Below are 57,671 nucleotides of genomic sequence, written 5' to 3' on the forward strand. Positions count from 1 at the left end.
GTTGATGGTGGAGAATTTTGGCAAAGTGCGATCGCATCCGGGGCTGTAGCTGCGATCGTTTCTCCCGAAGCAGCACAAAAAAATCCTCCCACAAATGAGGCTGTGGTCATTAGTGCAAGTAACATAACTCAAGCTTGTGCCCAGATAGCCAGTGCTTTTTACGGTTATCCTGGGCGAAAACTCAAACTGGTGGGTGTGACTGGTACAAATGGCAAAACTACAACTACTCATCTGATTGAATTTCTGCTCATCAAAGCTAATCTAGCTACAGCTTTAATGGGAACTCTCTACACTCGTTGGGCAGGTTTTGAGCAAACTGCTGCCCACACTACGCCTTTTGCGGTGGAACTGCAACAGCAGTTAGCAGAGGCTGTAAAGGCTGGTAGTGAGTTCGGGGTGATGGAAGTGAGTTCTCACGCTTTGGCCCAAGGTAGAGTGTTGGGCTGTGAATTTGATGTGGCGGTGTTCAGTAATCTTACCCAAGACCATCTCGATTATCACAGGGACATGGAAGATTACTTTGCCGCCAAAGCGTTGTTATTTAGCCCTAATTATCTCAAGGGACGAGCAATAATTAATGCTGATGATTCTTACGGGAAGCGGTTAATTGCCTCGTTAGATTCTGAGCGCGTTTGGAGTTACAGTGTAAACGACAACAGCGCCGATTTATGGATGAGTGATTTAAGTTACCAACCAAATGGTGTCAGTGGTACATTACATACACCAAAAGGTGATGTAGCTTTTCGATCGCCACTAGTCGGTCAATATAATTTAGAAAATCTTCTTGCAGCCGTAGGAGCAGTTTTACACTTAGGGCTAGATTTGCAGTTAGTAGCGTCTGTAATACCTGAGTTTCCCGGAGTTCCCGGACGGATGGAACGGGTACAAATTGATGCTGACCAAGATATTAGCGTGATTGTGGATTATGCCCACACCCCCGATAGTTTAGAAAATCTGCTGAAAGCTGCACGCCCGTTTATACCTGGTAAAGTGATTTGTGTGTTTGGTTGTGGCGGCGATCGCGATCGCACCAAGCGTCCAAAAATGGGTAAAATTGCGGCTGAGTTAGCTGATGTTGCAGTAGTGACATCAGATAACCCTCGGACTGAAGACCCAGAAAGGATTTTGCAAGATATTTTAGCGGGAATTGCTGATACAGTACAACCAACTGTAATTTGCGATCGGGCTACTGCAATTCGTACCGCAATTTTACAAGCACAACCCGGTGATGGAGTGTTACTTGCTGGTAAAGGTCATGAAGACTACCAAATTCTCGGCACTGAAAAAATCCATTTTGACGACCGAGAACACGCACGCGACGCTTTACACCAAAGACTGAACATACATTAATTTGGGCATTGGGCATGGGAAAGAGGACTTGGGGACAATGAGAATTGGGGACAAGGGGAAACACTTGTTGCAAGTTCTAAACTTATGTCACCTTGTCCCCTCTGCTCCCCTGCCTCCCCTGCTGCCTCATCCCCCACTCTCCACTCCCTCGTAAGTGTAGTTTTTTATAGTTAATGTTTATTTCGGTGGGATTTTTGTAAAAAATGCACACATAAAGGTGAAAATCGAAGACAGAGTTATTTCTTGCTTCATTCAAGTTGTGCTTAACTCATGAATGTTTCTCTGGCTAAGGATCTGTCTGTTTATCAACTAGTTATGGGAGTGCAAGCGCCTCCTAAACCATTGTCCCTCAGTCCTGCTACTCTGCTATCACTGGTGAGAGCGCAAATTGACTTACTAATTGAGCAGCAAATTGCAGCCACTTTATGGGTGAAGTTACCACCAGAAAAAATTTGGCAATCAGAACTAGCGCGTTATCAATCCTCGGTAGGTGCGTCTAGTCTCATTTATACTTGCCAGATTGATGAGAGTGAAAAAAGAGAAGATGAGGGAGCAGGGGAAGTAGGGGAAGAAAATACCCCCTTATCTTCCTCATCTCCCTCATCTTCTTTATCCCCCTCCTTCTCTCATCATGTCCCCGTTCACCTATCACCAGATAGCCAAATGCGACGGGAAAACTTTCTGATGGTGTTATCGCCCCAGTTTTGCAGTTTAATTTTGGCTCATCGACCACTTAAAAAACACAAAAATAAAATATCGGGCAAGGTAAATACTAATAAAAACCAGCCGTTGCTGATTATAAATTCTCTTGAGGGGAGAGTAATTCAGCAAGTATTAAATGGTATGGAACAAGCGATTACGCCGGAATCCTCCCCAATACCTGTTGGTTTTATTTGTCCAATTGCACCCCAAGGCGTACTGATGAATCAACTGTTTGCAAAACAACTCCTGCGACAAGATGAAATTAATCGTCAAATCATCGCAGTACGCACTACCAAGTTGCAGCAACAAAATCAAGAACTACAAAACAAAGAGCAACTTAAAGATGAATACTTAAAAAATGTGTGTCAGGAATTACGTACACCCTTGACGCACATGAAGACAGCACTTTCATTATTGAATTCTCCTAATCTTAAACCCCCCCAGCGACAACGTTATTTACAGATGTTAAATACCCAGTGCGATCAGCAAAATTCCCTGATTACTGGTTTGTTGGAACTGGTGCAGCTAGAACGTAATTTAGAGGGGACAGCTTTAGAGCCGGTGCGACTTTCAGATATTGTACCTGGGGTAGTTAGTACCTACCAACCTCTAGCTCAAGAAAAAGGGATTATGCTAGGCTACACCGTACCCACTGAACTTCCATCTATTTGGTGTGTGACTGGGGGGCTAAGGCAGATTGTGATTAATCTGTTGCATAACAGCATTAAGTTTACTCCTAATGGGGGTGAAGTTTGGGTGCGTGCCCGAATTCAAGGCGATTATGTCCAATTAGAATTCCGCGACACAGGTATCGGTATTGCCGAAAGCGAGATTCCCAGAATCTTTGAGCGGTTTTATCGTGTGCGTACAGCAGCAAATGAAGATTATGGTGGTGCTGGGTTGGGGTTAACAATTGTACAGCAATTGCTGGTGCGCTCTGGCGGTTCTATTTCTGTGAAAAGTAAATTATATGAAGGTTCCACTTTTACAGTACAACTGCCAAGCGTTGGCGATACCCCGAAAGCGATCGCATTAGAAAATGAGTGATAAGTTACGTTACAATGCTCCCCTGAGTTAACTTTATGGTGTTATAGCAATCCTATTTGAGTTATAAAAATTTTAGTCATTAGTCATTACTACTAATGACTAATAACTAGATTTACCCACGGAAATTCAAGAAAATTAGCGTAGGCGTAGCTCGCCGCAGGCATCGCACAACTGTGCTGTAAAGACTTACGATTAGCTAGAAGTTTTTGGTAGTGCGGCGCTAATTTGGCGGAGCATCATGACTTGCCAATAAGGTACAGGAGCCAGCAATACAGTACCAGTTCCCTCAAAAGTATTGACGAGAAACTCACCAGAAGTCATCGAACCTAAAAGAGATTTGGTAGCTTTTTCAACGCGATAATTTAAGCTAGTTGTGCGAGCGATCGCAAAATTTCCATCCACAACTAATCGGTCATTTCGTAAATTTATTACTTCTACAGGGCCTTGTGCTGCCATCACAACTGTACCCCTGCCTTTAACTTTTGTTTGAAATAATCCCTCGCCACCAATTAAGCCTGATACAAATTTGTTTCGTTCAACTCCTACTTCTATAGTGCCATCACTAGCCCAATAAGCACCACTATCTAAAATCCATTCACTACCGTCTAATTCTAAAATGTGATATCCCGATAAAGAAGGCTCTAAATATAATTCACCAGTGCCTGTATATGTAGGACGGAAAATGTTTTCTCCCGTGGCTAAGGACTTTAAAAATCCGCCTGCTGAAGGAGCTTTAGATTGCATCTGAATGTTGCCACGTATATAGTACATAGCACCCGATTCAGTTCGTACTGTTTCGTTTTGCAAAGTTACCTTGACTAAACGTAAGCTTTCTTTTTCAATTACTTCAAAACTTGCCATAATTTTCCTTTTGACTTTTGCAGAAATGTATACTTCGCTTTTAACTAGAATTTATATACATTTTTGGCATCTATTTTTACAGATGACAAGTCATAAAAATTTAATTAGATTGCTAAACAAAGTCTATTTTAAGACTTACGCATGAGTTAGGAATAACGTGGACGCTTGGCTTGCCGCAGGCTACCGCAGAGGCACAGAGAAACCAGTGCGCTCTTGCAGTTCCCTGACTTGTACCCCTACAAGGAAGCAAGCTCAAACTACGCTCTTAGCGTTCCCGCTCTTTAGCAACTGGCGCGGCACAGAGAAATCAGAGTTTGAGATATATTTTGTGTAATACCAATTTGAAAAAAGAATCCGACAAATAGACCATTTGTAGAGACGCGATTCATCGCGTCTTTACCCAAGGATGTGTTGCAATTATTAATTGAATTGGTATAATTAATAATATTTAATAAAAAAACCTTTCCCTAGCTTTAATACGTAAAACCTGTCCCTCTCCGACGAGCGAGAGGGGCAGACTTGAACTTTAGTTCAAAGCAGGGAGAGGTTTATCGAACTCAGGTTAATTTAGAATGAATATTTATAATTTTGAAAAACAATTCTTGAATATTCACTCCTAAGTTTCAATTCCTAATTTATGTTTATTGCTAACTTCTAAGGGAAGGAAAATTGTCAAAACTTCCCCATAGTGTGGACGCTGACGCACAATCAATTTACCGCCGATCGCTTGAAACAAATGCTTGGTTGCGGCAATATTCAAACTGATCGTACCTGTTTCTGGTTGAAACATCAGCAATTGACCCAGAGCTTTGCGAATTGGTGGCGTTGCAGGTATAGCGGTTTTACTTGAATTTTTGCATCCAAATTGGGGCGATAATTGTAACTTAAGTTGATCTCCCGCCGGAATAACTTGTACTTGAATATGACTACCAGCAGGTAAGCTACGAGTGAAATTCTCTATCAAACCAGTAAGTACCTGATCCAGCATCATAGGATTACTTACCACAGTTGGTAGTTGCTGGGGTAAAACAACATTTAAAGTTAAGCTACGTCGATGCGCTGCTTGTTCCCAACGGGGAATGCTCTGCTGCAAGACTTGATCTAAAGACATCGGCGTGAGTTGAGTTTTTGGCGATTTTGCTGAGGTAGTAGTTTCCAATTCTGCTGCTTTAAACAGTAACTCCATGCGATCAATTTGCTCAGTACACTCGTGATCGATAATTTTTAAGCGATTGATCACGCTGGCATCTAAATCTCGCCGCTTCAGCAGCAGACGAGTCATGGTGCGAATAGTTGTTAAAGGTGTGCGGACTTCGTGAGCAAAAGCTTGGAGCAATTCCACATCAGGATTTGGGGATTTGGCTTCGGGGATTGGACATGGGTTATTCTCTTTATCTTCCTTGTCTCCAGTTCCTATTAGAGAGTCCTTAGTCTCTTCTGCTTCTGTTAATTCTTGAAGCAACAACTGGCTAAACTGAATCATGATGCGGCAATCTGGCGCAACCGGAGAATACTCTTGTACTAAAGTATCCAGACGGGCAAAAAATTCTGGATTAGCCAGCATTACCCTTGCTCCTAGCGATCGCCAAGCCTGCTGCACGACTTCTGGCTCAAAAGAAAATGAAAAGGTTTTTTTACCGTTTTTGTGGGTTGCTAAAACCAGTACTAAACTAAATTTTTCTGTAAAAACTAAGCAAAATTGTTCTGCACCTAGTGGATCGGCAGGTAATAAAGAAAGTACCGATTCATGAGGAGCGATTTCTTCATTTACAGACGCGATTGTATCTGGCATCTGAAATGGCATCAGCGCCAATGGGTTAAATGGTTTTGCTGTAAAAGTTACTGTTTGTAGGCTTTGAGTCAGTTTTGGCTGACTAAATAAAGGTGCTGGTGCAGCTAAAACTAATCCTTGGGTTGTGTCAACTGAAGGGTCTGCTAAAGTATTTAATAGCAAATGTTCTGTCGCTACTAGGCTGACACGCCACTGCCGCTCTGCTTTAGCAGGTGAACATTCAGTCACACTTGATTGATTTTGGGCCAAGATTTCGCTCAGACTTGGCAATATCCATTTGTACACAGGCTTTCACCCCTTAATTCAAGAGCGACTAACAGCGTCTAGGGTAGACATTTCACTACTACCTACGAGGTTATAGCTATTTGTGTACTGTTGAAAGTGGTAGAACCGAACAATTCGGGGGCAATTTCCCCTCTAAGTGCGATCGCAGATTGATGATTGTGCTGATTTCGCCTCTCGAATCGGGATTGCAATTACAAACTCTGCACCCTGTCTCGGTGCTGAAATACATGTCTACAATCTCCAGATCACGCTGACGTTTCTTATGTAGCGAGGTAACATGCTCTTGCAATTCAGCTAGCATCTTATCTCGCGATCCGATTTCGTGGTATTCAAGTTCATGACTTACGAAATATCCCAATAGTCCAGCAACTTCTTCAGCCTCTTGTTGAGCAATATACTTAGCTATCTTCAATTGTTGATGAGCATTAATCGCACCAGTAATTACTGAGAGAGTAGCTATTCCTAAAATTCCCGAAATTAATTTTTGACTAATTTTCATTCCTGGCTCGAAACCTCAAGTGCTGGCTACTGCGCTAATTCAGTTTTGGGGAGTTTGCCCTGATTTTAAAATTTCCAGATATGTGTCTGAAAGCTACAGAGTCAACAACCATTAGCCAAATCTTTAATCTGGATCTATGGCGATGCCTACGGCTGGCTACGCCTACGCATTTTTTGAGTAGATTAACAATAGACCATCTCAAAGGCACTTTATGACTTCTTTTAATTCAGTTGAAGATTTGGTACTAGTTGCTGGTGCAACTGGTGGAGTTGGGCAACTAGTGGTAGGCAAGTTACTAGAAAAGGGTTTGAAAGTTCGCGTTTTGACACGCAATGCTAAAAAAGCCGAAGAAATGTTTAACCACAGAGTAGAAATTGCCGTTGGTGACATCCGCCAGCCAGCTACACTGCCAGCCGCAACACAAAATGTCAGCCATATCATAAGTTGTACTGGAACTACTGCCTTTCCCTCTGCACGATGGGAGTTTGAGCAATCGCCAAACTTGATTGAATGGGGAATCACTTTTCTTAACCCCAAATCTAGTGAAGCAAAAGCAAAGAATAGTCCGGCAAAAGTCGATGCCCAAGGTGTAAGCAACCTAGTGGCAGCAGCACCCCGCAATTTGAAGCGGTTCGTTTTCGTCTCTTCTTGCGGAATTGAGCGTAAAAATCAGTTTCCTTTTAGTGTTCTTAATGCTTTTGGCGTGTTGGATGCCAAACAGAAAGGCGAAGAGGCCATTATTAACTCAGGATTATCCTACACCATTATCCGCCCAGGACGCTTGATTGACGGGCCATATACCTCATACGACCTCAACACCCTCCTCAAGGCAAAAACTGGGGGTAAATACGGTGTGGTAGTAGGTACTGGGGATACACTTTCGGGTGATACCAGCCGGATTGATGTAGCAAACGCTTGTGTAGAATGCCTTTTACACCCAAGTAGTTCCAGGAAAATTTTTGAAATAGTCAATCAGGGACAAAGACCGTCTGCTATTAACTGGGAAACTCTTTTCTCTAAGCTCTAGTGAGCGCTAAGGGACTTCCAAACATCGCTATAAAGGCAGGGGGAGGAAGAGTTGTAGCGAAGTCTAGAAATCGGATAATACCAATTCTCCAAAATGAGGCAACAGATGTAAATCAATAAAGTCCTGCTGCATCTAAGTTTCTTAATTGCAAATTGCGTTCGCGTTCGCGTAGCGTCTCGTAGAGAGGAACGAGCGTCATTGCGAATTGGTATAATTTCTTTTTTGGGATTCCCTAAGTAGTATTTTCTCTAATACGCAATGCTCAATACCAAAATACTGCTGATTATACGGGATACGGAAGCAATGCTTGCGGCGGGCTATTCGGTGTCGCGTCCTTTAATTTTGTTCTATTTTCTGTACTTTTGTAAGTTATTACCTTTAAAGGCGGCAAACACGACTCTACTGTTACGGTTCACCCTAATTACTGAAAGTATTAATTCCCATACATTAGACAGAGTGAAGGCAATAAATCCATGAAATAACTAAAAAAACTGTTTAGTTAGTTTAACCGTCCTAAGCAAGGTTCGGGAAACCACCCTTCATGGACTGGCTAACACTAAGCTTCAGTATATATATCAGCATATCTGGAGTTATAACCCCAGAAAAGCCAAAACAAAGGTATTCATGCTGAACTGGCTGATTTATTGACCCTATTGGTTCAAAATTTAGTCCTTTATATTCTCATTCATTCATTTGTAGTTATACGGAGCCAGCACCTAAAATGGCAAAAGTAGTTGGAATTGACTTAGGAACAACGAACTCCTGCGTGGCAGTGATGGAAGGTGGTAAACCCACAGTAATTGCTAATGCTGAAGGTTTTCGGACAACGCCATCAGTAGTCGCATTTGCGAAAAATGGCGACAACTTGGTTGGTCAAATCGCCAAGCGCCAAGCGGTGATGAACCCCGAAAATACGTTTTACTCAGTCAAACGCTTTATCGGACGCCGCTACGACGAAGTAAGTAATGAAGCTACGGAAGTTTCTTACAAAGTCCTCAGCAGCAACGGCAATGTCAAATTAGATTGTCCTATAGCTGGTAAACCGTTTGCTCCTGAAGAAATTTCTGCAAAAGTTCTTCGCAAACTAGTTGAAGACGCCAGCAAATATCTGGGTGAAACTGTAACCCAAGCTGTAATTACTGTTCCCGCATACTTCAACGACTCGCAACGGCAAGCGACAAAAGACGCTGGTAAAATTGCCGGGATTGAAGTTCTACGGATTATCAACGAGCCTACTGCTGCTTCTTTGGCTTATGGATTTGACAAGAAGAGTAACGAAACCATCCTCGTGTTTGACCTTGGTGGTGGTACCTTCGACGTATCCGTGCTGGAAGTAGGAGATGGAGTTTTTGAAGTACTAGCCACATCTGGGGATACCCACCTTGGTGGTGACGACTTCGATAAAAAAATAGTTGATTTCTTAGCTGAGAAGTTCAGAAAAGCTGAAGGTATTGACCTACGGAAAGACAAGCAAGCTTTACAACGTTTGACTGAAGCAGCAGAAAAAGCCAAAATTGAGCTTTCTAGCGTTAGCCAAGCAGAAATCAACCTACCATTTATCACCGCTACCCAGGATGGGCCTAAGCACCTGGATACAACGCTGACTCGCGCTCAGTTTGAAGAACTTTGCTCTGACTTAATCGACCGTTGCCGTATCCCTGTGGAAAACGCCCTTCGGGATGCCAAGTTAAACAAAGGCGATATTGATGAAGTGGTGTTAGTTGGTGGTTCTACCCGCATTCCTGCTGTGCAACAGATTGTGAAGCAGGTATTAGGTAAAGACCCCAACCAAAGTGTGAACCCTGATGAAGTTGTAGCAGTTGGTGCAGCTATTCAAGCCGGGGTACTGGCTGGTGATGTAACTGGCATCTTGCTGTTAGACGTAACACCGCTATCTTTGGGTGTTGAAACATTGGGCGGTGTAATGACCAAAATTATCCCCCGCAACACAACAATTCCTACCAAGAAATCGGAAGTCTTCTCTACTGCTGTAGATGGACAAACCAACGTAGAAATTCATGTCCTCCAAGGTGAACGCGAATTCTCTAACGATAACAAGAGCTTGGGAACCTTCCGTCTAGATGGTATTCCTCCTGCACCACGTGGCGTTCCTCAAATTGAAGTGGTGTTTGATATTGACGCCAACGGTATCCTTAACGTCACAGCTAAGGACAAAGGTACTGGTAAAGAACAGTCCATCAGCATAACCGGCGCTTCCACTCTGGATAAGTCTGATGTTGACCGGATGGTTAGAGAAGCTGAACAAAACGCTTCATCTGACAAAGAACGTCGTGAAAAGATTGAACGCAAGAACCAAGCCGACTCCTTGGCATACCAAGCCGAGAAGCAACTACAAGAATTGGGCGATAAAGTTCCCGATGCTGACAAGACCAAAGTCGAAGGTTTGGTGAAAGAACTGCGGGAAGCAGTGGCTAAAGAAGACGATGAGCAAATCAAAAAGCTCACCCCAGAATTGCAACAAGCGCTATTTGCTGTTGGTAGCAATATTTATCAACAAGCTGGTGGTGGTGCTACACCTGGTGCTGAACCACAAGATAGTGGTTCCACATCTGGCTCTGCTAGCGGCGACGATGTAATTGACGCTGATTTTACAGAGAGCAAATAATTCCCCTACTTTTGTTGGGAAGATTATTTAGTCGCACCTCATATTACCCGCTCAGGCAAACCCCTGAGTGGGGATTTTTTTTAAGGAGTTATAAATTAAAAGTTAGGAGACGCGATTAATCGCGTACAAGAGTTTGAAGTTTGAGTAAAACTGATATTGGTAACTCTTAATCTTAATTCTTAACTTTATTCCTAACTCCTAACTTTCTTATGCCATATCCACAAGCACCTTGGACACTTCAGGGCTATGCTATCCAAACTCTACATTTGGTAAATGTTGACCAAGTGCGTCCTTTGATTCCTTCAGAGTTAAAAATTATTTCTGTATGGCCTGGTAAAACTCTCGCCAGTGTCTATTTATCTCATTATGGGTCAGGCTCAGTACTAGAGTACAGTGAGTTAATTATTGCCCCAGCTGTGGTTAATTACCAAAGCAAAATCGGTGGCTGGGTTTCCCATATTTATGTAGATAATGCTGATTCGGTGGCTGGTGGTCGAGAAATTTGGGGACTACCAAAGGAACTAGCTGAGTTTAGTTGGAAACAAGGAAAACATGTTACTGTGCATCAGGAAAACCGGAAATTGTGTAGTCTTAACTATAATCAACAAAGCTTGGCATGGAGACAGTGGTTAAGTGCTTCTGCTTTTGGCGCCAAGGGTGCTGATTTGTTGATATTCTCTGCTGAAGTTGAGTCTGTATTGGGTTTGATTAGTTCTAAGTTAGAAATCTCTGCCGAAAGTCCTTTTTCTGGAATAGGTTTAGGTCAGCCCTGGTTAACTGTGCGTTATGAGCAGATGAGTTTGCAGGTTGATGCGCCAAAAGTTGTAGGTCAGATGGGTATCTAGTAGACTATAGCAATACTAAATCATTCGTGAGAAATAAAATCGCTGAAATGCCTATAAATACGTAGTTTTTGTCTACGTATTTTCTCACGTTTCAATTCGGATTACTATATGGCGGAAGTTTGCCTACTTTTGTTATTTGGAAGTTCCTAAATAAGAAAAAAGTCAGAAAAATTTTTCTACCCAAACCCAAAAGTTTGATATATCGAGGTTTGGGATAGGTACCACAGTGTAAAAAGAGTGCGCTCAGTTGTGCATTAATTCACTTTTAACGCCCCCAAAGCCTTTAAAGTTCCTAGCTCTGCTTCAGTCAACCCTATCACTTCAGTAATAATCATGCCTTCATAGGGGCGGACTGGTCTAAAAGTTTGTCGACATTGCCCTGTAGTAATATCCCAACAGTTGATTGTTTCATCCCAGCTACCACTGAGAAGAGTTTGAGCGTCGTGGCTCAGATTCAGTGACCATACCCAATTGAGATGATTCTGTAGTGTAGCAAGACAGTCTCCAGTAACTACATTCCAAATTTTAATAGTACGATCGCTACTACTGCTAATCATGCGATCGCCACAGTTGCTGAACAAAATACAGAGTACCTGGCTGGTATGTCCAGAAAATGTACGCAGACAAAGCCCTGTGTGGATATCCCACAGCCGCACTAAGGAATCATCACCACCAGTAGCAACGTATTGAGTATCTGGACTCACCGCAACTGCCCAAACACGGTTTGAGTCTGCCTCCCAACTATGAAGACAGGTTCCTGTTTCAATATCCCAGCGTTTAGCTATCTTTTCATAGCCACTGCTGAAGAGAGTCTTTCCGTCAGGACTCCATGCGATCCCTAATACAGAACCAGGATGCCCCTGCAATGTTTGCAAACATTCACCAGAAGGCACATCCCATATCTTGATTGTATGGTCGTAGCTGCCACTAGCTAGCAAGTTACTGTCTGGACTAAAAGCAATCGCCCAGACCCAACTACCGTGACCATGCAAGGTTTTCAGGCATTGTCCTGTATGCGGACTCCAAAGTTTAATAGTACGATCTGCGCTGGCGCTGGCGAGAAACTCTCCGTTGGCACTGAAGGCAACAGAGAAAATACGATTTTTATGTCCATGTAGTACACGAAAAGGCTGGAGGTCAGCCTTTAAGCTTTGCGGGGCATTGAGATTTACATCCCAGAGTTTAATTGTCTGGTCTTCATGTCCACTAGCAAGTAAGTTTTGCTGCCAACTGTGAGCGATCCCATAAACAGCATTGCTGTGTCCTTGCAAGCTTTTAGTACACTTTCCAGTCTGAAGCTCCCAGACTCTAGCCGCGTGGTCATCTCCACCACTAGCAATTAAGTGTCCTTGAGGGTGGAAAGCAATTGACCAAATCCGATTGGTATGCTTTTCCAAAGTATCGAGACATTTCCCAGTGTCTATGTCCCAAATCTTCACGGTTTGATCATAGCTGCCACTGGCTAGCTGTTTACCCTGACTGAACGCTACTGAGGTCACGACTCCTACGTGTCCCTGCAAGGTCATTAAACACACATTATTATGTAAATCCCACAGTTTCACAGCTTGATCAAAACTGCCACTTGCTAATATTTGCCCTTGTGGACTGAAGGCGATCGCTTTTACCCAATGCTGATGCCCTTCTAGGATTTGTACACAGCATCCAGTTTCTAAATCCCACAGCTTGATTGTGTTATCTTCACCAGCCGTTGCTAAGATTTGACCTGCGGGATGAAAAGCTACACTCCACACACAAGCATTATGTCCTTGGAGAGTTTGCACACATTGCCCTGTGGCTAGATGCCAGACTTTAACTGTGTGATCATAGCTAGTACTAGCAAGGAGTTGACCGTCAGGACTCCATGCGATCGCTGTGACAATACTAGTGTGTCCATACAGCGTTTTGAAACATTCTCCGGTGGTAGTATCCCAAAGTTTAATTGTATTATCTTGACCACAACTAGCTAAAACTGGATATACAGGGCTAAAAGCAATATTCCAAACCCAACTGTTATGTTCTTTACAGCTAAAGAGTTGTTTACTATTGCTAACATCCCAAACATGAATTTCACCATTTGTATCACTGGTAGCAAGGCAGCGCCCATCTGGACTAAAGGCGACGCTAGTAATGCCGCCAAAGGTCGCAGCAAAAACACACTCTCGAAACGTTGTTTGGGTAAAGTTGACCCGATGTAAGTTAAGCAAACGTAAATCGCAGTTACGGATCGTGAGACGCGAAAAGTCATAGCCAGTTAAATCGGTTTCTAATTGTGTCAGTAAATTCAGCAGATTACCGCCACCATATCCAACTGGATCTATAACTTCATTTTGGAGCTTTATAATTAGTCTGCCAAGTTTATACTCAAGCTGATGAACAGAGGCAAGGGTTATTTGTAGTTGATTTAAAACAGGCCGCACAATCAGATGAATTTGACTATCGCGGATGTAGTCTTTTGCCTGGGCTTGCATCAAAGCATGAGTCAGCAAATATTGTGGTGATTCTGTGACTATTTCCTGGCAGACTTTTTCAATCAAGCAGCCTGTCACGTATTCCATGACGACAGGTTGCTGTGTGAATCCTCCAGTATTGCTTTCTATTAAGCTACACCAGCGTAAAGATTCTAGTACTGACATTAACTTAGGCTTAGGCAATGGCAGTGTGAAGGCTGTTTGCAATTCTGTCAGGGAAACCTTCTCCCGATTAATTGCCAGCCAATACATTACTTGCTGCTCTAAGGTAGAGAGTCTTTTGAATTGCTGCTCTAGGAGATTGCCAATGCCGTTAAATACGGTTGTGCCTTCGGCAAAGAAGCTGGCGATGTTGCCTTCATATAAGTCCCGAATTGAGGTGGCGGCAATTTTCAAAGCTAATGGATTACCACGGTAACATTCAACTAGTTGGCGGGTTTCGCCTTCGGAGCCTAATAGCCCTTTGAGTGTCAGAATTGTTTGTCCTACTGCAACTTCTAATCCTGATAAAGCAAGGGTACGAACTAGCAAACCATCGCCTTCCAAAGCGGCGACTTCAGTGGGTTTTTCCCGACTGGTGAGCAGGACACAGCTTTGATGCTGTGTTTCTCCCAATCGCCACAAAAGTTCACCGTAAGGTTTATAGCCCTCACGGTAACAGCCTGTCCCTTTACCTTGCTGCAATAATGTGTCGAAATTATCCAGAATCAGCAAGCATCGAAATTTGCGGAGGTACTCGATTAAACAAGTAATTTGCTCATGAGGGGAAGCAGGCAATGTGGTAACTTGCTGATGAGAAAGGATTTTGATGCAGTCCGTCACCTTGTCAGAGAAAAAAGGTGCGTGCCGGAGCGATCGCCAAATGACATACTCAAATTCTCCCTGCAATTGTTCTGCTAACTTCACCGAGAGTGCGGTTTTGCCCATGCCACCCATACCTAACAGTGTGACTACACGAGTGCGATCGCGTACAATCCATTGGCTGAGGGTTTCTAATTCAGCAGTACGTCCATAGAATTGAGAAACGTCGATTGCTTCCCCCCAGTTTGTGACGGGTTGAAAATTTAAGTTTGAGGAGGCGTTTGTATCCTTTTGTCGCTGTGCAGTTCGCTTCAGTACTCCGTGCAGGTTATTTTTAGTAACTTTTTCTCCTAAAGCTTGAGAGAGCGATCGCCATAGTTGTGAACCAACATCTTTGATATGACCTGGGTCGTATGTGACTTCTTTGGCCATTTCTAAGTAAGTTTTCCCTTCCCAGGAATAACGAAACACAATTTCTTGAACTTTTGTTAAGCGTCCTCGTTTCAATAATTGCTCAACTAGTGCAATCGCTTCTTCAACCGTCATTTATCTTTCCACGTAGAAAAACCAGGTTAACTACGATATTTGCACCATAATCTTTATTTTTTCTTAAAGTTTACGTAAATCTACCAAAAAGATCCGACTTTTTCCCGACCTTTTCCGACCGTCAAACTTTATACCAGGCTGTAGAGTATTGATGTGATTCATTTGTAGCACAGGAATCTGCCCAATGATTAAACACAGGTAAAGTGTTTACCCAAACACCGGAAGGTGTTGAGTGCGATAAATTTTCCATCTAGTTGAGCCATAGCAGTTGTGAACGGCGATGTTTATTCGTTCGCTAGTTTTTTCTGACTAATGGTTTGGAATTGGGATGCGATCACGCTTAATTTATTGGGGTTTGGGAGGGGCAACCATAGCTCAAAATTTGTTTCGGAAAACGCATCTATAAACTCTACACCTAAAATCTACTATGCCATTGAAGCTAAATGTTACTGGAGACGCTCAGACAGTTAATCTTGATTTTAACCAAGCTGCTGGTCTTAAAGCGCTTGATGTAAAAAACAAGTTTATCGGAATCGACACAAGCACTAAGGCTTTTCAAGATATCTTTAAAGGTTATCCAAAAGTTCAAAAGATATTTAACGGCGGTTATAGCGAAAACTTTTCTTATGGATTTAAGAAATCTGGAGCAAAAATAGAGGCTTCTGGTGAGCTGATTCTGGCTAAAGTTTATGCCAAGGCTGGACTTCTAGTAGAATCGGCAGGCTACAATCTGGGTGGTGTCAAAATCGGTGTCAAGCAAACAGGTTCAACAGACTTACTTGCTTTTGTTCCCAGTGGTGGGGGGAATGGAATTGAATTATCTGCTAAAACAATATCAGCGTTTAGTGGTAATCCGAGTCTGTCAGTCAAGTTACCCGAAGCTTATTTTAAAGCAAGTCTGCTTGCCAACATTGACATTGGAGCTTTAGCCTTTGATGGTAAAATCAAAGGCAGTTTGGGAAAAATAAGTAAGACTATTGATTTACCTCGATTTGGAGTTTTTAGTGGTATCAAAACAGCTCCTCCTATCTCAATTTCCCTAGTCGATCTCAGTATAAAGAAGATAATCGAAGGGAAAGCTACAGGTATATATGGAAAAAAGCAGACTAGTAAGGGCATACTTGAAAGTGAGTATGAAGGCATAAAACTAACATCTGATCTAAGGAATATCTCTAAAAGAATAAATATCAACTCGAATGGATCTTTATCAGGAGAAATCCCTTTGTTCAAGCTGGGTGCTAGCCTAAACAAACTGGGAGCAAAGGCATTTCCATATCTCAATCTTCTAGCAAAACGAATTGAGGGTAGTGGCTATGTTATTGACTACAAACTTTTAGACCTTTCTATTGAGTCCAGCTTGAAGATTAAATATAATGGAAAATTAAATCTTTCAGAACAAAGTTCTAGCGCAACCTTTGAAAACGGCAAATCTCTGACTCTTAGTGGAACTAGCAACGGATCATCAAACAGTATTGAAGTATTAAACACAACTGAGCTTAAGAAATTTCTAGACACCGATGGCGATGGTAAAGCAACTGTTAAATTTGATTGGGGTTATAACAAAGCCAGTTACGTTTTGAATTATGGACTGTATGCAGATCTCTCAGCAACTCTTGAAGCTGGCAAGTTCAAAGTCAATATTGGCACTGAAATTAAGTTGGGCTTTAAAACAATCCGTCCAAATACTGATCTCGTTGATATTTCCTTGTTTAACAAACGAAATTTGCAAATTCTCAAAGACTTCAAGCTAGTTGGTGGTAGCGCGACTATTCCGATACCAACTAATAACTATCGTTTTTCCAAAACTACAAGCTTTAATGTCCCTACTAATGCAGATGATCTGATCAATCTTCTGGGGTTAAATCCTAATGATTTTTACATTATTAAAGGCACGAATGGTAATGATGCATTAGTCACTAGAACAGAACGAGGTAACGATACGTTCTATGGTTACGCAGGTGTCGATACAATGAGTGGTGGACTAGGTAATGACATTTATTGGATAGACAATGTAGGTGATGTTGTCATTGAAAACACTGCAAGCGGCATAGATACCGTTCAATCCTCAAGCAGCAGCTATACTCTGGGATCTAACGTCGAGAACTTGAATCTTTTAGGAAATGATGCCAGCAATGGTTACGGTAATGATCTAGATAATGTCATTACCGGCAATGATGCCGCCAATCTTCTAGAAGGTAGAGACGGTGCAGACCAGCTATTAGGCAATTCTGGTAGTGATACGCTAAAGGGAGAAGGTGGGAACGACACCCTTAGCGGCGGTGAGGGGATTGATACTGTCAGCTACGACAACTCCCTCAGTGGTGTAGTCGTCAATATTGATGAAGCACAGAACTACCAAAATCCCGGTGGTTCTTTCGACACAACCATAGTTTCTACCAGCCTCATACCTACCGACACAGAACCAAACTTTACGATCGCCGCAGGCAAAGCTTTAGACGGCTTTGGCACTACAGATACCTTACGAAACTTAGAAAATATCATTGGCTCTGGATTTGATGATGTTTTAATTGGCAACAACTTAGGTAACAGCATCTTAGGCTTAGTTGGGAATGACCTGTTAGTTGGCAATGCTGGCAATGACTCCCTTGACGGAGGCGATGGCATTGATACCGTTAGTTATCGCCGTGATCCTAGTTCAGTCACAGTTAACTTAGAGCAAAATCAAGCTACTGATGGCTTTGGCACTGGCGGCTATAACGATGATGGCAGCTACAATTATGCTGGCACTGACCAAATCTTTAATGTTGAAAATGTGATCGGCTCTGCCTTCAGAGATGAAATCATCGGCGATGCCAGAGTCAATATCATTCACGCTGGAGATGGCGATGATGTTGTTAACGCCAGAGATGGCAACGACATCATTTTTGGCGAAGGTGGTAAAGACTCTCTCGATGGCGAAAACGGTGACGATTTTCTGATTGGGGGTACAGATGCCGATCTTCTCGATGGCCGAGAAGGTAATGACTACCTTGATGGCGGCACAGGAAACGATCGCCTTTACGATGACGACGGTGACAATATCTTCAATGGTGGAACGGGTGAAGATACACTATACGGCGGTAGCGGTCGTGATATGTTTGTGCTAACGAGCGAGTCTGGAAGTGACACTATTTTCAACTTTACAGTCGGTAGCGATTATCTAGGTCTATTGAATGGTCTGACCTTTGAACAGATCACTATTACCCAAGGCATTGGCACTGATACCAGCAATACTCTAGTCAGTAAACAGGATGGTGAACTCTTAGCCACACTAATTGGGGTACAAGCCAACACCCTTAGTCTGTGGGATTTCACTAATTTAGGGTAACAGTTATGGGTCATCACTTCTGTTAGTGTGGCGCGATCGCTACATAATTTATTGAATGTGATCGCTCTCACTTTAATCCTAGTTAGCGATCGCACTTCCCTTACACGATAATTTTGGACGATGTCTACGGCGGTAAACTACGCATAGTCTACTGTTTATTCCTAACGAATCCTCTGAGCGATCGCTGTTTCCCCCCTTCACATTATTCTGAAAATATCCTAAGTTCCCAACATCTGCAAGTTATGTAAAGTGGCATAAAGCCCTCCTTCTTGTATTAGTTGCTCGTGGCTTCCTTGTTCGATTAATTCGCCGCGCTTTAGAACAAAAATCCGGTCTACATTGCGAATTGTAGATAGACGGTGAGCAATAATAATGGCAGTACGTCTGAGCAAAAGCTGGTTTAGTGCCTCTTGAACTAAAGCTTCTGTGCCAACATCTAAACTAGCGGTAGCTTCATCTAGTACCAAAATTTGAGGATTGCGAATGGCAGCCCGCGCAAAGGCTAATAGTTGCTTTTGACCACTAGAAATATTTGTGCCCCGTTCTCGAAGTTGAGTATTATAACCTTGGGGTAATTCTTCTATAAACTGGGCAATGTTGGTTTGTTCTGCTGCTTGTTGAATCTGTTCAATGGTATAGCCATCTCCTAAAGAAATGTTGCTTTTAACATCGCCAGCAAACAAAAAGCCTTCTTGGAAAATTACTGCCATGTAACGCCGCAGTTCTGCCTGTGGGACTTCCCGAATATCTATGCCATCTATGAGAATGCGTCCTTGGGTGGGTTCGTAGAGGCGGCACAAAAGACGGATGATCGAACTTTTACCCGCACCTGTGGGGCCGACTAATGCAATTTTTTCGCCTGGATGAATGGTGAAATCTAAGTCTTTAATTACGTAATCATCATTTTTGTAAGCAAACCAGACGTGATCAAAACGAATTTCTCCCAGTTCAGGCGGGGAAGTTAGGTCTGGAGATTCTAGATTTGCAACAATCTCGTCTATGTAACCAAATTTTGCATCCAATATTGAGAAGCGGACATTGGCGCGATCGCGGATTTCTATCGGTTCATCTAATATATCGCCTACGCGTTCTATGGCAGTAAAACCTGCTTGAATTACTGTAAATTTTTCCGCAAAATCCCTTAAAGGATCAAATAATCGCTGGGCATACAAGATAAATGCAGATAATGTTCCAAAAGCTAAACTTTTTCCTAATAGTAACGAACCACCCAAGCACAAAACACCTGCGATCGCAATCAGACCAATCCATTCCAAGGTGGCTGAAATAAATGAATCATAAAAGATGGTTTTATCCATTTGCTGAGTGTAGCGGCTGTTTGTGGCACGAAACAATTCGGCATTAAATTTTTCCCTACGGAACAACTGCACTACGTTAATGCCAACCACATTTTCCTGTAACTGTGAGTTCAGTATAGAAAGTTCTTCCCGCCCTTTGTAATTGGCTTTGCGATACTGTTGCTGAATGTAAACTATTAACCAGCTAATTGGTAACAACATCACTAGCAGCAAGCAAGTAAGTTGCCATTCAAGGGAAAACATTAAACCCAAAATCACCAGCATAGAAAACAAATTGGACACTATGCCAATCGCCCCAGTAGAAAAGACATCGCCTAACACTTCTACATCGCTGGTGATTCTGGTGATTAATTTACCTACGGGTGTACGGTCAAAAAAGCGTACTGCTAATGATGTCACATGTTGGAATAAGTCTTGGCGAATTGCTGCGGTGATTTTTTGCCCTAGCTTTTGTACTAAATAACCCTGATAGCCTGTTAAAATCAGTCGGCTGGCGATCGCAACTAACAATAATCCCTCCAGGATATTTAGCCCTTCGGACATGGGGCGATTCCTGAGAAATTCGTAAGTGCTTGGTTCATGACGAATTAGGGAGATAGCTTGGCCAATCAACAGTGGTTGTACGGCATTAGCTAGGGCTAACGGTACGAGTAAGCCCATTGATAGCGCCAACAGCCGTCCGCTACGACGCGCATAAGGCACTAAACGCAAAAACAACCGCCAGTCATTTTCAGGGCGATGGTCTTGCGTATAAGATTTTTTGAGAGATTGGTAGATGCTCATAGTAAGAGCATTATATTAATGTTTATAAAAAAATACGCATGTTTAAAGTAGCATTTGTCCTGTTTTTCTAATACCATGCCTGAGATAGAAACTGCACGATTGCGACTAAGGCACTTCAATCTAAACGACTTCGATTACCTATTTCGCCTCTACAGCGATGCAGAAGTCATGAGGTATCTGTCGCTAAGAACAAGGGAACAAACCCAAGCAAGTTTAAACAAACATATCCAGCAGTGGCAACAATACAACTTTGGTATGTGGGCAGTAATATACAAAGAAACTGGTGTAATGATTGGCCGGTGTGGACTTGGATTTCTAGAAAATACGCCGGAAGTTGAGCTTGGCTATGTGTTTGACAAATCCTATTGGAACATGGGACTGGCAACTGAAGCATCTATTGCAACTTTAAAGTTCGGGTTTTGGGAAGTGAAGCTAGATCGGATAGTAGCTATCGCTCATCCAGAAAACATTGCTTCAGGGCGAGTAATTCAAAAGGTAGGAATGAAGTACGAAAAGAATGCTAGCTATTACGGACATGATGTAGTATACTATGCTGCTTCAACCTCAGAATGGCAAGCGGATGATTCCCTTTACATTTCGTAATCTTAAAACTATTAGAATATCGCACCCCATAAAATCATCGGCGAACAAATTGTTACACATAAAAACCACTGCTACAAATTCAATAAAGCTATAGAGAATATATGCTTTAGGTCTTTGGTAGGGGCGTATAGCTGTGCGTTGCGACTATGTTACTTATATTAATTACTTTATGTATATGCTTTAAGTATGAAACAATACCATATTTTTATCTTAAAGTCTTATATCTAAAGGTAGATGATTAAGGTTAAAATTTGGGAAACCTAAGAGAGGTTCATTCCTAAAAGATGTCCTGCCATTTATCGCAGAATGCAACTGAGGCCAGATGACGCAATCTTTAAATCAAGTCAAAGAGTGGGAACAACGTCGTGACGAAGCAAGCCGCTACTACCAACGGGGGAGATTCCAAGAGTCTCTGGAGCTGACAACGAAGAATTTACACTTGGCTAGATCAATTCCAGACAGAGCCAGAGAAGGTTATACATTAAACGACCTTGGTTTAGCTCACCTCAGTTGCTGGCAACCTCAAAAAGCATTAGAGCATTTTTATCAGGCGCTTTCGGTTGCTGTTGAAATTGGCAACGTGTCAGCACAGGCAACTGCACTTAGCAATTTGGGTTCTACCTACAGCCATCTAGGGCGTTTTTCGCAAGCATTAGAATATTTTGAACAAGCACTGCCAATCTTTAGGCGATCGCAAGATACTCAAAGTGAAATTTCTACTCTTAATGATGTAGCACTAATTTATACCCGGTTAGGAGAACCAAAACGGGCACTGTTGCTGCAACACCAAATTTTGAGGATGCGCCGCTTGTTAGGTGACTTTTCTGGTGAGGCAACAACTCTAAATGGTATTGGGTTTGCTTACAATGTCTTAGGCAAGTTTGAGGAAGCTCTAGAATTTTTTCAAGCAGCGCTTCCAATTCAACGAGCAGTCAAGAATTTGGTTGGTGAAGCAACCACTTTAAATAATATTGCCTCAATCTATACTGATTTAGGAAAACCGAAACAAGCGCTATTGCTTTACTATCAAGTTCTTTTGACACGTCGAGAAATCAGCGATCGCTCTGGTGAGGCAACAACGCTTCATAACATTGGTTATACCTACAGCACTCTGGCAGAGCATCGGCAAGCAATGAAATTCTATAAGCAAGGCATTGCGATTTATCAACAACTCGGCGATGGACTGGGAGAAATTTCAACTCTGCTGAATATGGGAAGCCTTTACGCCACAACTAAACGCAAAAAAATGGCGCGATCGTGCTATCAAAACGCCCAAGAGTTAGCAGAGCAAATCGAACATCAGCCACTCCTAGAAAAAGTACAGCAGTTTATAGATTCTCTGTAGGTTGATGCAACAGACTAAGATTCCCGACTTCTTCAAAAAGTCGGGAATTTTGTTGTTCTTGAAGCTCAAAAAGTTCTCAACTTGGTATAACTCTAAGAGGATGTTTGAAAAGATTTTTTGTATACACCGAAACATTGAATATTATTATTTGATAGTAAAGCTCATACTTAAGTAACATATAAATTTTATTAGTTAAGTATATATTTTCAAGAAAGACTGTTAACCTTGATAGCAACGATTCACCTATGACTGGGCAGCCCTTGCCAAAATTTTTGTACTAATGAACCAAATGTCTGAAACCGTACAGACTCTTAAGTTTGAGTATGTAATATTGGATGAGCCAGTTATTAAGCTGTTGATTAAAGAATTTTTCTCTTTCGATAATTTTGCTTTTATAGCTAAAGGTTATAAAATTTACAATTTGTAGCACAAAAGTTTATAACTACATGAAAAATAGTTGATGACAACAATGAAAGCTACTCATCAAGGAGACCAATGTTTAGTTCTTATTGTTGACAATAAAGAATTTAACCGTCATCAACTGCGACTTTTGGTAGAACAATCAGGGTATCGAGTGGTAGAGGCAAAAGATGGCACGGAAGCAATAAATATTTTTTACCAATTGCACCCCGATTTAGTAGTCCTTGACGCTATCATGCCAGATATGGATGGGTTTGAGTTTTGCTCTGTGTTACAGAGTACTGAAAAAAACAAACATACTCCAGTTTTAATGATTGCAGAACTTGAAAATACTGAGTTAATTGAGCGAGTATTTCAAGTCAGCACAATGGACTATGTTATCAAACCGATTAACTGGCAAGTTTTGCGTCAACGGTTAAGACGCTTAATTGAGCAATCGCAGCTACATCAAAAACTCTTTGCCGCAAAGGAAGAATTGCAGCGATTAGCTACATTAGTGAATATAGATTTTTTAACTCAAGTAGCTAACCGCCGACGTTTTGAAGAGTATATAAACCAAGAATGGCGGCGCATGGCACGCTTACAACAGCCTCTGTCTCTCATCCTCCTTGATGTAGATTTTTTCAAATTTTACAACGATACCTATGGTCATCAGGCAGGCGATCGCGCTCTTATAGAAATTGCTAAAGCCCTTAAAAATATTGTTCAACGCCCTGCTGATTTAGTCGCCCGTTATGGTGGGGAAGAATTTGCTGTGATTTTGCCTGACACAGATGAACTTGGTGCTACGAAAATTGCCGAGAGAATTTGCTTTGCGGTGCGGAGATTGGCTATAACTCATAGTCATTCACAAGTTAGTTCTTATATAACTTTAAGTGCTGGGTTGTCCACAGCAATTCCTAATCCAGGTTCTAACTTTGAAGAAATAGTTACGGCGGCGGATCAAGGATTATATCAGGCAAAGGCAGCAGGACGCGATCGCTTCAGGCATAATAACCTACTAGTTGGCTCGACCTGGAACTATAAATGGCGTAAAAGTAGCGAAGAAATAGCTAGATGTGAGTCTAAATATAGCGGTTTGCAATATTAATCAGTCAAGGAAGAGGAAAGGGGGATAGGCGGGAGAACAGTTCATAGCAGATAAAATTTGTATCTTTCGTTACCGCAAACCATATATTGCTCAACAGGTTACGATCAATTAAGAAGTAATAATTTTCTATGGCAGTGCCAGGAGTCTCTAAATGTTCATTAGTGAATTGTCACCTATATTCAAAGAATTTATCCAGCATCCAGTCTCATTTGTCGGTGGGTTATTCTCTGGTGTGCTTCGGCTCAATCTTGCAGAAGATCCTGTAAAAAGCTGGCTGGATCAACAGACCCGCTCCAATAGTTACACCAGCATCACAACAGATGCAAATAATGGCAAAGCAAGTGGGCCTCAACAGATTTCGATTGATTAAATTTTTGGGTAATCGCAAATCAGACTAATCTTTTTAGTCGCATACTCCCACACTGTTGCAGTTTAGATGAGATCCCCCCGCCTGCGGCGACCCCCTTAAAAAGGCTACCGTGTATACACAAGTCTAAAGTCGTTGATAAATATCGGTTTTACCCCACCCTAACCCTCCCCTTGGAAAGGGGAGGGAATTAGATTTTCCGGTTTCCCCCCTTTGCAAGGGGGGATTAAGGGGGGTAATTCGACTTGTGTATACACAGTAGCTTAAAAAGGGGGGAAATATCAGAAAAAGCCCCTCTTTTTAAGGGGAGCCAGCGCGGTCTTGGGGTTTCCCCAAGTCGAGCGACTGGCGTGGGTTGGGGGGATATCCGAGAGATAAACATGTTGTGGGAATCCATCACAAAGGAACTTTCCATCTCTTCCACATTAAGGGATACTAAAGCCAGGTAATTAGATAGGCAAGGAAATATGGAATCCCTAACCTCTCGTATGCAGGCGGTACAGTCGCCAATTATTCCTGTGGTTGGGGAACTGATTAAAAAGTCTCCTGGAACAATCTCTCTAGGACAGGGTGTTGTTTATTACAATCCACCACCGGAAGCGATAGAATTTTTACCAAAATTCTTAGCCGAACCCGCTAATAATTTATACAAATCAGTTGAAGGAATTCCCCCGTTGCTGACAGCACTTGCAGAAAAATTGCAAACCTTCAACGGTATTGAAATCAATGGGGAAAACTGTATCGTGGTGACAGCCGGGAGCAATATGGGATTTATGAATGCCATTCTTGCAATAACTGAGCCAGGCGATGAAATTATTCTGAATACGCCCTACTATTTCAACCACGAAATGGCGATCGCAATGGCTGGTTGTCGTGCAGTGTTAGTGGCGACAGATGAAAATTACCAACTGCGCCCAGATGCGATCGCTCAAGCAATTACCCCGAAAACGCGGGCTGTGGTGACAATTTCACCAAATAACCCGACTGGAGTTGTCTATTCAAAAACAGCATTGCAGCAAGTAAATCAAATTTGTGGCGTTCAGCGAAGCTGTGCCGGAGGCACTCGCGGCATTTACCATATCAGCGATGAAGCCTATGAATACTTTACCTATAACGGGGTAAAACATGTTTCCCCTGGTGCATTTGCGAGTAGTAGCGAATACACCATTTCTCTTTTTAGCCTTTCTAAAGCCTACGGTTTTGCCAGTTGGCGCATTGGCTATATGGTGATTCCCAAACACTTATTTGTCTCCATCAAACAAGTCCAGGATACGATTTTGATTTGTCCGCCAGTAATTTCCCAATATGCAGCTTTAGGGGCATTGCAAGCAAAAGCGGAGTATTTACAGAGTCATATAGGTGCGATCGCTCAAGTTCGACAATTAGTACTCGACTCCCTTAACCGCCTACAAGGTTTATGTAGCATTACACCTGCCAATGGCGCTTTCTATTTTTTCCTCAAAGTTAATACTCAGATGAATGCTTTGGAGTTAGTTAAAAGACTAATCCAGGAACATAAAGTAGCAGTTATTCCAGGTACAACCTTTGGTATGGATGACGGATGCTATCTCCGCGTTGCCTACGGTGCGCTGCAAAAAGATACAGCAAAAGATGGTATAGAAAGATTAGTGCAAGGTTTGGAAACTATAGTTACAAGCTAGAAGTTTGTAGAGACGCGATTAATCGCGTCTGTGCAGGAGTTAGGAGTTGATATTTAATTTATGAGAACGTTAGACTGTGTTGGCGTACCTCCTTTACAATTCCAAATATAAATTGAAGAGATGCCAATTATCAATAAGTTAATTGAAATTGAAACTGAATCAAAAATTAATGTTCATAATATAACACCACAAATCCAAGATTTTCTTGCTTCAACATCAATTAAAAATGGACAAGTTTTAGTATTTTCTCGACACACAACCACAGCTTTAGCTATCAACGAAGATGAAGTTAGATTATTAGAAGATATAAAAGTGTTCTTGCAAAAATTAGCACCTGAATCAGACAAATATTTACATAATGACTTGCATTTAAGAGATGTCCCGGAAGATGAACCAATCAATGCCCACTCTCATTTAATGGCAATGATGCTGACAACTAGTGAGATAATTCCCATTGTGGATGGTAAATTAGCTCTAGGAACCTGGCAATCTGTATTGTTTTTTGAGTTGGATGGGCCGCGCAAAAGAACGATATTTTTCCAAATTTCTGGTGAATAATGCAACTTCACACCTATAATCCTCTCAAAACAACCTAAATCTGAGAGAATTACCTACAGTAATTAAAACCCTAAAAAATGTTTTCAAGCATAACCTTCCTTTCCACAAATCAAGACTTTCGTTGTGTTAAAGGCAGACGCAATTAGTGATGAAAAATAACGATAACTTTGTATTACGTAATACTTGGTATTATGCTCTGCCTAGTAATCAGATTAAGCCAGGTATGATGATCAGCCGCATTTTCTTGGGAGAACCGGTGCTGCTAGTCCGCAGCCAGGATGGTAAAGTCTCTGCGATGACAGATATTTGTCCGCATCGTGGTGTGCCCTTGAGTTGTGGTAGATTCAATGGGCAGGAAGTGGAATGCTGTTATCATGGTTGGCGCTTCAACCCGGCTGGACGCTGCACTGCGATTCCATCTCTTGTAGAGGAACAGCAGATGGATTTGAGGCGCTTTGATGTACAGTCATATACAATCCGGGAAGCCCAAGGGAATATCTGGATATATATGGCTGATCCCGATAATCCTCAACCTGCTTCTGAAATAGAGATTCCGGTAATTCCAGGGTTTGGCGATCGCTCTCACCAATTCGTAGAAGTGGTAAAATTCCCTTGTTTTATAGATCATGCGGTAGTGGGCCTGATGGACCCTGCTCATTCACCTTATGTTCATCGCGCTTGGTGGTGGCGAAGTGAAAAACTGCACGAAGAAGTGAAGCAATTCGATGCTTCGCCCTATGGCTTCACAATGCGACGACACCGATTACCAGCAAATGGGGGTCGATTATACTGGCTGATTGGCGGTGGTGTGCCAGAAACGGAGATTTCTTTTCGTTTACCTGGAGTCAGAATCGAAGAAACCACAATTGGCAACCATCGAGTCGTTAATTTAACGGCAGTTACACCAATTTCAGACACAGAAACTGAGGTAACTTTTGCTCTTTACTGGACGCTTCCGTGGGTGGGGTTTTTCAAGCCACTGTTACATGTGCTAGCGCGGACTTTCATTGGCCAAGACCGAACGGTTGTAGAAAAGCAGCAGATTGGTTTGAAATATAATCCCGTGCTGCGACTGATTAAAGACTCAGATATGCAGGCGCAGTGGTATTACCAGTTAAAGCGAGAGTATGCAAAATCTGTCGCTGAAAGACGAGAATTTGTGAATCCTGTCAAGGGTCAGATACTCCGGTGGCGTGCTTAAATTACTCCAAAGTAAATTCTGCAAATTCTTTTTGTCCAAACTGCATATTTCGGTCTATTGCTGACAAAATTTTATTATTGGTGCGTTGGCGCAGCCCGCCGTAGGCATCGCTATTTAAACAGCGACCAACTAACTGTGCGACATCTGCACGATTTATGCTACCAATAATGTGCGGATCTTCAGTTAAAACACCATTACCCGTTGCTGGTTCTGACTTTAGTCCACCAGGACGGATGATTGTATAAGTAAGTCCACTGGCAATTAAGTGTTGTTCAGCTTTGTCTTTCTCAGCTAAAACTTTTCCCAGTACCGCTAAAACTTGGGGTGAGGCAGCAACAACACTATTGCCAGCACCAATGGAAGACACAAGAATAAACTTTTGCACCCCAGCTTTAACTGCTGCATCAATCAAATTTTTATTACCAGGGTAATCGGGTCTTTCTACATCTGATGGTAAACCGCCAATTGTACTGATAACGGTGTGAATCGGTTCATCTGTAAGCATTGCGCGTTCCACATCCTCAATATTCAAGGCATCTCCCAGAACTACCTCAATACCGATTTTTTCTAGTTCATTAGCAACTGCTGTTGTTCTCAGGAGTGCTTTAACTTTTAGCTGTTGTGCTGTGAGATATTGAGCAATTTCTCGACCAACACCGCGACTTGCTCCAGCCAGAAAAATATAAGATGCAGTTGTCATAATAAATTTAACTACTTACGCTCAAAGGATTTTATCAGAGGATTGGCAATAGTTAATAATTGCTCAAGCTCCTGGGATGCTTCTGGCTGGTGGTGAACATAAGTGTCAATAAACAGACCAATAATTTCACTCATCAGCAAACGCAAGTTTTCTTGGGATTGAGTAGCTTCTAAGTCGAGATAGGGTCTAACTGTAGTGGAGTCTGGCTCATCAACTATCGAAAAGTGATTTGCTCCTTCTAAAATTACCAGATAACTATCATTTCGTCCTCCAGTGATTGCTTCTTGGAATGTACGGATGACTGGGGTGGTAGCATCCCCAGGACTTACACCATAGAGTTCACCACTGTTAACCATGAATCCATCACGGGTTCCTCCCATCAGTAGCAGTGGTAGGGAATCTGGTAAAGGCAAGATAGTTCCTGGTTCATACCCTATGGTTAAAATTCCTCTGCTACTTGCGCCATAAGAAAAAGATGCAGCAACTCCAGGGAAAAACCGAGGGTCAGCATTTTCCATAGATACCCTACCACCCGCAGAGTGTCCACCGAGAATGATCCGTTGTAAATCCAACATTCCTGCTAAAACTCCTTGATTTTGTAACTGTTCGAGTTTAGTTAGCAGTGCTGGCAAAGCTGAAGCTGTGGGAGCAGTACGATAATTTGTGGGTTTCATCTTTTCCAAATCAATCCCAGGTGTGAGGCTAATTATGCCTGGTAGACTTTCGGTAATCCAATTAAACAGAACCACTACCAATCCACGTTCAGCCAATTTAACCGCTAGCCATTGGTATTGTTGAGCATCACAGTTAAAGCCGTTGAATAAAATCACTACTGGAAAAGGTGCGTTTTCTGGATTAGCTGGCTCAATTCCGGTACTTTTTTCTAACTGATCCGGTATCTGTGCTGGATAGAGAATTTTCAGGTGAATGGTATCGTAAGGTGACTGGACACCCTCAACTTTGGCAGCTTCAAAAAAAGCACGAACTGTCATCTGTACCTTCCTTACTATGACTTCAAGAAAATCTTCCTCTCAGTGTACAACTGCTCCTCGCAAGCAAAATCTAATGATCTAAAATAGCGAAGTAACTAAGTAGAAGGAAGAAGGTAGCAGTGAAGACGCAATTAATCGCGTCTGTATAAAAGTCAGAAAAATCATTTCAGTGATTGGCATTTTATGTTGAATGATGTTTATCTACTGGTAATTAAAAAATACTAGTACAAGAATTATACTTGCAGCAGATTGCAGTAAGTATCGTAATAACAATTGTGCCAATTTAACAAATAACTTTTCTTTGGATAAATTTATGGCTAAAAAATTTCAACCCAATCTAGAACAATACCAGGATGTCAGATTATCTGCCACCACAAGAATCTGGGTAATTACAGTCGCCATTCTCGGAGTTTGTGTCCCACTATCAGCCGTTACTAGAAGCGGTGCTATTCTTCCTTTAGTTGCAATTGGTGGCGCGGCTGTTGGTACGGTTGCTGTTTGGCGTTCTGATGAGCAAAAATCAAAAACTAACTATTTGCAACAGCAGCAAATAGAACTGTTAGAGCAAAGATTAGCAAATTTAGAAACAATTGTTAGCAGTGATGACTTGAATTTGCAAATGAAAATTAAACAGATTGAAGCAAGGGATACTTTTGGCGGCTCCTCTGATGTAAGTACTACAACCAGACAACCAAAACGCAAAGGTTAAAATAATTCGTAATTCGTAATGGGCTACACTCTAAGCAAACTTATGGCCCAGGCTTTACGTAATTCGTAACTATTATACCGCAAGAGTTTCATTGATTGGGGATGGGTGGTTTACTTTCGCCGTACTGTAGTACGTTATTTTTCTGTGAGTATTTGTTGACTTAACGTTATGGCAACCTTTGAAATCCCTCTCACATTAAACTTTCCTTTGCGGTTATAACTGTTTCTACGGAAACAGTATCTCGTTCTCCATCTCCGTTAGAATTGACTGAGATCATTTAATTCTATATACTTCAACTGCATCAGTTAATGAAATGTCTAAGTACAATAATCTCTATCCTTCCCGGAAGCATCTGCTAATTGCTGTATTTTATTAGACTACTAAGATTACTGTATTTTTAATTAACTAAGGTTATAAACTTGAGTAATTGCATTGGTATAGCTTACCGTAGGTATGCAATAGTTTGCCCCAGGAATGCAGATGGATTGGATTAGCTTACTCAAATCTCAACAAGCTGACTTCCTTCAACGTGTGAAAAAACCTAAAACTTATGACTTATCTTTGCTGGAAAGTCAAGTTAAAGGTTGTCACACTGAAATTATGGCTTTTTGGGGCGAGCCATTGGCTAGACTCCAAGAACTTTCTCGCCAACAAGCAGAAATTCTTGCCAAAAATCCGCCGCCGACGCCACCTGAATATCCTGAACCTCCTGACTGGACGATACCTTTTCCCAAATACTTCCAACAACAAGCCCAAGATTATCTTTTACGGGAGCATATTGTTGACCGGGTGATAACTGAACGCTTAGGAAAATTGGTAAAAAAAGTATCACAAGATACCGTGGAAAACATGGTTTTAGATGATGAGGGAAATTTGTCTAGCGAAAGCAAATTCTCTTATGTATTAAAAGATAATCCTCAGCTAAGTGTTCAAGTTTATGTTGCTGATGGAGAAAGTTTTAATGGTATTAAGAAAAACAAAATTAGGTGGTCGGTTACTCAAGAAGACTTAAGAAAGCACCAAGTATTAATTTTTTTATGTTTGTTTTATCCATCTACAGGTAAGCTAGGATACGACGAAAAACAGAGCATAATTACAGGCTTTTTACCTGCAAATCTAATTGAACTTACTGAACCAAAACTCTACATTAATCCGAGTAACTTGTTGTATGCGGGGGGGGTGAGTTGGTATTTAGAATCACTTATTGGTAAAAAAGACACCTCGCCATTAATTCATGATTTAGCGATCGCAGATACAATACAGACTCTACCATCAGAGCATTGCCTCAAGGATATAGTCGGTGACTGGGAATGCTGGCAGACTTTGCAAGGACACACCAGAGGTATTAATTGCCTAGCTTTCAGTTCCGGGTGTAATAATGGCACTTTACCCATATTGGCAAGTGGTAGTCGAGGAGAAACGAAACTCTGGGATTTAAGCAAGGGTGAATTAATAGATACATTATCAGAGTATCCTTGGGTGATATCTGGGCTGGTGGATGAAGTGAATTCCGTAGCTTTTAGTTCAGATGGACAGACTTTAGTGAGTTGCGGTGCAGATTCCACAATTAAGCTTTGGCATGTAGGCGCTTTAGACTTGATAGATATTTTGCACAAACATAATGGGGTAGTGCGGTGTGCTGCCTTTACCCCAGATGGCAGAATGTTAGCTACAGGCGGAGATGATAGGAAAATTCTGTTTTGGGATTTGATGCAACGTCAGGTTGCGATCGCACTCTCTTTAGATGATACAGCTGCTCATTCCCTAGTTTTAAGTCAAGACGGCGAAACTTTAGTTACAGGTAGTTATCGCAAAATCAAAGTCTGGCGCACCTTACCCCAGACGGGGATAAAAAGTTTAAAGGACGCACAACCACTGCATACCCTTATGGGTCATTCTCACATCGTTCGTTCCTTGGCAATTAGTGCAGATGGTAAAATGCTAGTGAGTGGTAGCTGGGATCAAACCATTAAAGTTTGGCAATTGGAGAGTGGGGAATTACTGCATACTCTGAAAGGACATAGAGATAGAGTATATGCGATCGCATTAAGTCCCGATGGACAAATTATCGCTAGCGGTAGTGCAGATAAAACCATCAAATTATGGCATCTACAAACCGGGGAATTGCTGGGTACGTTTACAGGTCATACTCATATAGTCACAGCATTAGCCTTCACAGCTTCCGGTGAGATGTTAGTTAGCGGGAGTTTGGATAAGACAATTAAAATTTGGCAACGCAGTTAGTAGAGACGCGATTAATCACATCTGTTCATCCATTTTGAACTCCGTTAACAAATCTTTAAACTGTAGTTGATGCGTCATCGGCTGAGACTTAGGGAAGTGTAATCGCATTGACTGATTTGATTTCATTAGACCTGACTTGAAAATAGGGACTGGAGAAGAAATATTTTCATTACTTCGTTGTGAACCGTATTCATGGAGTCTCTTGCAAAAGTGCTTTTTCCAAGAGGGGAAAAAGGACAATACAGAACCTTTCCCCCTTTTCCCGACAAATGCCAAAAAGTCTATTGTCTAATAACCCAAGTATCAAGTTATTACGCAAACGATGAGATCAAAATATAAAGAATATATTAAGCCCAGTGTTTATAACATATCAGTAAGGAAGCGAGAATAAATCAAATTATATTAAGTAATACAAAACGTTTTAAAATCTTTTATAGCAAGGGATTCAGCCCTTATTTGAGAACTAAAATCATCACTACAAACCTTTAATTATTTACGCCGTTCTACTTCCATTTATAAGTTAATAACATAAAGATTATGCGAAGATTTTTCTTAAATTATAGACATACAAGTAATTTTTCGGTATTTAATTTTTATCAGGTTATCTGCATGTTTCCTATTTCCAAGTGTCGAATAATAGATTATTTTTCGTTATTAACACTCATAAAAGATGTTTTAAAATTTCCGAAGGGTATAATTTTGCACTTTTGACTTAAAACAACTCTAAGGAAAATCTAGGTTTTAGCAAAATACTGAGATGTTTTCCTGTGCTGGCACTTGAAAGCAAAAGACCTGAGTTGACAACCGATGGTAACGCCAACGGCAGTGACTTTAGTCGCTCAGGCACAGCCGACTACCTGACTTTGCACCTCATTTAGAAAAGCCGACGAAGAACCCTAACCCTTTCTCGATAGGAGAGAGGGAAATTTAAAATCTCTGTCAGTCATAGGAGGCTACCATGTACACCCAAGTGCCGCAAAGGTTTCAACTCTTTTAGCCCTATAAATATCCAAATTATGGGTGACTTGAAACTCCATTTCTCCCCCTAATTTTAAGACTAGGGCAATGAAAGCAATTTTCAGATGGGATTTCTAAACTTGTGTGTACACCGTAGCTTATGGGAGGGAAGAGATTTTCCAAATACTGGGAAAGTCAGGTATGAAATGAGTATGTAATAAAATATTTTATACCAAAAAAAGGATTGAAGTAACCTTAATGTCTATATTTACCGTAACTAACACCAAGAACAGTGATGCAGGTTCTCTGCGGCAGGCAATTTTAAATGCCAATGCCTTGACAGGAAAAGACATCATCAATTTTGGTGGAATGTTTAACGATGGACTTGCTCATACCATCAGTTTGGCTGGTAGTAGTCTGAGTATCACAGATGACCTTACCATTCAAGGCACAAATCCAGGCTTACTAACTATTAGTGATAATAGTGCTGACCGTATTTTTGACATTGGCAATGGTGTAACTGTTGCAATCAATGGGCTAACTATTACCAATAGCTACAAAGACGCTGGAGGAGGAGCCATCTCCAATCAAGGCATCCTTAATTTGAGCAACACTACCATCACTGGCAATAGTGCGGAAGACGGCGGTGCTATCTTTAATGAGGGCAGCCTATCGGTGAGCAATAGCACCATCACTGGCAATTCGGCGACAAACAACGGTGGCGGCATCTTCAACTCTGGCATTCTATCAGTCGAGAAAAGCACCATTAGTGACAACACTGCATACAGAGAAGGCGGAGGCATTTACAACTATGTTTTCAAGGAGAACGGCGATCGCAATCTAGGCATCGTTACCGTGACTAATAGTACCATTCGTGCCAACACTGCGGAATACGGAGGCGGCGGCATCTTTGGTTACGAATCTGGCACTATAACGGTGAGTAAGAGCCTCATCAGTGATAATAGTGTCAACTTCAGGTCTAACTACTACGGCGGCGGCGGCATCTTTAGTTCTGGCATCCTATCAGTGGATAAGAGTAGCATCATTGGCAACACTGCGGAATACGGCGGCGGTATCTTTGGGATCTACGAAGGCGCTATAACCGTGAGTAAGAGTCTCATTAGTAGCAATAACGCCAGTAACGGTGGCGGCATCTACAGCAGTGTTACTCTCTCAGTAAATGATAGTGCCATTAGTCGCAACACTGCGGAATATGGTGGTGGTATCTATGACGGTATCAGTCTTGATCAGGGTGATGGCACTATAACCGTCAATAACAGCCTCATTAGTGACAATTCGGCAGGTATAAACGGCTCCGGTGGTGGTATCTATGTTAGCGGCAATACAATTGGCGACACTACAATCGGCAGCACTATAACCGTGAATAATAGTCTCATCAGTGAAAACCACGGCTACTTAGGCGGCGGTATCTACAACGAAGGCACTATAACCGTGAGTAACAGCACCATTAGTAAAAACTATGCAAAATACGGCGGCGCCATCTATAACCCAGGCTTTATCATTCCCGGTTATCATAGCCCAGATGTACTAGTATATGGCAGCATTACGGTAGAGAATAGCACTATAAAATACAATAAGGCTACTACTGGAGGTGGGATATATAATCAGGGCGCCCTATCGGTAAGTAACAGTAGCATTAGTAATAACTATGCCAGAGATTACGGTGGCGGCATCTACAACGAGCCGTTAGGAATTGTTGCCGTGGACTATAGCACTATTAGCGGCAATCAAGCACACTTTGGCGCTGGCATCTATAATACTGCCACCCTAACAGTGGGAAATAGCACTATCAAACACAATAAAGCTTTTGGGATCGAACTCAGTTCTGGTAGTTACGAGTCTGGACATGGTGGCGGTATTTACAACTTAAGCCCTGGCACTACTACACTGGACTACAGCACCGTTCATTGTAACTTTGACACCCCACGAAAGAATTCAACTAAGGTTATCAAGCTTGATAATGTCATAAGTAAATTAATCACTAAAGCTTCATGCGTCAAAGTTTAAAACGATATTCTTTTTATCAATTTGTAATTATTTTTAATTTCAAACTACCAAACTTGTATGCTGCTTGGAGCGTTTCCGATCGCCTGAAACTGGGTATTGGTATTAACGTTCCTTTTGGGCTATCTAGTAAATACGATAGTAACTGGGTTGGACGTTACCAGGCAGTCGAGTCTAAACTCACTACTATTAATATTAATCCCACTGTCGCAGGCGTGGATATCGTTGGCTTACAAGTAAGCTGGCAATTTTAACTTGGGCTGTGAGTATTTTCTGATCAATCTTAATTCTTATTCTAGGTAGGGATACTAACTACAGCTTTACCTAAATTCGTCTCGTATTTTTGAAACCTTTAATTTAACTTATCAAAACAAAATAAAAAAACTTGCCTTTTCGGCTTGTCTTACCAGATTCCTGAAAGCGAAATTGGGCAAAATAGTGCTACAGAATTAGGGTTAGCTTTGGTGAAGAAACTAGTGCAATATCTCTGAGGCACAATTGAAGTCACAAGCAGTCAGTTAGGTCTGGATAGGTTTTACAATCTGTCTGCCATTAACAGCATTGAAGTGAACGGCGTTATACTTGAACTCGCATTCATAATTTGATTTAAAAAATATTGCGACAAAATAAGAACTTATGAAATCTAAAGCTTTAGAAAAACTTAGAGTAATGATTCCAAATGTACTTATTTTACTGTGACATTAGCGATCGCACCTTAATTAAAATAAAACTATGAAAATCCCCGAATTATTACTTGATTCCATGCTCTCCTGCACAACGATGCCCTGCACCAACGAATTGACACGACTCAAAGCAGTGTATCAGTTTCAGGGTTTGGATACTGTACCCGATCGGGCATTAGATGACTTGACAGAACTAGCAGCTGATTTGTGTCAAACTCCAATGGCACTGGTGAGTTTTGTCGGAGCCGATCGTCAGTTGGTTAAGTCTAAGGTGGGAATCACATTAACAGAAATTCGCCGAGACCTCACTTTTTGTAACTACACTATTCGCCAGCCAGATGTATTTATGATTCCAGATACCTTGGCTGATCCCCGCTTTGCCACCAATCCCTTCGTTATAAATTCTCCTAATATCCGATTTTATGCCGGAGTCCCCCTGGTAACAACTGGTGGTTGTGTCCTGGGTACACTCTGCGTCATGGACTTTGAACCGGGCGATCTGAGCCAAAAACAACAGAAAGGATTGCAGACACTCAGCCATCAAGTAGTAGCGCAATTGGAGCTAAAGCGCAACACCACAAAGCTGCGTCAAATGATCCCGGAAATCAAACAACTAAAACAGCAATTGATTACTCAGGAATTGGTTGGTCAACAAGATTCAATTCTGTTTAATCTGGCAAATCAAATTCGTAATTCTCTGGATCTGGATACGATTTTACAAACGGCGGTGAATGAGATTCATAGTCTGTTGCAAGCCGATCGCTGTGACTTTGTGTGGTGTCTACCCAACAAAGATCACTTCAACTTTATGGTGACTCACGAAGCGACTAATCCAGAGATCCAGATGGCACTAGGGGAACTTTCCCTTGGGCATGGCTCCGTTCTAGCAGAAACTATCTTAAATCTAGATATGCTACGAATAGAGGATGTTTCTACTACCTCAGAAGCACTCACCTCGGACGATCGCACCTTGCTGCATCAACTAGCAGTAACCTCGGTGCTGTTGCTGCCACTCAGAACCCATTCTGGTCAATTGGGTGCTATTGTTTGTCATCACTGTCGCGGTTCGCGCCAATGGACTGATAGCGAAGTCCGGTTACTCAAAGCTGTCACCGATCAAGTAGCGATCGCTCTCGATCAAGCAGAACTATTTGCCCAAACCCGAGCAACCGCCTTTGCCGCTCAAACTCAAGCCACCTATCTGGGGAACGCACTGAGCCAGTTGCAGCAAACTCAAATGCAACTAGTACAGCAAGAGAAGATGTCAAGCCTGGGACAATTGGTAGCCGGAGTTGCCCACGAAATCAACAACCCAGTCAACTTTATTAACGGTAATATTGCTTATGCAAGCAACTATGTTCGGGATTTACTAGAACTATTGCATCTTTATCAGGCTACCTATCCCAATGGAACTGATGTTATTCAGGAAAAGATAGAGACTATCGATCTTGATTTCTTGATGCAAGATTTGCCTAATTTATTGTCGTCGATGCAAATGGGTGGAGAACGAATTCGGCAAATTGTCCTATCTCTGCGGAACTTCTCGCGCCTGGATGAAGCCGAGATGAAACCTGTAGATATCCATGAAGGGATTGACAACACGTTGTTAATTTTGAAGAGTCGCTTGAAATTAACCAGTGCCAAGTTTGAGATTCAAGTGATTAAAGCATACGAAAATTTACCGCCTGTTGATTGTTATGCGGGGCAATTGAATCAAGTATTTATGAATCTTTTGGGTAATGCGATCGATGCCTTAGATGAAACGCCTAATCCGATCATTACCATTCAAACAGAACTCATTAGTAGAGAATCGGGTAGTTCTGATCTATCCCAACTCTCCCACGCAGATAGTGTAGTGATTCGGATTCGAGATAACGGTTCTGGCATGACAGAAACAACTCAACAAAAATTGTTCAATCCATTCTTCACCACCAAACCGGTCGGCAAAGGAACCGGACTAGGACTGTCCATCAGCTATCAAATTGTAGTTGAAAAACATGGCGGCATTTTAAAATGCTCCTCAGAACTTGGGAAAGGCAGCGAGTTCTGGATTCAAATTCCGGTTGAGCCTCTGGTTAAAAGTACTTGAAACGTGTAACTCACCATTCGTGTAATCGAGAATGGATTTGATGAAATCAGGGATCAGTAAAAAAGTATGTGCTAATTAAAACTTGAGTTTGAGATGTTACCCAAGGGTGAGGGACATTATACATCATAAATTTTTGTTGCAAATACTACGGCCTATAGGTAGCGTAAAGTGGACAATTTGACAATCTTTAATACTCAAACTACTTGGCGTATAGTCATAATCTGTCCGCACGCAACAAGAACGCAAGACACTTAGTATATGGTTCGAGAACTCGAAAGAAAACGCCAGAGTGCAAAGTTTCCCGAAACTGCACCGGCTGCTAATCCCGTATTTTTTAGAACCTATAGCCGCCGCACAAAGGCGGGACTAAGGGAAACATGGGATGAAGTATGCGATCGCACTCTACTCGGCTTAGTCGAGTTGGGAAAGCTAACTCAAGAAGAAGCTGCCATACTGGATAAGATGCAGCGTAACTTGAAAGCTATGCCCAGTGGACGCTGGCTATGGGTTGGTGGTACTGACTGGATAACTAAACCAAAGAATTTTTCTGGGGCATATAATTGCACCTCTACCAATCTCGAAGACTGGAGTGCCTTCGGGTTAATGATGGATTTGGCAATGATGGGCTGTGGTACTGGAGCCGTCATAGAACCACAGTTTATTAACCACTTGCCCCCCATCCGTAATCAACTGAATGTTACTGTACAAGGCGAAATTGGCAGCACTCCTGTCCAACAACGACGTGAATATACTGAAACTCATATAGAAGGGAATAACGTCACTATTCACGTTGGAGATAGTCGTGAAGGTTGGGTTGAATCATATCAAGCCCTATTAGAACTCTCCACTAATGAACGATTTTCAGCAGAAGTTGAAGTATTAGTTGACATCAGTGATGTCCGGAAAGCAGGAGAAACTCTCAATGGCTTCGGAGGAGTTGCTAATCCTGTTAAATTACCCGGACTTTATCAGCGTTGTGCTTCCATCCTGAGTAAAGCTGTAGGACGACAATTAAATTCAGTTGAATGCTGTCTATTAATTGATCAAGCTGCTGTAACAATTGTTGCAGGCAATATCCGAAGAAGCGCGGGGATGCGTCAGTTTATTGCTGATGATGAACAAGGAGCCACCGCCAAAGATAATTTATGGCAACAAGATGAAAGTGGCAACTGGCGAATTGATCCAGAGCGTGATGCACTCAGGATGGCAAACCACACCAGAGTTTTTCACCGCAAGCCAACCTTAGAAGAATGTTTGAATGCTGTTCGCAAACAATATTATAGTGGCGAGGGAGCAATTCAATGGGCTGGTGAGGCTGTAGCGCGATCAAACATTGATTTGCTGCCAACACAATCTGACAAAGTTAATTTTTTGCAAGCTTATGAACAAGGAACAGCAAAACAGTGGTTACAGGAACGCTATCCAAATATTGATGCTGATGAGCTAGAACATCGTTTAGCTCGTTATGGGCTAAATCCGTGTGGTAAGTGATTTTGCCTCACGTTAAAAACCTCGCAAAAACGGGGAAAGCTGAGATGCTAATCCCGTGGTAATCAAAGGAACTAAAAAGCCTTTGACACCGTACAGCGTAGAGAGTGAAACTAGATTACATCAAAAATTGGTGTCTAGAATATAATCTTTCCAAGAGTGCGGGGACGGATGTGAAAAACACTTTTATTATCTAAAGTCACATCTGCAAAAGGTACGCGGAGCTACTGCGAATAATTAAGCAGTAGAACTAGGGGATAAAAAGCCTCTAGGATAACAAATCTGGAAATCATCGGTAGTAACTTCCACTGCAATTTGTCAGAGGTTCACCTCAATCAAATTGACCCACGTAACTATAAAGAACAAGAGGAAGCTTTCACTGCTGGAGCGTTATCTGTAGCAGCACTTTTAAATCACAAATTCTTGGAACCACGCTATCAATACAGCCGTGAATTAGACCCGATTGTAGGAGTTTCTTTTACAGGCTTATTTGATTTCTTTGTCCATGCTTTTGGTGTTGATTGGCTGCGCTGGTGGGAAGCCGGAAGACCTGCAACTCCACAAGGATTAGCTTTCAAGCGTGAGGAAGAAAAATATCTAAGTTCTTGGAGAGATATTGTACATCGGGTAGTTTGGGATTATTGCGATCGCCACAATTTCAAGCGTCCAAATCGTTGCACTACAGTTCAACCCAGTGGCACGAAGGCATTATTAACTAACGCTAGTTCAGGATGGCATCCCCCCAAAGCGCAAAGATTTATTCGCCGTATCACCTTTGGCAAAAATGACCCAGTAGCCTTAGCTTGTATTGACTACGGTTACAACGTCATTCCCTCGCAATCAGATAAAGATGAACAGGGCAATTTGCTCAACGATCCCTTTGATCCACGGGTGAGTGAATGGTTAGTAGAAATCCCTATTTCTGTATCTTGGGCTGATTTACCAGGTGCTGATGAAATTGATGTTTCTAAGTTTTCAGTCTTAGCCCAATTTGATTTTGTCCTCCAGGTTCAACGTTGGTATGTAACTCACAACACATCAGCAACTTTAGAACTTCGTTCTGATGAAATCGAACCTTTAGGACAGCGCATCTACGAAACTATCCAGAATGATGAAGGATATATTTCAGCCGCTCTTTTAGCTCGTTTTGATGATTTACAATCATTCCCACGTTTGCCATTTGAACCGATAGATAAAACAACTTACGATCGCTTAAATCAAGAGGTGAAAGCACGGCGCAAAACTGATGATTTCTGTGCAGTCTTAAGCCGCTACGATTTAGGCGAAATGTCAGAGGCTGGCCCTAGTGGTTGTGACTCTGATAAGTGTATGTTTCCCGATCAGCAACCAAGCTCATAAGGCGAAATGACTATCAATTTAGAGTAGAGCTATTTCGTTCTAAACCTAAACCGCCCAGAACTAAAGTTCCGGGCTAATAGCTTAAGTCCACTAAAGTGGACTAAAAGCCTTTCTTAGTCGTCTAAAGACGACTTTTGCTATTAGCCTCAGAATTTATTCTGAGGCGGGCTAGATGAGAATGAAATAGCCCTGTATATAATCTTTGGCAAAAGGAGTCCGCCAATGAAAGCTTACGAAATTCAAAGCAACGCTGGGATTGATGCCCTCGCATTAGTCGATCGCCCTGAACCAAAACCAACTGCGGGACAAGTTCTCATTCAAGTCAAAGCAACATCCCTGAATTACCGCGATTTGCTCGTCGCTGAGGGTGCTTACGGCGCTGGACAGAAATATCCCTTAATTCCCCTATCTGACGGCGCAGGGGAAGTTGTGGCGGTGGGGGAGGGTGTGACACGCGTAAAAGTAGGCGATCGCGTCGCTGGTATTTTCTTCCAAGACTGGATTTATAGCTCTTTAACCAAAGAGAAAATGAAATCCGATTTAGGAGGCGGTATCAATGGAATGCTAGCTGAGTATGTCGTATTACACCAAGATGGTTTAGTAATATTACCTGACTACTTATCCTATATTGAAGGCGCAACTTTACCCTGTGCAGCAGTCACAGCTTGGCATGGGCTGGTGACAAAAGGTAATATTCGCGCAGGTGATAGTATTTTATTACTTGGTACTGGAGGAGTTTCGATTTTTGCTCTCCAGTTCGCCAAGATACACGGTGCTAGAGCAATTATTACTTCCAGCAGTGATGAGAAATTGGCACGAGGTAAACAGCTTGGTGCTGACGAAATAATTAATTACAAAACAACACCAGATTGGGAAAAGCAAGTTTACCAATTGACTAATCGTACAGGTGTAGATCATGTAGTTGAGGTAGGCGGTGCAGGTACTCTGCCAAAATCACTACAAGCAATCCGTATTGGAGGACGTATTAGCTTGATTGGCGTATTATCAGGTAGAGGAAGTGAAATTGACCCCATGCCAATACTTTTTAAGAGCTTAACAGTTCAGGGCATTTATGTTGGTAGTCGGGAAATGTTTGAGGCGATGAATCAGGCAATGCAACAACATCAAATCAAACCGATTATTGATCGAGTTTTCCCCTTTACTGAAGCACGAGAAGCTTATCATTACCTCAAAAGCGCGGCTCACTTCGGTAAAATCGTAATTTGTAATTCATAATTCGTTCTTATGCTTTGCATGGGAATGTCTATCAGGAGCTTCATTAAAACGGACTATAACCTTTTCTCAGTCGTCTTTAAACTACTTTCGCTATTACACTCAGAATGAATTCTGAGGCGGGCTATTTTGCTATGCAATTTCTATTATTTTGCTCTCAACTTTTAGATAGCTGATAGATGCTTTAGCAGTTTATACCAACTTTTTTGATATACATCAGAATTTATTTGCTACTGTAAATCTTTAAATTTAATTATGTTATATTATAAATATAAAAATCTAATTTTTTATTAAAATATTTTTGGGAAATACACCTTTTGACATATTTAGGATAAAATTCTTGATTTTTCTCCTTATGCCGCTAGTTGCCTTTTCTAGAAACGGCTATACTTAGGGGAATCCCAATGTCACTAAACAAAAATGCCTTTGAGCAACCAGCAAATCATTTGCTAGCAGCTTTGCCAGTCAGTGATTATGAGCGTCTTATTCCCCATTTAAAGCTAGTTACGCTTTCAAATCGGCAAGTACTTTACCAACCTGGCGAACCGATCATACAAGTCTATTTTCCTAATAAAGCAGTGGTTTCTATAATCACTACTATGGAAGATGGCTCGACTGTGGAAGCTGGTTTAGTAAGTAATGAAGGCATGGTGGGTATCCCGGTAATTTTAGGAGACGACACTACAACCACAACAGCATCTGTGCAGATTCCAGACAGTGCTATGCAAATGGATGCGGATATACTCAGAAGCGAATTCAATCGGGGTACAGCCCTTAAAAGCTTGCTGCTGCGCTATGTGCAAAGTATGTACACTCAAATAGCACAAGGAGTTGCTTGCAACCGTCTTCATAAACTAGAGACGCGGCTAGCTCGGTGGCTGCTAACAGTTTCTGAACGTCTGGAATCAGACGAGTTTCCGCTTACCCAAGAATTTATCTCACAGATGCTGGGTGTACGTCGCCCTGGTGTCACCGAAGCAGCTAACATCCTCAGCCAAGCCGGAATCATCAGCTACCACCGTGGTCAGATTAACATCTTGAATCGAGAGGCTTTAGAAAAAACTTCCTGCGAATGTTATCAGATTATAGAAGATGAATATGTCCGTTTATTGGGTAATAAGTCCAAAAAACGGCCAAAATAATTTTTTTGAAACTGCTATGTACGAAACCGTACAGACTTTAGCAAGTGTGTTTATTTAATATTTTTGATATTATCCCCGTGTTTCTTTAGCGAATACACCTTTTGACATTAGGATCAGAACCTTATCCTTTCCTTGTGCCCTGAGTTGGCTTTTCTAAAGTCACTTACTTTAAGGAGAGTGACTTCTAATGTCATTAGATAAAAGCCTTTTTCAACAACCAGCAAATAAGCTGCTGGCAAGTTTGCCAGCGACTGATTATGAAGGTCTTGTAGCCTATCTAAAGCTAGTTCCGCTCCCAATTGGGCAAATCCTTTACGAAGCAGCCGAACCTATCACACAGGTTTATTTTCCTCATAAGGCAATGGTTTCTATAGTTACCACTATGGAAGATGGCTCAACGGCGGAAGTTGGGATAGTAAGTAATGAAGGCATGGTGGGTATCCCAGTAATTTTAGGAGATAACATCACAACCACAACAGCCTTTGTGCAGATTTCGGGCACTGCTATGCAGATAAATGCAGATGTCCTGAGAGCCGAGTTCAATCGGGGCGGAGCTATTCAAAGCGTACTGCTGCGCTACGTGCAAGCTGTATACTCTGAACTGGCGCAAGGTGCTGCCTGTAACGGTCTCCATACAATAGAGGAACGGCTGGCTCGCTGGCTACTGACAGTCTCTGACCGTCTGGAATCAGAAAATTTTCCACTCACGCAAGAATTTATCTCCCAAATGCTGGGTGTACGTCGTTCCAGTGTGACAGTAGCGGCTAGCACCCTGAGCCGAGCCGGAATGATCACCTACCAACGTGGTCATATTAGGATTATGAACCGAAAGGATTTGGAAGCAACTTCCTGCGAATGTCATCAAGTCATACAAAAGGAATTTGCTCGGTTACTGGGCTTCAGCCCAGTAACCGAGCCGAATAATTTTTTTAAGTTATACGTGCGAAACCGGACAGACTGGCAAAACTAACTTGATTTAAAGTAATATGATCTAATTTCTCTTTTAATGTTGAAGTGAGCGAAAAGACTCTTAAGCCGCAAGTAAATAAATTACTCGCGGCTTTACCAACTAGTGATTATGAGCGCCTTGTTCCACACCTGAAGTTAGTTTCGTTTCCCACTCGGCAAGTCATTTACGAACCTGGAGAACCCATTACACAAGTCTATTTTCCCCAAAATGCAGTGATTTCTATAATCACTACTATGAAAGATGGATCGACGGTGGAAGTTGGGATAGTGAGTAATGAAGGCATGGTGGGTATCCCAGTAATTTTAGGAGGCAACACAACAACCACAAAAGCGTTTGTCCAAATTGGAGGCGCTGGAATGCAGGTGGATGCAGATGTTATAAGAACCGAATTCAATCAAGGCGGAGCTATTCAAAAGCTGCTGCTGCGCTACGTACGAGTTATATATACCGAACTTACACAAAGCTGTGCCTGCAACCGTCTTCATACCCTAGAGGAGCGGCTGGCTCGTTGGCTGCTTACAGTATCTGACCGTTTGGAATCAGAAGAATTTCCGCTCACGCAAGAATTTATCGCCCAGATGCTGGGTGTACGGCGCTCCGGTGTGACAGTAGCGGCTAGCAGCCTCAGCCGAGCCGGAATGATTCGCTATCAGCGTGGTCAAATTAACATCCTGAACCGAGAAGATTTAGAAGCAACTTCCTGCGAGTGTTATCGAGTCATCGAACAAGAATATGCTCGGTTGCTGGGGAATTAGCCAAGGCACGTAGGCGTAGCTCGTCGTAGACATCGCTAGTGAATAATTTTAACTTACTATGTCTGACACCGGACAGACGCTTGCAGTTAGTTCCATTAAGATTTAGTAAAGTATGGATCAAATAGCATTTACAAATACATGCTATTTGATGCATTGCATTTGCTACTCAACGTGTTCCAGCTACACGGCGGTGAAAATAATGTCTAATCAATCGATGTCTTTTGAAGGTCTGCGATTGCTCGTTGTGGATGATGACCCTGATACGAGAACTTTACTGACCTTTCTATTTGAAATAGATGGAGCAGAGATTATTACAGCTGCTTCGGCAAGTGATGCTTTAGAAATAATGTCATTTTTTAAACCAGACATACTAATTAGTGACATTTATTTACCTGATGAGAACGGCTGCTCACTGCTCACAAAGATCAGAAAATTGGAAGCAAAGCGAGGGAGAAAGATTCCATCTATTGCTTTGACGGCATCTGCTTTCGACGAAGACCGTAAGCGTGCATTATTAGCAGGTTATGATATATACCATTGTAAGCCGATAGATTTAGACGAATTAGCTTCTACGGTTGCTAGTTTAGCTAGACTCGAACAATACGCTTGACATATTTGGATGCATAAGGGAGAAGCTAGTAAGCAAGAAAGCTGTTACTAAATTTTATTTATTTTTGTAGGGATCTTTTAACTGATTTCAACGTGAATTCGACGGATTATTATAGTATCCGCTTAATTAGCTCAATTAAAAAGACCTCTCCCTGATTTTTCTATGCAAAATCGTCGCTCTCCGAGTCAAAGAGGGATAGCGTTAAACTTTAGTTCAAGGCAGTTAGAGATTTATTGAACTCACGTTAATTTTATTCTTTCTTAATTCCACTACCAGCAAAAACTTTTTGACAATACAGTGATATAAAATATACTAAGAGTATATACAGAGAAAACTGAAATAGTTCTCTGTATTTACTCATTTTTTCATATATTGGGGTGCATTATGGAATATCTTGCTTATTCTCAAATGTTTATTGCTCAACAAGAGGCATCTCGAAACACCAAATATAATTCGTCTAAATCTCAATTAGATAGCAAAAAACCTCTTACATCTTCTGACATAGTTATTACTAAAGAAGAGACATTCGGAATTACCAAAGCTAAATTTAATTGGAAAAAACTTCTTAAATCTTCAGCTTGGTTAGCTTTAGCTGGTGTTGGTGTATTACTTATTGCTGCTGCCCAAATTCAAATTAGTATGGCTGCTTATGTCAAGACTAACGGCAGTTGTTTGCGTATCCGTACAGGCCCAAGCACCAACTACTCATACGTGGATTGTGTACCAAATGGCGCAACACTTCCAGCCATTGAAAGGTATGAAAACGGTTTTGCTAGGCTTTCTACGGGTAGATATGTTTTTGCTCGATGGGTTGGTGATAGACCTAACAATACTCCTGTGACTAGACCTGGTGGTGTTGGCGGTTCGGTGATTCTTACTCCTGGTTCTAGAGGTCTGCTTGTAAGAGACGTTCAAACAGCTTTAGGTAATCTCAGGGTTGATGGAATTTACGGTCAAGAAACTGTTAACCGAGTCCGAAGCTTTCAGGCAAGTAAAGGTCTACTTGTAGATGGTACAGTGGGGCCCGAAACACGAGCAGCTTTGGGTATTTAACCAAAAATTACCCTTTGACAAAGAAGCAGGAGAGCAGGAAGCAAGGGGGATAAAACATTTCTTATGAGGTCATTTCTCCAAGCTTTAAGCCCCCTTTGAGACAATAAGGTTCAGTTAAGGCTCAAGTCCTTTGTAGAGACGTTGCATTGCAACGTCTCTACATACTTTTCTGTCGATTTTATGCACCCTGAAAAACAGAAATTTTGCATTTTGTTTAATCTAAGTTTTTAAGTTGATGTTTCTGATGAAAGACCCAGGTAATTTTGTACAATCTGCAAAATGCGCTCTGCTGCATGACCATCCCCAAAGGGATTAATTGCATTTGCCATTGTTGCATAAGCATCTGGATCGCTAAGTAACTCAGCAGCATTTGCAAAGATGTTTTCACTTGTAGTGCCTACAAGTTTAGCTGTACCGGCTGCAACAGCTTCTGGTCTTTCGGTGGTATCTCTTAAAACTAATACTGGTTTTCCCAAGCTGGGGGCTTCTTCTTGCAAACCACCAGAGTCAGTGAGCAAAAGATGCGATCGCCCAATTGCACCCACCAATTCTCCATAATCGAGAGGATCTGTCAAGAAAATTCGGGGATGATTCCCTAAAAGTTCTTGTAACGGAACTCGTACTGTGGGATTGCGATGTAATGGTAGCAGCAAAGCAGTATCAGGAAACTTATCTAAGATTTGTAAAAAGCCTTGAGCAATCGCTAACAGAGGTTCTCCCCAATTTTCTCGACGGTGAACTGTTGCTAGCAGAACGCGGTATGAATCCCAGTCTAAGCCTGGTACATTACAAACTGCTTGGGTTGCAGCTACAGTCAACAGCGCATCAATTACCGTGTTACCCGTCATGTGAATTTCACCCAAAACACCAGAACGGTGCAAATTTTCCACAGCCCAAGGAGTCGGCGCAAAGTGCAACTGAGTTATTTGAGAAATCAACCGTCGATTAGCTTCTTCTGGGTAAGGATTGAAGATATCATCAGTTCTTAAACCTGCTTCTACATGACCAATAGGAATTTTTTGATAAAAAGCTGCCAAAGCTGCGGCAAAAGCCGTGGTAGTGTCTCCCTGCACCACCACTAAATCTGGTTTTTTCTCTTTAAATAATGCTTCTAACCCTTGTAAACTACGGCAGGTAATATCATTTAGAGATTGCTGAACCTGCATAATTTCCAAGTCATAATCTGCCTTAATATTGAACAGCTGCATAACTTGCTCAACCATCTCTCGATGCTGTCCAGTTAGAATTACTTGAGACTCAAAACTTGAAGACTTTTGGAAAACCTGAATCACAGGAGCTAGTTTAATTGCTTCTGGGCGAGTACCCAAAATAATGCAAACACGTTTTTTATTAGTCATTAGTCATTAGTCATCTCTCATTTGTCAATGGTTATAGTCAATGGTCTATGGTCAATAGTCAATAGTTAGCGCTCAATCATCACACAAACTATAAATACAAGTAAGTCAACGTAAATAATTATCGTTGGGATAAAGCAAGGGGAAAAGAATTTGAGCCTTGTTTACTTTTCTTCACACTGTTTGTTTTTATTATGCCGACTTTCTTAAAGGATAAATCATACAATAAGCATAAAAAAACCCGGCTTAATCGGGTAGATGCACTGTCTATCAAATTTATCTATAATGACCAGACCTTGTCACAAGTAAAATCACAAACAGCATGAAAAAACCCGGCTAAACCGGGCAGACGTACTGTTTGTCGTATTCACCTGTAATGACTACTTAATCTCACAAGTTAAAGGGCAAGCAGCGTAAACAGTAGCCTGCATTTGGTCTGCCTCTCCATGCAACCAGCTTAACCATTTAATTTCGCTAGGATGAACTCCTTTAACAGTTAGTACACCCGCAGCCAATACAACTGCCATGACATTAAACATTATTAAAGCGCCTGCAACAAGTAAAACCGCACTAACAGGCATTACAGATTGTAAGATGATCGACAACAGACATCCGACCGTAGCCATTAAGACAACTAGTGGAAAACCGACAACCAACAAACATACTGCTAATGTAAAAGTCCATATTAAAAAGCTTTTAATCATCAACAAGGAGTAGGTCTTTCCTAGATTAGAGCTTTGAGCAGAAACCATGACTTTTCCTCCCAAAAATACACAACGAATTTTAATTTTCAGTCATATTTCGTTTTTGACGAAATAAACTGATTTGTCTCTCAGTGAAATTCAGTATATAAAAACTAATTGGGAAAATGAGCATTTATTTACTAAAGTTTACAGTTAATTTTTTGTAATTATGAATTAAAAATCAACGTTTATGTCTATGTCAAACAACTTGTTTTATGCATCTGCCTTCAGATATATAAGCTAAATGGTACGAGCTTTTAACCTTGATCCCCAATATATTAGTCCTATTCTACTTAACATTTCTTATGAAAATTAGTATTGGTTCTCATAATTCATAGATGGGCTGAAAAAATGATCTGCTAGTGTTTGTGCTGTTAATTGCTGGCAATTTGTGTCCATGCGTGGGATAAATTTCTCATCTAAAAAGCTCAGAATATTTATATTTTATATTAGGTATAATTTACAACTAAATAATCTATGTATTATTCCTGAAGAAGTTTAAGTGCTTACGTGTGTTAAACCATGTTAAACAGGTTAAATAATTTATCTAAGTAATCTAACTAGTGGAATTATAGGAAAAAAAAGATACAAATTGAGGTGGATGAAATGGATTGAACATAGTTCTAGAGTTTCAATCCATTTCATCACCACTAAAGCTCGGTTGCAAGCACTCTCCAAAAGTCATCGAAGTAAGTGACTTGACTTCTCGTTAATTCAACTTTTTAACTGCCAAATGTGAAGATATATGACACAATCACAGCCTCCATCAAATTCTTCTGTAGCTGGGCGTAACCTGCCACCAATGCCACCACCACCACCGCCAACCTCTAGTACCCAGAGGCAGATGACACAAACATTGGATATGTCAGATAGGAGTAGCAATGCGCCTGTTGCAGGTCATCGTCCAGTTAGTCCACCACCAATACCTAATTCAGTTCCCCCTAAAAACAGCAGTTCCCAACTGACTTTAGCAAAGTTAATCAGAGAAGCTTTCGATCAGGGATATTCTGACATTCACTTGGGTGTAGGTGAAGTACCCCGCTTCCGCAGCCGAGGAGAAATTCAACCAACGGATTATCCAGAAACAGATAAAGAAGCTTTTATGAGTTGGTTACGGGAGGTGATGAGTGAAGGAGAAATTCAGCGCTTTGAAGAACACCTAGAATTTGACGGAGCAACTCAATATGACTTTGCTCGCGTGCGAATTAATGTTTTTGGCTCCCTTAAAGGGCCTGCAATGGTGTTGCGGTTGATTCCGCTAAAAATCTTGACTATGGAACAGTTAAGATTACCCCCAGTTTTTCGGGATATTTGCCATCATCACAAAGGTTTAATTTTAGTGACTGGGCCCACTGGTTCTGGTAAGTCCACCACAATGGCGGCGATGGTTGACTACATCAACAAGGAGATGTCCAAGCATATCATCACCATTGAAGACCCAATAGAATTTATCCATCAAAGCCGCAAGTCTTTAGTCAAACAACGGGAAGTGGGAATGCATACCCGGAAATTTGACAACGCTTTGAAAGCAGCTTTGCGGGAAGATCCAGATTTGATTCTGGTGGGGGAAATGCGGGATAAGGAAACAGTCAACACCGCCTTAAAAGCCGCTCAGACTGGTCACTTAGTTATGGGAACCCTGCACACCAATAGCGCCGTCAAAACCATTGAGCGGATTCTCAATCTTTACTCTGGTGATGAACAAGATGCAATGCGGGTGGCAATATCTGAGTCTTTGGTGGCAGTAATTGCCCAAGGTTTATGCCGCACAACTGACGGGAAACGGGCTGCTTTCCACGATGTGCTGATCAATACTGAAGCTATTAAAGAATGGATCAAAGATGGTAAGTATGATGAAATTGGCGAGTTGATGAAACAAGCTGGCTTTGACGGCATGATTACAATGAATCAGTCATTGCTCAATCTCTATCAAGACGGTCGCATCACTGAAGAGACTGCTTTAGAAATGTCACCAACTCCTAACGAAATGGCACAGTTTCTCAGAGGTCGAGTTTAAGATTGGGCATGGGGTATGGGAAAGAGAACTTGGGGACAAGGAGAATTGGGGACAAGGGGAAACACTTGTTGCAAGTTCTGATTTAAGTCGCCTTGTCCCATTGTCCCCTTGTCTCCCCTGCCCCTCTGCTTCCTCATCTCCTACTCCCCACTTTCAAATATCTTTGTCATCCTGGTTGCGGTTATAGCTAAGGTAAAAGGTAAAAGAGAGAATTTTTACTTTTAGCTTCTTAACCTCTGTGAATAATTTAACGACAAACAAACTATCTACACCCCAGTTGTTTAAAGGCATTGCCCTATTTACACCTGGAGGAGATTTAATTTACTGCATCGACCCTAGCAAGCAAGGTAGATGGCATTTGCATTTGTGTTCGGCTTTGCAAGAAATCCTAGATTTACCAGAGCCACCGCACTTTTTAGTGCCTTGCTATACTGCAACTATCGATCACTGGTTAGATGCACGCACTCAACAAGTGCGTACTTTTGCTGAAGCTTATCCGGCTGTAATTAGACATCAAGCTTTGCTTAATGCCATTTTCGCCACAGGGGAGTTAGTATGGCAAGCAGCTCCTTGGCAAGAGGGGTTGTGCGATCGCATGGTATTAACAAGTTATCGATCCTCATTCCCGCAGCTTTGGGAGGATCACGATTTAATTGTTCGTTTAGACCTTTCTGAACCTGTGCCAAAATACCATCAGCCAGTAATAGTACAAAAAAAGGAAGCCATCACACAAGGCTATGTTCTGCGATTGTTTGTTGCTGGACATAGCAGCACCACCGAACGCATTCTGCAAAATTTACACGAATTGTTGGAGCGATCGCTGGGACATCCTTATACTTTGAAGGTGATTGATGTTTTAACTCATCCAGAACAAGCAGAACTTAATCAGGTTTCTGCAACTCCTACCCTTGTCAAAGTTTGGCCACACCCAATTCGGCGCATCGTTGGAGAGTTGGATCATGTAGAAAAGATTTTACAGATGTTAGCTGCTAAGGAAAAATTTTAGGTTTTATCACGAATTAAGGATTGAAAGTGAAACGCAGAGATTTAATAGCTGACAATTATTTTCGCTAGAAATCAAAGAAAGTCTGTACTAAGCTTATGGATAATCAACTGCTTTGCAATTAGACTAGTTTTATTGCCCAGTGCGCGAATAGGTAGGTGTTGGTGAAGAAGTGACTACAAAAATGGCTGAATTGCTTTATATGGGAGGACTTGACGGCTGTAGAATTTTTAAACCATCCGCGCACCTTATTTGGACTGGCTTTCAGCTATTTTCGTTTAACACAATTGCCATTCCTCATGTTATGATTTTCCTATCCGCGCTATTGAACCTTGAAAACCAAATAACACAAGACTTTCAAACGCCAGCTATTGCAATCAACTAAAATCCCTATTAGGGATTGAAATCATTTGCTACTAGATAAACTATGTTTCCTACTTTAGATTGCAATCAACTAAAATCCCTATTAGGGATTGAAACTTTTTAAATCTTGACAATGGCTCGATTATTCATTATTGCAATCAACTAAAATCCCTATTAGGGATTGAAACAACATCTTTGAACACTAGATAGATTCTACTTTCTAATTGCAATCAACTAAAATCCCTATTAGGGATTGAAACTTGCTTTTAGCCCAATTATGAAACTAGGTTAATTGCAATCAACTAAAATCCCTATTAGGGATTGAAACTTGATAATGAATATTTTTACCATCCATTTCCTGATTTGCAATCAACTAAAATCCCTATCAGGGATTGTAAAACTGAGGTTTGGCACGACGCTAGTACGAAATATGGCATTTATAAATTGCATTATGGCAATTTTGTTAAATTATAAAATCTGTCAGAACGCATCTGAGTTCCATTTCGCCAAACTTCCACTTTTTCAGGGCTGACTAAATAATAAAAACTACCATTATCTGCTCGATATCTGCCTTCGCCAATATTTAAAGCTACAATTTTTATAGGCTTGTTTGGGTCTTGTTTCAACTGCCCAATATAAAATAACTGACCATTTTCTTCACAGACTTTTACGCGAATACTTGCAGTCTCACCCTCAATAATGGTAACTCCATTGCATTTAGTATCAGTGCTAGCAGGTGCAAAACCTATTGAAATTGGCTGTGAAGGTGAAACTTGCTTTGCTCCTGGGGGTGTCGAAACTGGGTGGTTCTGGTTATCCACTTGCTGAACTTTAGAAGCAGAGGCAACACTTGCAGTTAAGGATGTTAACAGACGAAGGGGGTCAACCGCTATTCGACCATTTGGATGAACTTCAAAGTGCAGATGAGGCGCTGTACTATTGCCTGTAGATCCCATTTCAGCAATAATTTGACCTTGAATGACCTGTTGATCTTTGCTCACCAACAAACGGCGATTGTGACCATAAACAGTAGTACTGCCGTCAAGATGTTTAATAGTTATAGCATTGCCTAATCCCCAATTATCCCAACCTGCTTTGATGACTGTACCAGATGCAGCAGCAACAATAGGAGTTCCAGATGTCCCTGCAATATCAATCCCTTCATGTTGATATTTACGGAAGCCTTGAGAAATAAATCCTTGAGTTGGCCAGATTAAGTTAGAAGCAGGGATGGGAGTTTGCCCAACTGGGGAATCATCCGCTAGCTGTGTTAGGGCAAGTGTACTTGTACTTAGTACGGCGGTTAAGGATATTAACCCAATTAATCCATAAGTGCGGTATCGATAAACGGTAACTTTTTTCATAAATTGGAAGTTTATTCAAACAATAATTCAGATAGTTTCTGATCATTTGCTCTTTCAAGCTGACTCGGTAAATATCAGGAAATTTAGCAGATACATATATAACCCAAGACCCTGGACAAACACCTTGGTCTTACAAGTGTAATCTTTTCACCGTATGTCAGCCACCGACGCATCGAACGGTGGCATACGTTTGTTGTGATTCTTCCCTTCTGGCTCAGGACTTAGTGTAGTTATCGATTACTTTGGCTAAGTCTGGCACTGCTTCTTCTACGTGCTTTTTGGCTGAACCGCGAAGTTTTTCATAGGTTCCTCGCACGATTTGGCGCTTGGCGTTCTTGACTCTAGCATCGGTAACACCAAGTAGCGCGTCTGCCGTTTGCGAACGATTCGCATTCAGGTATTCAATTGGATTGCCTTTCTGTACGCCTTCACTCCAAATTGGATCAAGTGCTATGAAGCATTGTGGCAGGATCTGCTCAACGACGTAGGGGATATACCCTGGTTTGATCCCCTTCAGGGCGGCGAAGGCAGTTTTTAAAGCGATGCCGCTCATGCCTGACTTAGATGCAAGCTGTCCCTCTATCATGTTGCAACAGTCATCTATGACCATAGCCTTTTTGGTCGGGTTTGAAAGTCCGTCGTTAAGTCCCATTTCACTTTTCCTTATCTAAGTACTTAATTTCTATTCGACTAATTTTTTTAGCAAGCAGGAAATTACAGAAAATGGTATCAGAGTTAGAGGATGTTATGAACATAACGAATATAGCCCTTTTGTAGGAGGCAATAGAAATCCATTGGTGTCAAAAGTTAGCATTGGCTATCGTTCTTTAGTTGACTTCATCCCCTAGTGCGTTTTTTTCAAGTCTTAGATGCTCTCAACCCCCCGATAAATTGGGGGGCTAAGAATCTCTTAAAGTCCCTTTTAAGGGGAAGACTTAAGGGAATCAGGTTATCCCATCTTGCTGAGACCTGAGCTGCGTCTCTGGCTGACTTGAGGCAGTAGGCAAAACTCTATGTTCAGATTCCGAAGCTCCATTTGGAGAATCTGGAGGTTTTGAGCCACCCGATCGCTTCTGATAAAATATAGCCTGAGCCAAGCTCTTAACCAAAATATACAAAATTGGTACTAAGAACAAACTCAAGAACGTTGAAAGCATCAGCCCCCCAAAGAGCGCTGTTCCTAAAGACCAACGGCTGCTGGCTCCAGCCCCTTGAGAGATCACCAAGGGCAAAAATCCTAACAGCGCGGCAAAGGAAGTCATTAAAATAGGTCGCAGACGTTCTTGCCCTGCTTTCACCGCCGCCCGTGTATAGCTCATGCCTTGCTCATGCAGCTGATTGGCAAATTCCACAACCAAAATCGCATTTTTGGCAGCTAAACCAATCAAAGTCACCAAACCCACCTGGCAATAGATATCATCTACCACTTTCGGGAAGAGGCTACCTGCCATGAAAATGTTGGAACGTAGCCAAATTGCCGTCATTGCTCCCAAAACTGCTAAGGGAACTGTCAGCAAAATAATGATTGGGTCAATGTAGCTTTCATACTGAGCAGATAGCACCAGAAAGACAATAACGATCGCTAAGGCAAAAATCAAGCCCGTAGCTCCCCCAGATGTCTTTTCTTGGAGATAAGTCCCTGTCCATTCATAACCAAACCCTTGAGGTAACATCTCTGCTGCTAGCTGCTCCATCGCTTTAATCGCCTGTCCAGAACTAGCACCAGGAGCCGGAGCGCCTTGGATTTTGATTGACCTGTACAAGTTGTAATGGGCGATGGTTTTCGGCCCTACAAAGGGAGTCACTTTCACTAGATTGCTCAAGGGAATCATTGCCCCGCTTGCAGAGCGAACATACAGCTTGCCAATATCATCTGGATTAGAGCGGAAAACCCCATCTGCTTGGACATATACTCGATACTGTCGCTGTCCCTGCACAAAGTCATTCACATATTGCGACCCCAAGTAACTTTGCAATGTCCCAAAGATATCGTTGAGTTCGACGTTGAGAGCTTTAGCTTGGTTGCGGTTCACTTGGATGTCAAACTGAGGAGTGTCTGCGGTGAACTGAGTGAAGACTCGTTGGAGAGCAGGGTTTTTATTAGCCGCGCCAATAAACTTTTGAGCAGTATCAACCAAGGTTTGAATCGGCGCACTGCCGGTTCGGTCTTGAATGATAAACTCAAAACCACCTGTAGTACTTAACCCTCTAACTGGAGGAGCATTTACAGCGATCGCTCTAGCATCTGTAATTGTAGAGAGCTTTTTGTTCACCCTCTGAAGTATTCCATAGACCGACTCAGATTCTTTAGCTCTCTCTTTCCAGGGTTTTAGGTTAGCAAAGGCAATGCCTAAATTAGAAGCATTACCATCGAAACCAAAACCACTGATCATAAAACTAGCTCTAACTTCAGGAACCGATGTTACTTCTTTGACAACCCGATCCATAACAGATTCAGTGTATTTCAAAGAAACCCCGTCTGGCCCCTGGACAATTACAAAGAAGTACCCCTGATCTTCTTCTGGAATAAATCCGGTAGGCACTGCTCTGTACATCAAAACCGTTGCTAGTAAACCAGTTATAAAAACCCCAATTACAATCGGCTTGATATGGGTAAGGTAGCTAATAAACCTGACATATCGCCGTGTGAACCAAGCAAATCCCCGATTAAACTGCGTAAAAAACCACCCCAAAGGGCCCCGTGGAGTCTGAGCAGGGCGCATGAGAATGGCTGCCATACTCGGAGAGAAGGTTAAGGCGTTGAAGGTCGAGATGCCAATGGAGCAAGCAACGGTTAACGCAAATTGTTTGTAGACAATCCCAGTAGTACCCGGAATGAATGCAACTGGAATGAATACCGCCATAAGTACAAGTGAAGTGGCAATAATTGCCCCGGTTAACTCCTTCATGGCTTCGACGGCTGCCTCAAAGGGCCTCATGCCTTGCTCTAGTTTGACTGCAACTGCCTCTACCACAATAATGGCATCATCAACGACAATACCGATCGCCAGAACGAAACCAAATAATGTCAGTGTGTTAATCTGAAATCCCAAAACCAACAAAGCCGCGCATGTCCCAATTAGGGAAACGGGGATCGCCACAGTGGGAATGATCGTGGTACGCCAGTCTTGCAAAAAGACGAAAATTACTAAGACTACCAAGATAATCGCTTCAACCAAAGTGTGTAGAACTTCTTCTAGAGAAATTTCTACAAATGGAGTCGTATCAAATGCCAACTGTGCTTTTAGTCCAGGTGGAAAACTCTTCTCTAGTCTTACGATTTGCTCTTCAACAGCATGGGCAACGTCCAAGGCATTACTACCCGGAAGTTGATATATCCCCAAACCCACGGCTGGCTTGGGAGCATTTCCTGGGATGGTGAATTTGGCATCAGCAAGATAGCTTTCTGCTCCTAGTTCAACTCGACCGACATCTCTGACCTTAATTAAGGTGCTATTAGTGGTGCTATTAGTGGTGCTATTAGTAGTGGTAGTGCTATTAGTACCACCTTGAGTCACCTTCAGCACCATATCTTCAAATTCAGCCGCATCTTTAAATCGACTGGTTGCTCGTAAAGCAAATTCAAAGCTTTGATTATCTGGCGCTGGTTCCTTACCAATCGCTCCTGCACCCACCTGAATATTTTGTTCTTGCAGGGCAGTTGTCACATCTTGAGGAGTTAGTTGATGTTGGGCAAGCTTGTTAGGATCAAGCCAGAGACGCATGGCATATTTGCGTTCTCCAAAAATTGTAGCTTTTCCTACACCCGGAAGCCGTTTGATCTGATCGAGAATATACAGATCGACATAGTTGCTGATAAAAATGTTGTCATAGTCATTATTGTCTGAGTAAAATCCATAGACGAGCAGCAGACTGCTTGATGCCGTTTCAACAGTAACACCTGTTCGTTGAATAGTATCTGGCAATTGCGGTGAAGCAAGAGCTTCTTTATTTTGAACGTTTACTTGAGCAATATCGCTATTAACATTAGTTGGGAAGGATACAGTTATATTGCTAGAACCATCATTACCCGTATTAGAAGATATATAGGATACATCTTTAACACCATTAATTTGTCGCTCAATAATGTTGGTGACAGTATTTTCTGTTGTTTGAGCATCTGCACCAGTATTGTTAGAGCTAACGGTAATTTGCACTGGGGCGAGATCCGGTAGCTGAGAAATGGGAAGGATCGGAATACAAATACTCCCCAGCAGCAAAATAATGAACGTGCAGACCGTCGTCAGGACTGGACGTCTGATGAAGGTATTGACAAACATAAATTAGGGAATTCAA

The 57,671-nt window shown here is 41.9% G+C and carries 38 protein-coding genes, 2 pseudogenes and 1 CRISPR repeat array (1 of these 41 cut by a window edge); of the genes and pseudogenes, 28 read left to right on the forward strand and 12 right to left on the reverse strand.

Translation table 11 applies throughout. The features are described 5' to 3' along the window. Positions 1 to 1,350 carry the 3' portion of a UDP-N-acetylmuramoyl-L-alanyl-D-glutamate--2,6-diaminopimelate ligase gene (locus tag RMY00_RS18420; RefSeq protein ID WP_322648915.1) on the forward strand. The gene continues 147 nt to the left of window position 1, outside the view, so the window shows 1,350 of its 1,497 coding nt (coding positions 148–1,497); its start codon lies off the left edge, out of view; its stop codon occupies positions 1,348 to 1,350. Between the two features lie 270 nt (positions 1,351 to 1,620). Further along, the gene (locus RMY00_RS18425; protein ID WP_322648916.1) at positions 1,621 to 3,099 is read left to right on the forward strand and encodes a DICT sensory domain-containing protein; all 1,479 of its coding nucleotides are present in this window, start codon (positions 1,621 to 1,623) and stop codon (positions 3,097 to 3,099) included. A 192-nt stretch (positions 3,100 to 3,291) separates the two neighbouring features. On the opposite strand, the gene RMY00_RS18430 is transcribed toward RMY00_RS18425, so the two are convergent. From RMY00_RS18430 to RMY00_RS18440, 3 genes are all read right to left on the reverse strand, one after another. Next, positions 3,292 to 3,960 (reverse strand): AIM24 family protein, encoded by a 669-nt coding sequence (locus RMY00_RS18430; RefSeq protein WP_322648917.1) that lies wholly within the window; start codon positions 3,958 to 3,960, stop codon positions 3,292 to 3,294. A gap of 616 nt (positions 3,961 to 4,576) precedes the next feature. Beyond that, positions 4,577 to 6,037, reverse strand: coding sequence for a HAMP domain-containing sensor histidine kinase (locus RMY00_RS18435; RefSeq protein ID WP_322648918.1), 1,461 nt, complete (start codon positions 6,035 to 6,037; stop codon positions 4,577 to 4,579). A gap of 76 nt (positions 6,038 to 6,113) precedes the next feature. Beyond that, positions 6,114 to 6,536 carry a hypothetical protein gene (locus tag RMY00_RS18440; RefSeq protein WP_322648919.1) on the reverse strand — a complete coding sequence of 141 codons (423 nt, stop codon included), beginning with the start codon at positions 6,534 to 6,536 and terminating at the stop codon, positions 6,114 to 6,116. A 211-nt stretch (positions 6,537 to 6,747) separates the two neighbouring features. Here RMY00_RS18440 and RMY00_RS18445 point away from each other — a divergent pair, with 211 nt between their 5' ends. The 3 genes from RMY00_RS18445 (at position 6,748) to RMY00_RS18455 (ending at position 11,034) form a co-directional block, all read left to right on the forward strand. Then, on the forward strand, positions 6,748 to 7,563 hold the full coding sequence (locus RMY00_RS18445; protein ID WP_322648920.1) for an SDR family oxidoreductase: 816 nt from the start codon (positions 6,748 to 6,750) through the stop codon (positions 7,561 to 7,563). Positions 7,564 to 8,284: 721 nt separating this feature from the next. After that, positions 8,285 to 10,189 (forward strand): molecular chaperone DnaK, encoded by a 1,905-nt coding sequence (dnaK, locus tag RMY00_RS18450; protein WP_322648921.1) that lies wholly within the window; start codon positions 8,285 to 8,287, stop codon positions 10,187 to 10,189. Positions 10,190 to 10,398: 209 nt separating this feature from the next. Beyond that, positions 10,399 to 11,034 carry an acetoacetate decarboxylase family protein gene (locus tag RMY00_RS18455; RefSeq protein ID WP_322648922.1) on the forward strand — a complete coding sequence of 212 codons (636 nt, stop codon included), beginning with the start codon at positions 10,399 to 10,401 and terminating at the stop codon, positions 11,032 to 11,034. Between the two features lie 254 nt (positions 11,035 to 11,288). On the opposite strand, the gene RMY00_RS18460 is transcribed toward RMY00_RS18455, so the two are convergent. Continuing rightward, entirely contained in the window at positions 11,289 to 14,849 is a 3,561-nt protein-coding gene (locus RMY00_RS18460; RefSeq protein WP_322648923.1) for a WD40 repeat domain-containing protein, read from the reverse strand. A 427-nt stretch (positions 14,850 to 15,276) separates the two neighbouring features. Between RMY00_RS18460 and RMY00_RS18465 the strand changes: the two genes are divergently transcribed. After that, positions 15,277 to 18,177 carry a calcium-binding protein gene (locus RMY00_RS18465; protein ID WP_322648924.1) on the forward strand — a complete coding sequence of 967 codons (2,901 nt, stop codon included), beginning with the start codon at positions 15,277 to 15,279 and terminating at the stop codon, positions 18,175 to 18,177. A gap of 218 nt (positions 18,178 to 18,395) precedes the next feature. Here RMY00_RS18465 and RMY00_RS18470 read toward each other — a convergent pair whose 3' ends face one another. Next, on the reverse strand, positions 18,396 to 20,276 hold the full coding sequence (locus RMY00_RS18470) for an ABC transporter ATP-binding protein (protein ID WP_322648925.1): 1,881 nt from the start codon (positions 20,274 to 20,276) through the stop codon (positions 18,396 to 18,398). A 75-nt stretch (positions 20,277 to 20,351) separates the two neighbouring features. Between RMY00_RS18470 and RMY00_RS18475 the strand changes: the two genes are divergently transcribed. The 7 genes from RMY00_RS18475 to RMY00_RS18505 all read left to right on the forward strand — a co-directional run bounded on the left by RMY00_RS18475 (position 20,352) and on the right by RMY00_RS18505 (position 27,521). After that, complete coding sequence (locus RMY00_RS18475; RefSeq protein ID WP_322648926.1) at positions 20,352 to 20,879, forward strand: GNAT family N-acetyltransferase; 528 nt, start codon at positions 20,352 to 20,354, stop codon at positions 20,877 to 20,879. A gap of 322 nt (positions 20,880 to 21,201) precedes the next feature. Beyond that, positions 21,202 to 22,224, forward strand: a complete 1,023-nt coding sequence (locus RMY00_RS18480; protein ID WP_322648927.1) for a tetratricopeptide repeat protein — start codon at positions 21,202 to 21,204, stop codon at positions 22,222 to 22,224. Positions 22,225 to 22,693: 469 nt separating this feature from the next. Next, positions 22,694 to 23,734: a diguanylate cyclase domain-containing protein gene (locus RMY00_RS18485; protein WP_416212078.1), complete on the forward strand. Its 1,041-nt coding sequence runs from the start codon at positions 22,694 to 22,696 to the stop codon at positions 23,732 to 23,734. A 151-nt stretch (positions 23,735 to 23,885) separates the two neighbouring features. Further along, positions 23,886 to 24,104 (forward strand): hypothetical protein, encoded by a 219-nt coding sequence (locus RMY00_RS18490; protein ID WP_100900927.1) that lies wholly within the window; start codon positions 23,886 to 23,888, stop codon positions 24,102 to 24,104. Positions 24,105 to 24,568: 464 nt separating this feature from the next. Beyond that, entirely contained in the window at positions 24,569 to 25,762 is a 1,194-nt protein-coding gene (locus RMY00_RS18495; RefSeq protein WP_322648929.1) for a pyridoxal phosphate-dependent aminotransferase, read from the forward strand. 120 nt (positions 25,763 to 25,882) lie between these two features. Next, on the forward strand, positions 25,883 to 26,320 hold the full coding sequence (locus tag RMY00_RS18500) for a secondary thiamine-phosphate synthase enzyme YjbQ (RefSeq protein ID WP_322648930.1): 438 nt from the start codon (positions 25,883 to 25,885) through the stop codon (positions 26,318 to 26,320). 148 nt (positions 26,321 to 26,468) lie between these two features. Continuing rightward, entirely contained in the window at positions 26,469 to 27,521 is a 1,053-nt protein-coding gene (locus tag RMY00_RS18505) for an aromatic ring-hydroxylating dioxygenase subunit alpha (protein WP_322648931.1), read from the forward strand. 1 nt (position 27,522) lies between these two features. On the opposite strand, the gene RMY00_RS18510 is transcribed toward RMY00_RS18505, so the two are convergent. Together RMY00_RS18510 and RMY00_RS18515 are read right to left on the reverse strand one after the other, a co-directional pair. Further along, positions 27,523 to 28,221, reverse strand: a complete 699-nt coding sequence (locus tag RMY00_RS18510) for an SDR family oxidoreductase (RefSeq protein WP_322648932.1) — start codon at positions 28,219 to 28,221, stop codon at positions 27,523 to 27,525. Between the two features lie 11 nt (positions 28,222 to 28,232). Continuing rightward, positions 28,233 to 29,213, reverse strand: a complete 981-nt coding sequence (locus RMY00_RS18515) for a dienelactone hydrolase (protein WP_322648933.1) — start codon at positions 29,211 to 29,213, stop codon at positions 28,233 to 28,235. Positions 29,214 to 29,526: 313 nt separating this feature from the next. Here RMY00_RS18515 and RMY00_RS18520 point away from each other — a divergent pair, with 313 nt between their 5' ends. From RMY00_RS18520 to RMY00_RS18580, 13 genes and pseudogenes are all read left to right on the forward strand, one after another. Beyond that, on the forward strand, positions 29,527 to 29,922 hold the full coding sequence (locus RMY00_RS18520) for a hypothetical protein (RefSeq protein ID WP_322648934.1): 396 nt from the start codon (positions 29,527 to 29,529) through the stop codon (positions 29,920 to 29,922). 480 nt (positions 29,923 to 30,402) lie between these two features. After that, entirely contained in the window at positions 30,403 to 32,166 is a 1,764-nt protein-coding gene (locus tag RMY00_RS18525) for a WD40 repeat domain-containing protein (protein WP_322648935.1), read from the forward strand. A 1,215-nt stretch (positions 32,167 to 33,381) separates the two neighbouring features. Continuing rightward, positions 33,382 to 35,151 carry a beta strand repeat-containing protein gene (locus RMY00_RS18530; RefSeq protein ID WP_322648936.1) on the forward strand — a complete coding sequence of 590 codons (1,770 nt, stop codon included), beginning with the start codon at positions 33,382 to 33,384 and terminating at the stop codon, positions 35,149 to 35,151. After that, complete coding sequence (locus RMY00_RS18535; protein ID WP_322648937.1) at positions 35,136 to 35,402, forward strand: outer membrane protein transport protein; 267 nt, start codon at positions 35,136 to 35,138, stop codon at positions 35,400 to 35,402. The genes RMY00_RS18530 and RMY00_RS18535 overlap by 16 nt, the downstream gene beginning before the upstream one ends. 478 nt (positions 35,403 to 35,880) lie before the next feature. After that, positions 35,881 to 37,920, forward strand: coding sequence for a GAF domain-containing protein (locus RMY00_RS18540; RefSeq protein WP_322648938.1), 2,040 nt, complete (start codon positions 35,881 to 35,883; stop codon positions 37,918 to 37,920). A 258-nt stretch (positions 37,921 to 38,178) separates the two neighbouring features. Further along, positions 38,179 to 39,408, forward strand: a pseudogene (nrdJ, locus tag RMY00_RS18545) (ribonucleoside-triphosphate reductase, adenosylcobalamin-dependent); the annotation flags it as partial. 285 nt (positions 39,409 to 39,693) lie between these two features. Next, positions 39,694 to 40,767: pseudogene (gene nrdJ / locus RMY00_RS18550) on the forward strand (ribonucleoside-triphosphate reductase, adenosylcobalamin-dependent); the annotation flags it as partial. 222 nt (positions 40,768 to 40,989) lie between these two features. Next, positions 40,990 to 42,003 (forward strand): NAD(P)-dependent alcohol dehydrogenase, encoded by a 1,014-nt coding sequence (locus RMY00_RS18555; RefSeq protein ID WP_322648939.1) that lies wholly within the window; start codon positions 40,990 to 40,992, stop codon positions 42,001 to 42,003. 401 nt (positions 42,004 to 42,404) lie between these two features. Continuing rightward, entirely contained in the window at positions 42,405 to 43,142 is a 738-nt protein-coding gene (locus RMY00_RS18560; protein WP_322648940.1) for a Crp/Fnr family transcriptional regulator, read from the forward strand. Positions 43,143 to 43,329: 187 nt separating this feature from the next. Next, positions 43,330 to 44,112, forward strand: a complete 783-nt coding sequence (locus tag RMY00_RS18565) for a Crp/Fnr family transcriptional regulator (RefSeq protein ID WP_322648941.1) — start codon at positions 43,330 to 43,332, stop codon at positions 44,110 to 44,112. A gap of 44 nt (positions 44,113 to 44,156) precedes the next feature. Further along, entirely contained in the window at positions 44,157 to 44,867 is a 711-nt protein-coding gene (locus RMY00_RS18570) for a Crp/Fnr family transcriptional regulator (RefSeq protein ID WP_322648942.1), read from the forward strand. Positions 44,868 to 45,066: 199 nt separating this feature from the next. Continuing rightward, on the forward strand, positions 45,067 to 45,477 hold the full coding sequence (locus RMY00_RS18575; RefSeq protein ID WP_322648943.1) for a response regulator: 411 nt from the start codon (positions 45,067 to 45,069) through the stop codon (positions 45,475 to 45,477). A gap of 384 nt (positions 45,478 to 45,861) precedes the next feature. Next, entirely contained in the window at positions 45,862 to 46,530 is a 669-nt protein-coding gene (locus tag RMY00_RS18580; RefSeq protein ID WP_322648944.1) for a peptidoglycan-binding protein, read from the forward strand. A gap of 227 nt (positions 46,531 to 46,757) precedes the next feature. Here the strand turns inward: RMY00_RS18580 and wecB are convergent, their stop codons facing one another. Both wecB and RMY00_RS18590 read right to left on the reverse strand, forming a co-directional pair. After that, positions 46,758 to 47,888 carry a non-hydrolyzing UDP-N-acetylglucosamine 2-epimerase gene (gene wecB / locus RMY00_RS18585; RefSeq protein WP_322648945.1) on the reverse strand — a complete coding sequence of 377 codons (1,131 nt, stop codon included), beginning with the start codon at positions 47,886 to 47,888 and terminating at the stop codon, positions 46,758 to 46,760. Between the two features lie 377 nt (positions 47,889 to 48,265). Then, positions 48,266 to 48,637, reverse strand: a complete 372-nt coding sequence (locus RMY00_RS18590; RefSeq protein ID WP_322648946.1) for a hypothetical protein — start codon at positions 48,635 to 48,637, stop codon at positions 48,266 to 48,268. 736 nt (positions 48,638 to 49,373) lie between these two features. On the opposite strand from RMY00_RS18590, the gene RMY00_RS18595 reads away from it, so the two are divergent. Both RMY00_RS18595 and RMY00_RS18600 read left to right on the forward strand, forming a co-directional pair. After that, positions 49,374 to 50,645, forward strand: coding sequence for a type IV pilus twitching motility protein PilT (locus RMY00_RS18595; protein ID WP_322648947.1), 1,272 nt, complete (start codon positions 49,374 to 49,376; stop codon positions 50,643 to 50,645). Positions 50,646 to 50,883: 238 nt separating this feature from the next. After that, the gene (locus tag RMY00_RS18600; protein ID WP_322648948.1) at positions 50,884 to 51,651 is read left to right on the forward strand and encodes a circadian clock KaiB family protein; all 768 of its coding nucleotides are present in this window, start codon (positions 50,884 to 50,886) and stop codon (positions 51,649 to 51,651) included. Between the two features lie 367 nt (positions 51,652 to 52,018). After that, positions 52,019 to 52,410: a CRISPR direct-repeat array (repeat unit 37 nt; unit sequence ATTGCAATCAACTAAAATCCCTATTAGGGATTGAAAC). 50 nt (positions 52,411 to 52,460) lie between these two features. Here the strand turns inward: RMY00_RS18600 and RMY00_RS18605 are convergent. The 3 genes from RMY00_RS18605 to RMY00_RS18615 all read right to left on the reverse strand — a co-directional run bounded on the left by RMY00_RS18605 (position 52,461) and on the right by RMY00_RS18615 (position 57,655). After that, the gene (locus RMY00_RS18605; RefSeq protein WP_322648949.1) at positions 52,461 to 53,375 is read right to left on the reverse strand and encodes a M23 family metallopeptidase; all 915 of its coding nucleotides are present in this window, start codon (positions 53,373 to 53,375) and stop codon (positions 52,461 to 52,463) included. Between the two features lie 214 nt (positions 53,376 to 53,589). Continuing rightward, positions 53,590 to 54,027, reverse strand: coding sequence for a DUF6918 family protein (locus tag RMY00_RS18610; protein WP_322648950.1), 438 nt, complete (start codon positions 54,025 to 54,027; stop codon positions 53,590 to 53,592). A 292-nt stretch (positions 54,028 to 54,319) separates the two neighbouring features. Continuing rightward, a complete protein-coding gene (locus RMY00_RS18615) occupies positions 54,320 to 57,655 on the reverse strand; it encodes an efflux RND transporter permease subunit (protein WP_322648951.1) in 3,336 nt (1,111 codons plus the stop codon). Positions 57,656 to 57,671 lie beyond the last annotated feature (16 nt).

Source organism: Nostoc sp. ChiVER01, assembly GCF_034531155.1.
In the GTDB taxonomy this organism is placed as follows: Bacteria; Cyanobacteriota; Cyanobacteriia; order Cyanobacteriales; family Nostocaceae; genus Nostoc.

Coding starts and splice junctions, on each gene's coding strand:
- RMY00_RS18510 (WP_322648932.1), bottom strand. CDS start 28,221: ATGACAACTGCATCTTATATTTTTCTGGCTGGAGCAAGTCGCGGTGTT.
- RMY00_RS18475 (WP_322648926.1), top strand. CDS start 20,352: ATGCCTGAGATAGAAACTGCACGATTGCGACTAAGGCACTTCAATCTA.
- RMY00_RS18480 (WP_322648927.1), top strand. CDS start 21,202: ATGACGCAATCTTTAAATCAAGTCAAAGAGTGGGAACAACGTCGTGAC.
- RMY00_RS18430 (WP_322648917.1), bottom strand. CDS start 3,960: ATGGCAAGTTTTGAAGTAATTGAAAAAGAAAGCTTACGTTTAGTCAAG.
- RMY00_RS18485 (WP_416212078.1), top strand. CDS start 22,694: ATGAAAGCTACTCATCAAGGAGACCAATGTTTAGTTCTTATTGTTGAC.
- RMY00_RS18520 (WP_322648934.1), top strand. CDS start 29,527: ATGGCTAAAAAATTTCAACCCAATCTAGAACAATACCAGGATGTCAGA.
- RMY00_RS18490 (WP_100900927.1), top strand. CDS start 23,886: ATGTTCATTAGTGAATTGTCACCTATATTCAAAGAATTTATCCAGCAT.
- RMY00_RS18500 (WP_322648930.1), top strand. CDS start 25,883: ATGCCAATTATCAATAAGTTAATTGAAATTGAAACTGAATCAAAAATT.
- RMY00_RS18455 (WP_322648922.1), top strand. CDS start 10,399: ATGCCATATCCACAAGCACCTTGGACACTTCAGGGCTATGCTATCCAA.
- RMY00_RS18565 (WP_322648941.1), top strand. CDS start 43,330: ATGTCATTAGATAAAAGCCTTTTTCAACAACCAGCAAATAAGCTGCTG.
- RMY00_RS18525 (WP_322648935.1), top strand. CDS start 30,403: ATGGATTGGATTAGCTTACTCAAATCTCAACAAGCTGACTTCCTTCAA.
- RMY00_RS18610 (WP_322648950.1), bottom strand. CDS start 54,027: ATGGGACTTAACGACGGACTTTCAAACCCGACCAAAAAGGCTATGGTC.
- RMY00_RS18540 (WP_322648938.1), top strand. CDS start 35,881: ATGAAAATCCCCGAATTATTACTTGATTCCATGCTCTCCTGCACAACG.
- RMY00_RS18535 (WP_322648937.1), top strand. CDS start 35,136: ATGCGTCAAAGTTTAAAACGATATTCTTTTTATCAATTTGTAATTATT.
- RMY00_RS18555 (WP_322648939.1), top strand. CDS start 40,990: ATGAAAGCTTACGAAATTCAAAGCAACGCTGGGATTGATGCCCTCGCA.
- RMY00_RS18560 (WP_322648940.1), top strand. CDS start 42,405: ATGTCACTAAACAAAAATGCCTTTGAGCAACCAGCAAATCATTTGCTA.
- RMY00_RS18440 (WP_322648919.1), bottom strand. CDS start 6,536: ATGAAAATTAGTCAAAAATTAATTTCGGGAATTTTAGGAATAGCTACT.
- RMY00_RS18470 (WP_322648925.1), bottom strand. CDS start 20,276: ATGAGCATCTACCAATCTCTCAAAAAATCTTATACGCAAGACCATCGC.
- RMY00_RS18515 (WP_322648933.1), bottom strand. CDS start 29,213: ATGACAGTTCGTGCTTTTTTTGAAGCTGCCAAAGTTGAGGGTGTCCAG.
- RMY00_RS18495 (WP_322648929.1), top strand. CDS start 24,569: ATGGAATCCCTAACCTCTCGTATGCAGGCGGTACAGTCGCCAATTATT.
- RMY00_RS18590 (WP_322648946.1), bottom strand. CDS start 48,637: ATGGTTTCTGCTCAAAGCTCTAATCTAGGAAAGACCTACTCCTTGTTG.
- RMY00_RS18460 (WP_322648923.1), bottom strand. CDS start 14,849: ATGACGGTTGAAGAAGCGATTGCACTAGTTGAGCAATTATTGAAACGA.
- RMY00_RS18445 (WP_322648920.1), top strand. CDS start 6,748: ATGACTTCTTTTAATTCAGTTGAAGATTTGGTACTAGTTGCTGGTGCA.
- RMY00_RS18530 (WP_322648936.1), top strand. CDS start 33,382: ATGTCTATATTTACCGTAACTAACACCAAGAACAGTGATGCAGGTTCT.
- RMY00_RS18505 (WP_322648931.1), top strand. CDS start 26,469: ATGAAAAATAACGATAACTTTGTATTACGTAATACTTGGTATTATGCT.
- RMY00_RS18425 (WP_322648916.1), top strand. CDS start 1,621: ATGAATGTTTCTCTGGCTAAGGATCTGTCTGTTTATCAACTAGTTATG.
- RMY00_RS18595 (WP_322648947.1), top strand. CDS start 49,374: ATGACACAATCACAGCCTCCATCAAATTCTTCTGTAGCTGGGCGTAAC.
- RMY00_RS18575 (WP_322648943.1), top strand. CDS start 45,067: ATGTCTAATCAATCGATGTCTTTTGAAGGTCTGCGATTGCTCGTTGTG.
- RMY00_RS18615 (WP_322648951.1), bottom strand. CDS start 57,655: ATGTTTGTCAATACCTTCATCAGACGTCCAGTCCTGACGACGGTCTGC.
- dnaK (WP_322648921.1), top strand. CDS start 8,285: ATGGCAAAAGTAGTTGGAATTGACTTAGGAACAACGAACTCCTGCGTG.
- wecB (WP_322648945.1), bottom strand. CDS start 47,888: ATGACTAATAAAAAACGTGTTTGCATTATTTTGGGTACTCGCCCAGAA.
- RMY00_RS18465 (WP_322648924.1), top strand. CDS start 15,277: ATGCCATTGAAGCTAAATGTTACTGGAGACGCTCAGACAGTTAATCTT.
- RMY00_RS18605 (WP_322648949.1), bottom strand. CDS start 53,375: ATGAAAAAAGTTACCGTTTATCGATACCGCACTTATGGATTAATTGGG.
- RMY00_RS18580 (WP_322648944.1), top strand. CDS start 45,862: ATGGAATATCTTGCTTATTCTCAAATGTTTATTGCTCAACAAGAGGCA.